The organism is Mycobacterium sp. 1274761.0, assembly GCF_001668615.1.
Taxonomy (GTDB): domain Bacteria; phylum Actinomycetota; class Actinomycetes; order Mycobacteriales; family Mycobacteriaceae; genus Mycobacterium.
This window is the reverse complement of the sequence record NZ_LZMC01000064.1, coordinates 1-50,958: the sequence shown is the minus strand read 5'-3', so window position 1 is coordinate 50,958 and position 50,958 is coordinate 1. Positions and strand designations below refer to the sequence as shown.

Here is a 50,958-nt window from a genome sequence, read left to right as displayed (position 1 = left end):
GGTATGAGCGCGCGCAGGCCGTCGCGGTTGTCGTTGAGGTGGCGGCGCATTGTCGAGACCGGCGACCTTGGCCTGCAGCCGGGCGACGGTGTCGTGTCGAACTGCCCGCCGCTCCAGGTCGGGGTCGGTGTTGTTCTCGAAGCACCCCTCGGGAGCGTGGGCGACGAGGTCCAGGGCGCTGCGGTACCGCTCGCGGGCCTGATCGGGGCGGCCTTCCCAGCCGTCGATATCGCCGCGTCGTTCGCGGACCAGCTCGAGGTTCACCAACACGGGACACGACTGTGCGGGGTCGGTCCGTGACAGCGCTTCAGAGAACCGCGCCTCGGCCTCATCGAGGCGCCCCTGCAGGACCGCGAGAGTGCCTGAAGCGAACGGCGCCCTCGCGGGTTCGATCACGTTCAGCACGTTCAGCACCGCGGTGTCGGTCTGCAGCGCACCCGTGTCGCCGTCGCGGAAATTCGCCGCGGCCGAATTTCCGGCTATCACAACCGAAATCATCTTGGCGGCGGCGATCAGCGCTATCAGAATCACCGGCGCCGAGAACGCCAGCAGCCGCCACCTCAACGACAACCGCGACGGCCTGCGCGCGCTCATACCGCCACGTCCCGTCTTGCCAGCCGAGTGCGCCGGACATCGCGGATGCTGGCGAACAGCTCGAACAGCAGCAGCACCGCAGCGACGAGCGTGAACAGCCAGTACAGCTCGGTGCGATCGGCAACCCCGGATGCCGTCGCGGCGGTGATCGACTTCTCACCGCCGGCTGCCGGGGCGGATTCAGTGATCGATCCGCCGTCGTCGCGATTGACATAGGGCACGCCCAACTGCTCGGCAATCCTGCGCAAGCCGGGCTGGTTCTGCGCTGCCCCGTAGCCGAAGACCGCGCCGCCGTCGATAAAGGGTGACCGGTCGAACTCGCCCTGCGGTGCGCGGGATCCCGGTGCGCCGGAACCGAAGTAGAACACCAGGCTCTGCGACTCCGGATACTGCTGACCGGCCGCGATCAACTGGTAGCGCAGCACGTTGGCGGCGGCCGCGGCGTTGACGTCCTCGTCGGTCTCGCCGGCCGGATAGGGTGCGATGCGCGCCACTACTGGCTTCAGGCTCCACGCGTCCTCGGACAACGGCCAGTCCAGCGAGGCGCGCGACGCGAACGAGATCATCGCAAACCGGGCCTTCGGGTATTGGTCGATCAACGCCTCGATGTCGTTGCGAATCCCCGACATTCGCGATTGCCGGTCGGCGAAATCCTCGATCGCGGAATCCGGCGACCGGTCGACGACGAAGATGACGTTGGTGTTCTGCGCCGATCGGGGCGCCGTGACACCGGCCCGCTCTTCGTGCTCGATCCCCGGCCGGGCCGCAGCGATGAGGATCAACAAAACGGCCAGTGTCAGCCCCGACCACCGCCACACGGTGGACCATCGCGCGCCAGCGGTGGCATGCAGACGCCGCATCGTGAGCAACCGCAACGCGATGACCGCGACAGCGACCACCGCCAGTGCGATCCATGGAACGACGGGCTGGAACGTCATCGCCGCAACACCACCAGCGACAGGCACAGCAGAACGGCCGCAACCGTGGCGACCGTCAGCGGTACGGCAGGCGCATCGCCGAACCAGCCGGTCGCGGTCTGCTCGGCGGGCGCCGACGCGGCAGGAGGCTTGCTCGCGATCGTGTTGAGATCATTGGTCAGCTGATCCTCGCGGTCCTCCAGCGAAAAGTACTGACCGCCGGAGGTTTTAGCGATCGACGGAAGTGCCCCTGCGGTGCGGCTCGACGGGTTGAGCACGTTGATCTGGATGCCTGCCTTTCCGGCCATGCTCGTGACCTGATCGGCGGTGAACAGCGATCGCCGCGTTTCCTCCGGAGCGCGCAGCTGCCCGGGGCCGAAGTAGATCAGCGAGCGACGGTGTGGGCTCTTCGCATCGAACGACGGGAATCCGGTAATGCACAACGCCAGCACGTCCTCGGCACTGGCCGCGTAGTCGATGTATGACACCGCAGGGACGAAGGTGGCGGTGGCATCATCATTTTGATCATCCTGCACCCGTGAGAGCCTGGCGAGGGCCCCGAGCTTGCCCGCCACGTACTGGTAGTCGCGGGTCATCGGGATCACGCGACGGTTGGTGGAGGTCAGACCAATGCGTTGCGTGCCATACGTTCTCGCCTGACCGGCGAAGTACGTGAGGAAGGTGCCCGTCGATGGTTCGGTCACCGGCTGACCGACGCACAGCATGATGTCCTGTGGGGCGTCGGAGGCCGCGTTCGACCACCACCATCCGCTCGGCCGGGCGCCGGCCACAGTCGCGGCGCCGAACAACACCGCGAGCAGAACCACGGCGACGAGCATCGAAAGCAGCCTTGCGCGGGCCATCCGGGCATACTCAGGCAGTCGCGTCAACCGCGACGAGTTCGCCAGCCGCCGCAGCTGACGCCGGGCCGCCTCCATGGGAAGCAGGAACGCCAGGGCTACGGCCGCTGCGAGGCAGACGATCCCGGCGAGTGCGACGGGCCACCACGTCAGGGCCACGTGCGGATCAACTCCTCGGCGGCGGAACCGGCCTGGCTGATCTCGACCGGTGATGCGGTGTTGAACCGGGCGTCGTTGAGCGCAGAGAACAGCGGCGCCGCCTCCGCCAACTCGCTGCACCTGATTTCCCCGACGTGCATGTACTGCGCGGGCACGCCGGTCGCCTGGTGCAGGAAGGCGCGCAGCGTCCTGCTCATCTGATGGCTGGCCTCGGCGGGTGTCAGTTCACCGGCACGATACCGGTTATCGATCGCCCGGATGGCGCGAGAGAACTTGCGCCGCAGCAACTTCGCGTGCAGAGATCGGATCCAGGGAATCGTCCGCAGCTGGGACGTCGGAAGTGTCCAGACGATCACCCCGACACACCAGGCGCTTACCGCGGCGAGCAGAGCCAGCCCGCACCACAGCCACCACGGCGAATACGGCATCGGCCCGATGATGAACCGCAGCACGTCATCCGGCACGGGTCGCCACCCCCGCACGTGAAGAGGCCGAGAAGACCTGGGTCATCTCGATGAGTCGGGAGCGGATCTGCCGGCTGCCACCGATGGTGGTGTTCGGGACCGCATGCGCGGTCATGAACTCCTTGAGTTCGCGCCGCCGCTGTTGTTCGGCACGCCGATAGGCCGTGACGATGCGCGGGCTCAAGTTGGCACCGCCCAGGACGAAACGGCCAGTCGCAACGTCGAATCCGTCGCCGACGGCGTCCGGTGTGCCGATCGCGGGCGCGTCGGCAACCATCGCCCACATGACGTCGTGACGGCCCGCGAGCCGGCGCACCACGTCGGCGAGACGATCGTCCACGTCGGGTTCGTCGGATACGACGACGATGAGCATCGAGTGGCGATAATGGGTGGCCACGTACTCCAGCTGGCAGCAGATATCGCTGGGTCCGGGCTTGGCCAGGACATGGCCGTAGAACCGGTGCAGCATGGACTCGATGTGGGTTTCGCCGCGACCCTGCCGGATGTTCACACTGCCGCGGCCGTCGCCGTACACCATGCCGATCTGATCGGCCCGGCCTAGTGTGATCAGACCGAACGCGCCCAGAATATTCGCGGCCACATCGATTTTCGCTTCGCCGCTCGGCGCCTGTGCGGTCATGTTGCGGCCGGCGTCGGCGACGAGAAGGATCTTGTGGTGCTTCTCGTCGACGAAGCGTTTGATCAATACGTTGCCCGAGCGCGCCGATGCCTTCCAGTCGATGTCGCGGACGTCGTCACCCCGCACGTAGGGGCGCAGGTCGTCGAATTCCAGACTCCGACTGTGCAGCAACGCATAACGGCCGCCTTCGAGGAGGCCGCGAGTATCGGTTCCGAAATGCGACCTCGCCCTGTTGAGATGCTTGCCCACCGTTGACCTCTACGGCACCCGAACCGCTTGCAGCACAGCGTCGATGATGACCTCGGGGGTCACCCCGTTGCTCGCCGCCTCAAAGCCGAGGATCAGCCGGTGTCGCAGGACCCGGTGTGCCAGCGCGGCGACGTCGTCGGGAATGACGTGGGCGCGACCCGACAACAAAGCAAGCGCGCGAGCGGATTTCACGAACGTGATGGTCGCCCGCGGGCTGGCGCCGTACTCGACGAGCCGGGCGAGCTGGCGGGGCAGGACCTCGTCGGGTGCGCGGGTCACGGCGACGAGCTCGCTGGCGTAACGGCGCAGCGCGCGATCCATGTAGACGTGTCGCACGATGGCCTGCAGCCGGCGCACGTCGTCAAGGTCGACGACGGGGCGGGTGCGGTGGTCCTTGTCGTAGAGCCCGGCGTCCATCCGGTCCATCACCTCGACCTCTTCGTCAGCTGACGGATAGGACAGGACGTCCTTGAGCATGAAGCGGTCGGTCTGCGCCTCCGACAGCGGATAGGTGCCCTCCTGGTCGACGGGATTCTGGGTGGCGATGACCAGAAACGGCTCGGGGATCGGATAGACGGTGCCCGCGATGGTGGTTTGGCGCTCCTCCATCGCTTCGAGCATCGCGCTCTGGGTCTTGGCGCTCGAGCGGTTGATCTCGTCGAGCAGCACGATGTTGGTGTGTACGGGCCCGAGCTGGGTGACGAAGCTGTTGGTCGCCGCCTCGTATACCTGCGTGCCGATGATGTCGCTGGGCAGCAGGTCTGGTGTGCACTGAATGCGTTGGAAGCCGCCGTGGATCGATTCGGCGATGACGCGTGCCGCCGTCGTCTTGGCCAGGCCGGGCACGCTTTCGATCAGGATGTGACCCCCGGCGAGCAGTCCGATCAGCAGCGACTCGCGCAGGTTCTGCTGGCCGACCACCTTCGCCGAGAAGGCGTCGCCGACGGCGCCGACGATGCGCTGCGCCTCGGCGATGTCGCGCGGGTCGAGCTTGGTTGATGCTGCGGTCATTGCTGCCTTTCGCGGTGAGAACGGTGTTGGGTACCCGGGGTCGCAGGTCGGCACACCCGCCCGCTGATTACCAGGCCCCGGCTGTGGGTAGTAACCGGCCATGACCTCACCAAAGGCGCTGTACGAGCGTTGGATCACCGAGCTGTGGGCGGCGGGCAAGCCCGTCGCGGCTGAGATAGTCACCGATGATTTCGTCGGGCACTGGCCCAACCGTGAGGTCCGCGGCCCGCAGCAGTTGCAGGAGATCATTGCCGAGACGCGGAACATGCTGTCGGACTTGACCTTTGACATCGAGCTGGGACCGTTCGTGGACGGCGACATGGTGTTCGGCCGGTGGAAGGGCGCGGGCCGGTCTGCAGAGGGCCCGATGTCCTTCACCGGCAACGACATCCTGCGGCTGCGCGGTGACCGCTTCGCCGAATACTGGACCGGAACCTCAACCGGTTAGCTCGTCAGGATAGAAAGCGCGCGACATAGGCGGCGAAGGGGTCCCGCAGGGCGCGCTCGTGCAGGCCGAACATCTCGGGTGAGGTCGCTACGGTGCCGAGCCGGCCCCTCTGATGAGCGGCCAGGTACTCGGCGACCGCAGCGCGGGCGTCGCCGTCGAGCACCTCCCCGGCCTTGTCGTACACCGCGGAGACGACGGCCTGCTCGTCGGACATGAACTCGTCAAAGCGCACGTCGATCGACCGCTGCGACGGAATGGTGTCGCGGTCGCGGACCAGCGCGCCGAGCATTACCGCCAAGCGCTCGACCCAGGTCACCGCGATCTCGTTGACCGGCACCGGTTCGCAGTACATGCGTGCGGTGTAGGTGATCATCGCCAGCATCGACAGCGCGACGGGTGCGGGGTCACGGTGGGTGAAAATCACGAAGACGCCGGGGAACACGCGGTCTAGCACCGGCAGCTGTTCCAGATGTTGCGGCGATTTGAGCAGCCAGCGCCTGCCGCCGCGCAGGAACTGCATCGCCCTGAGCTGAGTCTCGAGGTATTCGTAATGAGGAGTCTGGTCGTGCGCCATGTAGTAGTCGCGCCAGCGCGGGACATGCGCCAGGGTCTCGAAGAGCATCGTCGAGAAGTCGTTGGCCAGCAGCTGGATTTCCTCGTGAACATGGTCGGCCGTCATCTCATGCATGAGCGGGAAGTGCGGCATCACGATGTTCATCACACCCACGGCGACATCCATCCGCGTGCGTCGCGGGTCGGGCTCGATCCCAGCCTCCGACGGCAGCGGGAACGGCTCGTTGCTCTCCCAGTACGGCATGGTGCGAAACGTCGGCGGCGCGGCGAGCAGGTTGTGCAGATGCGTGGTGCCGGTTCGCGGCAGGCCCGCGATCACGATCGGGGGTTGGAGTTCGATGTCGTGGATCTCGGGGTGGCGCGCCAAAAGATCGGTGAGCAGCAGTCGGTTCTTCAACCATTGCAGTATCTGCGCGTGGTGATTGACTATACCGACGGGCTGCATGCCCGTAATCTCCTGTAGTGCAGTCAGATACACGTTCAGTCGCTCGCGGTAGTCGTCGGGTCCGAAATCATCCAGTCCCGTTTCGGCGACGGCTTTCGCATGCAGCACGTCCGCGTCGAGAGGGCATTCCGGCGCCATCATCGCCATCATGTCGCGGATCTGTTGCGCCTCGGGGCTAAAGCATGGCTCGGCGAGATCGTCGAGGTAGACGACTTTCCCGGACATCCACGGCCCTCCTCACGTCGGTTCGACTTATGTTACTCTGAGTTTCGTAATGACAACAGACCTCGGCCGGCCTCGCGATCCGCGCATCGACAACTCGGTGCTGCAGGCGACCGTCGAGCTGTTGGGCACTTCCGGCTATGCCGATCTGTCGGTCGACGCCATCGCGCGACGGGCGGGTACCAGCAAGCCCGCGATTTACCGTCGCTGGGCCAGCAAGGCGCATCTCGTCCACGAGGCGGTGTTCCCTATCTCCGAGACGACGGAGCTGGTGGCCACCGGGTCGTTGGACGGCGACGTCCGAGAAATGGTGCGACGCACTGCCAGCGTGCTGACCACCGCCGCGGCGCGGGCGGCGATGCCGGGGCTGCTGGCGGAGATGGCCACGGATCCGACGCTGCATGCGAAGCTACTCAGCCGCTTCGGCGACGTAACCGCAGAAGGCATGACCGCCTGGCTCGGGGACGCGGTGGATCGTGGCGCCGTCCGGCCGGGGGTGACGGCCGCCGATCTGGTTGAGGCGATCGCCGGCATGACGCTGATGGCCATCATCACGCGCAATCAGGAACTCGACGACGGCTGGGTGGAGCGCACGGCCGCCCTGATCATGAAGGGAATCAGCGCATGACCATCCACGAGTCCACGAAGGCGTGGCGGGAATTGCTGGAAACGCTTGGCGGCCTTGATGCATCCTTTCTGGAAGGCGACCGCGCCGTCGCCGACGACCGGCACATCGCCGACGGTTACCGGATGCTCGCGACGACGTTGGGCGTCGCGTTCGACACCTACCTCTTTCCCGATCCGAGCCGTCCGCGCTGGATCGAGGTCAACTCACCGTCGCGTCAGGACCGCCGATGGGGCGGCGACAACACCGACGCGTATTACTTCATGTGTCCGGTCGACCCGAAGCGGCGCTACCGCATCAGCGGCAACAAGGGCGACAGCGTTTACTTCTCCGTGACCGCCTACAACGAGCCCTCACCGGGCGCCTGGTCGGATCGCATCGTGGCGCTCATTCGCGACGACGAGCTCGACAGCTCCGGGGCCTTGGACGCCGACGGGAACTTCTCGTTCGACTTGGGTCCGACGCCCGACGCGGCCGTGTTGATGACCCGTGACTACCAGGCCGATCCGGCCACCGGCCGCCCGGTGAGCTGGCAGATCGAGGCGCTCGAGGAACCCGATCCGTTTCGCCACAGCGACACAGGGACCGCGGCCGCGCTACGGGCGAGCGCGGCCTGGATGCGGACCATGTTCGCGATCGTGCCCCTTGCCGTCGGCGCGCGGGTTGACGACGCGCACACGCTCGGCCATGAGATTGCCCAGGCCGCAAACGAATTCGCCGATCCGTATCAGGTGCCCGATGCGAACTTCGGTTGGTCGGCACGCGACGCGTGCTACGCCTACGGCAGTTTCGTGCTCGACGAAGACGAGGCACTCGTTATCACCCACCGGCCGCCGACGTGCCGCTTCTGGAATCTGGTGGTGTGGAACCAGTTCATGGCCACACCCGGCGTCCGCGACGCGCGCAGCTCGGTCAACGGTCACACCGCAGTGCCGAACGCCGACGGCTCCGTGACGATCGTGCTATCGCGTGGGACGACGACGCATCCGAATTCGCTTACCACACTGGACTATCCGCGCGGCAATCTCGCCTTCCGCTGGTTCCTCGTCGACGAGGTTCCCGCACGACCGGAGGTACAGCTGATCAAGCTGACCGACGCGCCGACCAGCGTCACCTAGCCGTACGCCAGCGCTAGCGTCACCGCCACCGACCACACCAGCATCGTCAGCCCAGTGTCCCGCAGCACGGGGATCAGCGCCGTCCCAACCGCGCCCCCGTTGATGGGCCGCGCCGCCCGCACGGCCAACGGCGCCGCGATCAGCCCGACCGCACACCACGGGGTGGCGAGCATCAGCAGCAGCGTGACGACCAGCGCCACCACCAGCAGCGCCGAATACAGCAGCCGGGTGAGGTGGTCGCCGAGCCGCACGGCCAGCGTGATCTTGTCGGCCTGCTTGTCGGTCGGGATGTCGCGCAGATTGTTGGCTACCAGCACCGCCGACGACAGCGACCCGGTGGCCACCGCCAAGGCCAGGCCTACCCAGTCGACCCGAAGCGCCTGCGTGTACTGCGTGCCGAGGACCGCGACCAGCCCGAAGAACACAAACACCGCGACCTCACCGAGCCCCAGGTACCCGTACGGCTTCTTGCCGCCGGTATAGAGCCACGCCCCCGCGATGCACACCCCGCCGACGGCGATCAGCCACGGCGCGCTCACGATGGCCAGCGCCAGCCCGGAGGCCCCGGCGACTCCAAAGCTCACCAGTGCGGCGGTCAGCACCGAACGTGGTGTGGCCAAGCGGGATCCGACCAGACGCAGAGGTCCGGCACGCACGTCGTCGGTGCCGCGGACGCCGTCGGAGTAGTCGTTGGCGTAGTTGACGCCGATGATCATCGCGACGGCGACCGCCAGCGCGAGCAATGCCTTCCACCACACTGCGGCATCAAGCCACGCCGCGGCGCCAGTTCCGGCGATGACAGGAGCGATGGCGTTGGGCAGGGTGCGCGGGCGGGCGCCCTCCACCCACTGCGCGACAGTTGCCACGGACGACATCGTGTCATGGCCGCCCCGCAGAAGCGCGCAGTGACGACAGACACATTGTCTCCGGTCGACTCGCGGCCGAAGACTGATAACCATGGAAGACCGACTCAGCAAGGGCGAGATTCGCAAGGACGCCCTCCAGGAGACCATCCAGTCTGTCGCGACGACGGTCGGCGAGGTGGCGGGGATCATCAGCACGGCCGTGAGGGACATGGTCGGCGCATTCGGCGGCCTGGCCACCGACATCTTCGAGATTCGGGAAGGGGTTCGCCGCGCGCAGGAGCGCACCGACGACACAATGGAGTGATGCTCGGGGTCATCGGCGGCAGCGGTTTCTACTCGTTTTTCGGGCCGGACGCGCGAAGCGTCAATCTGGACACGCCGTATGGCGAACCGAGCGCACCGATCACCGTGGGCACGGTCGGTGACCATGAAGTGGCATTTTTGCCGCGCCACGGTGTCAGCCACGAGTTCTCCCCGCACACGGTGCCGTATCGGGCCAACATGTGGGCGCTGCGCGCACTGGGGGTGCGGCGGATCTTCGGGCCGTGCGCGGTGGGCAGCCTGACGCCCGACCTGGGTCCCGGCGCGATGGTGGTGCCCGACCAGCTCGTCGACCGCACGAGAGGGCGCGCGGACACGTATTTCGATTCGGGCGGCATCCATGTCGAGTTCGCCGATCCGTACTGTCCGACGCTGCGAGCGGCGGTCGCCGAGCTGCCCGGGGTCGTCGACGGCGGGACAATGGTGGTGGTCCAGGGGCCGCGATTTTCGACGCGTGCCGAGAGCCAGTGGTTCGCAAGCCTTGGGTTCACCTTGGTGAACATGACCGGCTATCCCGAGGCGGTACTCGCACGCGAACTCGAGATCTGTTATGCCGCAATCGCTTTGGTGACTGATGTAGACGCCGGGGTCTCGGTCGGAGAAGGGGTGCGCGCCGTCGACGTCTTCGCCGAGTTCGAGCGAAACCTGGTGCCGTTTCGGAAATTGGTGCATGAGGCCATAGAAAACGCGGCCAACGTGGCCAAGGAACGGCAGTGCACGCATTGCCTCGCGCACGAGGGTGTGAAATTGCCCTTCGAACTGCCATGAGGGTGCTGCTGACGGGCGCTGCCGGTTTCATCGGGTCACGGGTGGCAGCCGCGCTCGCCGAGGCGGGCCACGACGTCGTCGGCATTGACGCGATGCTTGCGGCGGCACACGGTGTCAACGCCGAGCCGCCAGAGGGAGTGCAGCGGGTGGACGTGCGCGACGCGGCGACTGTGGCGTCGCTGCTCGACGGCATCGACGTGGTGTGCCACCAGGCGGCGGTGGTGGGTGCTGGGGTGGACGCGGCAGACGCGCCGTCCTATGGCAGCCACAACGATTTCGGCACAGCGGTCCTGTTGGCGGAGATGTTCGCCAGCGGTTGTCAGCGGCTGGTGCTGGCGTCGTCGATGGTGGTGTACGGCCAGGGCAGGTACCGATGCGCCGGGCACGGCATCGTCGACCCATTGCCACGTACGCGGGCGGATCTGGATGCAGGCGTCTTCGAGCACCACTGTCCGATCGGGGCAGAAGAGTTGCAGTGGCAGTTGGTCGACGAGGATGCGCCGTTGCGGCCGCGCAGCCTGTATGCGGCGAGCAAGCTGGCGCAGGAGAACTACGCGCTGGCGTGGGCCGAGGCGACCGGGGGTTCGGTGGTCGCGCTGCGTTATCACAACGTGTACGGGCCGAACATGCCGCGAGACACTCCGTATTCAGGGGTGGCGGCGATCTTCCGCTCACAGCTTGAAGCGGGCGATGTGCCAAGGGTTTTCGAAGACGGTGGGCAGATGCGCGACTTCGTTCACGTCGACGATGTCGCCGCCGCGAATGTGGCGTCGGTGGAAGCGGATCTCACGGGCTTCCACGCCGCCAACGTGTGTTCGGGCAAACCGATTTCGATCCTCGAGGTGGCGACCGAGTTGTGCGAGGCGCGCGGGGAGGCGCCGCCGGTGGTGACGGGCCAGTACCGTAGCGGCGACGTCCGGCACATTGTGGCCAGCCCTGCGCGTGCCGCGGAGTTGCTGGGCTTTCACGCTGTCGTAGACCCGCGCGATGGTCTGCGGGAGTTCGCCTACGCGCCGCTGCGGGGTTAACCAGCGCGCCTTTAGAAGTTTGCGCGTAATGGATGGCCGCGGATGTTGCGGCGTGTTAACGTTTGCTCGTCTGGGCCGTTCGTGACCAGCAGCATCAATCAGGTCGGGGTTACGGAGGGGCTCATGTCTGGAAAGCACCGCAAGCGTTCGGGGGTCGCATCGACCGTCGCGAAGCGCGGCAGTACCGGTTTCGCAGCCGCGGCGATCAGTGCCACCGGCTTGTCGACCGCCGTCATGACGGGCACAACCGCCGCGGTCGCGCCGGACGTGCAACTGATGGCACTGGTGTCGGCCGCCAATTCGACGTCGCAGTTCTTCGCCGGCTCGTCGTATTACGGGACGGACTGGACCCAGGTCTACGGCCAGCAGCAGGTGGTGCCGTTCCTGTTAGGTCCGCAAGGGATCGCGAATGCGATCGCTTCGCACAGGACTGACCCGACGAAGACCGGTGTCACCGCTTCCGGCTGGGGCGCCGGGCAAGCCGGGACCGCACTGAGCGAGTTAAGCCAAGCTGATCGCGACCACATTGGCCTGGTCATCCTTGATAACAACACAAACCGGGCCGGCGGAGGCTTCTGGACTACTTATTACCCCTTCGCGCCTCTGCTTCTCACGACGGCGGATCCCACGCCAAGCGACCTTGCAGTAGGCGGACCCGTCTTGGATGTCGCCTATGAATACAACATCAACTCCGATGCCCCCGTCGATCCGCTCAATCCTTTCGCCCTGGGCAACAGCCTGGCGGCCTACGCATTCGATTACGGAGCAGAATCCAGGGCGCTGGACATCACACAGAAAAATCCGGGCGATCCGGTAGTGCTCCACCAGACGGACGGCACGCCCGTGACTCTGGAACCCGGTAGGCACTACATCGTCAAGGATGGCCAGATTGTCAACTACGAAGTCGACGATCAAGGCAAGCCTGTCCTCGACCAGAATGGAAATCGCATACCTGGACAGCCAGTCGGCGGCACCACGACCTTTGTGACCGTGGAGGAGGACAACCTGCCTCTGACCCGGCCACTGCGTCTCATCCCGGGCGGCGACATCATCGCCGACGCAATTGATCCGACAATGACCGACTTGGTGAATGCGGGATATAACGACGGGCTTGGAGTCGAGGGTCACGAAGCAATTCCGGCGAACCCAAGGATCGAACGGCCGATGAAGCCCTTCTCCTCACTGTCGGCTTTGAACGCCGGAGACCTGGCGCAGGACGCTCAGGACGGAGTGGGCGACGGGACCGCGACGGCGGTTCAGGACATCACCGACCCGACCAGGCTCGTCACCAAGCCTCTCGGAGAGATCGGCAAATTGCCTGGGCTTTCTTCGTTGACGAATTCGGTTTCGGCGGTGAACCCGGCAAACGCGCCAGCACCGAACAACAACAACGTCAACCGGCTCTCCCCTGGCAACACGACCGGTGGCGGTTCGTCATCGACTTCCACCGCTCAGCCCAAGCCGTTGAAGAAAATCTCCGATGACTTCAACTCTTCACTGAAGAAGTTCGCGGAGGCCGTCCACCCGAAGCCAGCGGTAAAGCCAGCGTCGAAGACCAACACCAACGACAACGACACGAAGTAGACAGCGGCGGATTCTCGCCGCGGCGCTTATCGTCACGCTGGTGGCTTCCGCACTGATCGTCGCGATCCGGACGCAGCAGCGACGGCTGATCTACTTTCCGTCGCCCGGCCCGGTGCCTTCGGCGGCGAGCGTCCTGCCTGGCGCTCGAGACATCGTGCTCGACACCGAGGATGGAAAGCGCTTGGGCGCTTGGTATTTGCCGACCGCCGAAGCCGTGCCAGGGCCCGCCGTCGTCGTGTTCAACGGCAACGGCGGAGACCGGTCAGGGCGGGCGATGCTCGCCAGCGGCCTGGCCCGGCTCGGCCTGTCGGTCCTGTTGTTCGATTACCGCGGCTACGGCGGCAACCCCGGCGCCCCGTCGGAGGAAGGGCTGGCGCTCGACGCGAAGGCCGCGCAGGCCTGGCTCGCGAAACAGTCCGAGGTCGACCCCCGCCGCATCGTCTACTTCGGCGAATCGCTCGGCGCTGCCGTCGCCATCGGCCTGTCTCAGGAGCGCCCCCCGGCCGCACTGATCCTCCGTTCGCCGTTCACCTCGCTGGCCGACGTCGGCAAGGTGCATTACCCGTGGCTGCCGGTCGGGTGGCTGCTCATCGACCGCTTCGCGTCCATCGATCGGATCGGGTGGGTGACCGCACCCGTCATGGTGATCGCCGGCGATCGCGATGACGTCGTGCCCGAGTCATTGAGCCGAAAGCTCTACGGCGTGGCGCCCGACCCGAAGCGCTACCTATTGGTGCCTGGAACCGGCCACAACGATCCGGAGTTGGTCGACGGCCCAGGCATGCTCGCCGAAGTCGGCGACTTCCTGTCAGAGGTGGGCGTGCGGTAGCGATACTGGACAGGTGAAGCCCGCGATTTGTGACCAGTTCGGCATCGACTTCCCCCTCTTCGCCTTCAGCCATTGCCGCGACGTGGTCGCAGCCGTCACCAACGCCGGTGGATTCGGGGTGCTCGGTGGGACTGCGTTCACGCCCGAACAACTCGACCAGGAATTGTCGTGGATCGACGAGCAAGTGGGCGACAAGTCCTACGGCCTCGACCTGATCGTGCCCGCCACTTACGAAGGCAAGGGCGAGAAGCTCTCGTCGGCGGACCTCGCCGGCCGCATTCCTGACGACTACCGGACCTTCATCGCCGACCTGCTGGCCGCACACGACATCGAGTTGGATCCCAAACCGTTCACCGGCGGAGCGTCGTTGTCGGGCAACACCGGCCGCGAACTGCTCGAGGTGGCGATGAGCCACCCCATCAAGTTGATCGCCAACGCCCTGGGCGTACCGCCGGACTACATGATCGACGCCGGCAAGGAACGCGGCATCCCCGTCGCGGCTTTGGTCGGAGCTAAGGAGCACGCGGTCAAACAGGTCGCGGCCGGTGTGGATCTTATTGTGGCGCAAGGCACTGAGGCTGGTGGCCATTGCGGCGAGGTGACGACGATGGTGCTGGTTCCCGAAGTGATCGAAGCCATCGATGCGGCAGTTCCTGTGCTGGCTGCCGGCGGCATCGTCACCGGACGCCAAATGGCCGCAGCCGTTGCCATGGGCGCCGACGGCGCCTGGACCGGATCGGTGTGGCTCACCACCGAAGAAGCCGAAACCGCGCCGCACACCGTGCAGAAGTTCTTGGCGGCCACATCACGTGACACCATCCGCTCCACGGGACGCACTGGAAAGCCTGCCCGGCAGCTCGTTTCCGATTGGACGAACGCATGGCAGCCGACTCCCGGTGGGCACAAGACGCTACCGCTGCCGCTGCAGTCGATGCTCAGCGAGCCGGTGGTTCGCCGCGTCGATATCCTTGCCGCACAGGGCCATCCGGGCGCACAGGCGTTGGCGACCTACTTCGTCGGCCAGGGCGTCGGTCTGATGAACAAAGTCAAACCTGCCCGTGAAGTCGTCCGTGAATTCATCGAGGACTATCTGGCCGCGACCGAGCGGCTGAGCAACTCGCTTCCGGACTGACCTCAATCGAATGTGATGCGCACCGAGATGGGATCGCTCTGCAGGGCGCGCATGCCGATGGCGGTGGCTGACTGACTGAGTTTGCTCCGGCCGCCGAAACTTCGGGCCCTGGCGACCACGTCATCATCAGGGGCGAATGCCGCTGTGCCGCTGCGCCATTGATTGTTGACGCGGACCCGCACCTTCGGGTTGGCGGCAATGTTGTGCGCCCACCCGGCACGCTTGCCGTGCTGAGAGATCACCCAGACGCCGGTGTCGTCGGCCCGGCCCGTCAGCGGCACTCGGCGCGGCTGACCGGTCTTGGCACCCGTGGTCTCCAACTCGACCACTGATGCCGCGCGGATACCGATTCTGTCGAGTGCGGCGACCAACGGGTTGACGATCGTGCGGCCGACCTGCCGCTCGAATTTGAACTTGCGCAGCGCCTTGCGGGAATCGACAGCGGCCATCATTCGGCTCCTCCATTAGGATTAGGTTAACGACGATAATAGAATGATTACTCTAGTACAAGACCGCTTGCCCAGGGCCGCTCGAACTCTTCAAATCTCTTCTGTCACTTTGGTTTCGGTAGTCACATTCGCAGTCGGGTTTGTCGGTAGATCGAACTAGTGTTCGATATATGGGTTCGACCCGCGAGGACATCGAGGCGGCGTATGCCACCCTCGACGCCGCCCTGGCGGCGGTGGCCGCGCTGTCCTACGACGCGCTGACGGTGACGGAGAAGAAGAACCTGCTGGTGCGCCTCGAGAGCCATCGCCGCCGGACGCCTTCTGCCCAGCACCCGTTGATCAACCAGCTGGCCGCCGAAGGCGCCTCTAACGTGTTGGGCGCCACCTGCCTGGTCGACGCCTTGGCCACAGCGTTGCGGATCAGCCGGGCCGAGGCCAAACGCCGCATCGCCGAAGCCGACGACCTGGGTCCGCGTACCGCCCTGTCGGGTGAACCGCTGCCGCCGCGGCTGCCCGCCACCGCGGCGAGCCAAGCGCAGGGCACCATCGGCGCCGACCACATCAACACCATCCGCACGTTCTTCCACAAGCTGCCCAACGCCGTGGACTACGCGACCCGCGAACAGGCCGAGATCCAGTTGGCCACGCTCGCTGCCGGGCTGGGACCCGCCCAACTCGACAAGGCCGCCGCCCGGCTGGCCCACCTCCTCGATCAGGACGGCCCCGCCCCGACCGACGCCGACCGGGCGCGCAAGGCCTACTTCACCGTCAGCGAACCGGGCCCCGACGGCATGAGCGAGGTCCGGGGACGTTTCGACGCCGAAGCGCGCACCTACTGGGAAGCCGTACAAGCCAAACTGGCCGCACCCGGCATGTGTAACCCCGACGACAATCAACCCGCCGTCGATGAGCCACCCACCGACGCGGCCAAACACCGAGATGCCCGCTCCCAGCGCCAACGCAACCATGACGCGTTCAAGGCGATGGCCCGCTCGCTGCTGGCTTCGGGGCAGCTGGGCCAGCACAACGGGTTACCGGTGTCGGTGATCGTGTCCACCACATTGAAAGAGCTCGAAGCCGGTGCCGGGCACGCTGTCACCGGCGGGGGCAGCGTGCTGCCGATGTCTGATCTCATCCGGATGGCCAGCCACGCCTACCACTACCTGGTCATCTTCGACGACTACACCCGCATCCCGCTTTACCTCGGCCGCACAAGGCGCTGCGCCTCACCCGGCCAACGCATCGTGCTGCATTCCCGCGACCGCGGCTGCACCTTCCCCGGCTGCACCGCACCGGGTTACCGCTGCCAGGCCCACCACGGCAAGAAGCCCTGGGCACGCGGCGGCAACACCAACGTCGACGAAGAGGTGCTGGCCTGCAAACCCCACAACCTGCTGGTCGAAAAAGGCGGCTGGACAACACGAATACGCCACGACGGCAAAGTCGAATGGATCCCCCCACCCCACCTCGACACCGGCCAACACCGCATCAACAACTACCACCACCCCGAGAACTACCTACTACCACCGGACGACGAGGAGTAGTTCTGTGGTGTCCGAGCAGCAGCTGGCCTAGCGTCGACAGCTATGGCCGACGCTGTCACGGTGGTGCTGCCCTGCCTCAACGAAGCCACCTCACTGCCGGGCGTGCTTACCGCCGTGCCATCCGGGTACAGGGCGCTGGTGGTCGACAACAACAGCACTGACGGCACCGCCGATGTAGCGCGCCGGCACGGAGCCGACGTCGTCACCGAACACCGACCCGGCTACGGGTCAGCCGTGCATGCCGGGATCGAGGCAGCGACTACTCCCATCGTCGCGGTCGTCGACGCCGACGGGTCGCTCGATCCCGCGCAACTGCCCGTCCTGGTCGACGAACTCGACCGCGGCGCCGACATGGCCATCGGTCGCCGGCGCCCGGTGCCAGGGCTGCACTGGCCGTGGCATGCGCGGCTCGGCACGGCGCTCGTGTGCTGGCGGCTGCGCACCCGCTACGGGCTGCCGGTGCACGACATCGCGCCTATGCGCGTCGCCCGACGCGAACCCTTGCTTGCGCTCGGCATCACCGACCGCCGTACCGGCTACCCGGTCGAACTCATGGTTCGCGCGGCACAGGCCGGTTGGAAGGTCGTCGAGCGCGACGTCCCCTACGGTCCGCGCACCGGCGGCAAGTCGAAGGTCAGCGGCTCGCTTCGCGGGAGTATCCACGCGGGACTGGACTTCTGGCGGGCGATCTCGTGATACCAGTGACGATGGTCGTCATCGCCAAAGCACCCGTCCCGGGTTTCGCGAAGACGCGACTGGCCGCCGCGGTCGGTGACCAGGCTGCCGCCGACATCGCTGCGGCAATGCTCCTGGACACGCTCGACGCCGTGAAGGCGACCCCGGTGCAAGAGCGCGTGGTGGCGCTCACCGGCGACCTTGACCATGCCAGCCGCAGCGCTGAAATCCGTTCGCGGCTAACCGCTTTACGTGTCATAGAACAGCGCGGCGACGACTTCTCTGCCCGCCTGGCCAACGCCATCGTCGACGCCGCGACGATCGCCGGGCGTCGCCCCGTGCTATTGATCGCATCGGATACCCCTCAGGTAACCGCCGAGCTACTGACCGAGTGTGCACAGTCGCTGCTGTCGACAGACGTCGTGTTCGGCCTCGCTCGAGACGGCGGCTGGTGGGTGCTCGGGGTGACCGATCCGGCGATGGCCGACTGCCTGCACACCATCCCGACCTCACGCTCGTACACCGGCCCCACGACGCTAGAGGCGCTGCAGCGCAACGGATTAGCGGTGACATTGGTGGACGAACTGTCCGACGTCGATACCGCCGACGACGTGGAACTGGTACGGCCGGATTGTGCGCCGCACAGCAGCTTCGTCCGCGCGACCAGACAAGGACGGATCTGACATGATGGGCCATCTGTACGAGCGCGCTCTCGACGGTGAGGATTGCTGGATCCGCTACGACGACGGCGCGGTCCGTCAACTGCCGGTGCGAACATGGTTGGGCGGGCGGCACGCCGATCACGGCTTTGACAAAGCGGTCGTCGACCTCTGCGAAGGCCCGACAATCGACTTGGGTTGCGGTCCAGGGCGATTGGTGGCCGCTCTCATTCGTCGCGGCATACCGGCCCTGGGCGTCGACCAGTCGCCGACCGCCGTGGCGCTGGCTCATCGCAACGGAGCCCCCGCTCTTCGGCGAGACCTATTCGACGCCCTTCCGGCGACCGGACGTTGGCACACCGCCCTGCTGGCCGACGGCAACGTCGGGCTGGGCGGCGACCCCGGCCGCGTGCTGCGCCGAGCGGCCGAGCTGCTGCGTCCCGGTGGCCGCTGTATCGTCGAATTCGACACCGCGACAAAGGGTGTGCAATCCGGAATGGTTCGACTCGAGTCGGTTGGCACCGTGGGGCCGTGGTTCCGCTGGGCGGCAGTCGGCATCGATCACGCCGCCACGCTCGCCGAGGAAGCGGGCTTCATGTTGACCGACATCCACCGCATCGGTAGGCGCGTATTCGCTACTCTCGCGGCTTAGGCGCTCCACGCGTAGCCGTCAGCAACCGCATGGCGTAGCACACCGCGCTGGCCGCGAACATCGCTGCCGTCAACACTAACCAGCGGCCAAGGAACGGCTCCTGCGTCTGCCCGGTGGCGGCAAGGTAGGTGGGCGCGCCCTGCCGGATGATCCCCGGTAGGAACACCAGCAGCGTGAGTCCGGCCCCCAAAGCGGGCACCCGCACATAGTTCAGAACCGGCACCGACGGCCCACGTCTAGTCAGTGGAATCCGGCTGCCCGCCATCAGGATCCGGTCGGTCAGTGCGTAGACGGGGAACAGCACGAGGTCATGGGCGATGATTGCGGCCGCGAACCAAACCACGATCGACTGCCACCACGTGTGGGGGTTCCACAATGTGACCGGTCTGACAGTGGTCAGCACGTACCCGGCCAACGCGAAGCCCGCGATGAGCGTCAGCAGGTGCAGAGGGCTCGAGCCGTAGACCGCGCGGAATCGCTGCCAGACGCGACGCACGTCAGCTCGCCCTGAAATCGATTGACGACACCCATTTCGTGTTGTGTACGCCCGGCAGGCCGGGGACGATGATCCGCGCCGGATAGCCGTGATCGGGGGAGAGGTCCGCATCGTTGACACGAAGCGCCAGAAGGGCATCCGGGTGGCTGATCTGGTTCGCCTGCAGGGTGGCGCGATTGAACCCGCCGCGTCGTTCGACTGAACGCACGAAGGCCGACGCAGGGAGGGACACGCCGGCCAGCCGGGCGAGATCGCGCAACGGCACTCCGGTCCACGTCTCGGTCGTCGACCAGCCCTCGACACACGCGATCGGAAGGCGCGCGGTGTGCTGTGGCATGGCGCTCAATGCTTTCCGGTCGAGTGCCACCGGCGACGTCCCGCCGGTCAACGTGAGACGCCACCGATCGCCAGTAGCCTCCGGTGTGATACCGGCCGCCCGTGCCGTACGGTTCACCTGAAAGCCGGCTGGACCGTCGCCGCGCGTGCGGCCGCGGGGCAGCAGCAGCGCTGCTTTACGAGTGGCGCCGCCGAGGGTCTGGCCAGCGGTGATGACTGCGATGAGCAGCGCGCCGCCGCCAATCAGTGCAAGTGCGCCGCGGCGGCTCATCGTCGGGGCCGTCGGGTTTTCGGCAACCAGGCCGTCGGGCTCGTACGGTTCCGGGATGGTCTCGGATCGGTTCGTGCGCAATACATCCCGCATCCGCATGGACCGCAACCCTGACCACATCCGCGGAATCTTGATGGTGATGTGGACGAAAAAGCCGGCGATGAACACCCAAGCGCCGAAGTAGTGCGCGGTGTAAAAGCTGAACCCGAAGATATAGTCGTACTGGATGTTCAGTACGCCGGTGATGATTTCGAACAGAATGCCACCGACCAGCATGACGAGCGAAAGCCGTTCCAGCGCTTGTGCGACCGACCGTGCCGGTGGCCACTCGAACAATCTTGGGATGACCGACCACAGCTTGGCCAGCACGACGGGAATCAGGACCAGCCCGACACCGACGTGCAGTCCTTGGTTGAGCCGGTAGATCCATGCGGGTTCGGTCGGCCAATCGAAGGTCGGCAGTTTCAGCCATCCGACATCGGCGGGGATGGCCTGGCCGAACCGCGGCCCGTAGGCGATATAGGACAGCAGGCCGGTGAGGATCACGATCGGCAACGTCGTCAGCAACACCGAGCCCAACACCGACGTCAGCCAGAGGCCGCGCAACGGGCTACGCCAGCGCTGGATGCGCGCGGCCAGGCGCAAGTCCGCCATGACCCGATTATGCCGCCGTAGATGGTGCTTCATGCCGTCAACGGCGCAATGTCACCGCTCAGAAAGAAGTCTGCATGCTCACCAGTTCGTCAAGATGACGCTGTTCAGTACGATGGCACCAAGGACGTTGAGCCCCAACCAGAAGCGGTGCGACTGCGGCGGCAACAATGCCGGCGCCGCCGTCAGCCACATTGTGAACGGCAGCCAGATGCGTTCGGTTTCCGCCTTGCTCAGCATGCTCAGGTCGGCGCAGATGATCGCCAGCAACGCGCTCAGCACCAGCAGGTGAATGCCGGGTGCTCTGCGGATGGCGGTGATTTCGAACGCCCGGCCGATCCCCGCGACGCTGCCCAGCCCGATCGCGCAGACGACCGAAGCGAAGTTCGCCCACGACCAGTATTGAAACGGTCGATCGTGCGCGATGCCCTGCCAATAGCGCTCCTGCACAAGCTGATAGCCGTCAAGCCACCAAAATCCGAACGCGAAGAACGCTCCGACGACGAAGCCGGCCATCACCGCGGCGGGCACCAACGTGCGCAGCGCGGTCTGCCAGTCGACCGCTGTGATCAAGACCGCCAGGGCCAGGAACCCGATCAGCGCAAGCCCGTAGTTGAGGAAGAGCGCCCATCCTAATAACAGCCCCGAGCCGCCCGCGACCAGCAGCGGCACCCGCACCCGCTGCTTCACGGCCAGCGCAAGCAGGGCAATGCCCCAGGCGGCCACCCCGGCGAAGTACCCGTCGGCCGACACGGCGACCCAGATGGCGGTGGGCGCGACCGCGACGAAGGGCGCGGCCAGTCGAGCGGTCGGTTCGTCGGCGACGGCGCGCACCGCGACGATGATGGCGGCGGCCGCGCTCGACCCGACCAGTAGGCACAGCAGTCCCGCCCACGCGCCACCGCTCAGCCCGATACGGTCGAGCCAGACGAATGTCAGCAGCGCCCCCGGCGGGTGCCCGGACACATGGGTAGTCCACGAATCGGGTTGATAGTCCAGGATCCTGCGAGAGAAGCTGCTGAGCGCCTGCGCAATGTCGTCGATGGTCGGCACCTGCCGCAGATACTCGTGGCGCGCAGTGAGGCGGCCGGCGAAACCGCGCTGCCAGCCGTCGATCATGGCCAGCGAGAACGCCCACAGGCAAGACGTCGCCCACGTCGCCAACGTCAGCGCACGCCACGGCAGCCGCTGCGCGAGCGGCGGGCCCCACCACACCGCCGCGATTCCGATGAGGACGGCTGCCGGCGTGCCCCAGCCCACCCGTGTTTTCCACCAGCCGAAGATCGGCGCGGCGTCCGCGAAGTCGTGTATTCGTTGGGGCGTCGCGTTGATCAGCGGTGTCACGACGTCGAGATGCAGGTGGGGGATGACGAACGCCGCCACTACCAGGATGACGGCGAGCAAAACCGCTATCGCATCTCGTCGCGCTATCTTCAGCCCGGACACCCCGTCAGGGTAGGGGCAACGACACCTTCTGCGACCACTTATCCCGCTCCGAACCGACGGCTCAGATATGCCGCCTCCTCGAGAGCGATCGGCGCGAGGTATTCGCCGATGCGCTCGCGGTGCCACCAGACGTGTTGCGATCTGAGCTCATGCGGAGTGCTGAACCGATAGCGGTACAGCGTCGCACGCACATAGGTTGGCGGCGCATCGGGAAACGGGTTGGTCCGCAGCAGCCGGATGATCGCGTCGTTGTTGGTCAGCAGGCCGCGGCACAACGCAATCAGCCAAGTCTGCGCGTACGACGGCGATATGGCGAGAAACCACATCAACCAGTCGAGTCGTAGGTGATACGGGCTCCACTGCCGCGGCATCCGGCGGACGTCGCCGGGCTTGCCCTTGAAATCGTATTCCGCCCAGGAGGTTTCGTCATCGGGGTCGGTCGCTGACGTCCCCTCCAGAATGACTTCTTCTCGCGTGCGATTGATGCTGCCGAACGCCCCGTACGTGTTAACCATGTGCAGTGTGTCGTATATGGCGTTCATGCGCTGTCGACGCGACACCAGGTTGCGGGCGGGATACCAACTGCGGACCACGATCAGCGCAGTGAACGCGATCACGACGACGGCGTACCAAAGCGGTTGCGTGGCCGCGGCCTCCGGAGATGCCGAGATACCGAAGACGGAGGCGTCGATGACGCTGACCGCCAAGACGATGGTCAGCCAATTCAGCCAGCAGAAATTTCCGGACAGCACGAGCCACAACTGAGTGATCGCGATGATGGCCGCAGCGATGCTGGCGATAGGCTGCGGAGCGAACAGCCCAAACGGAACGATCAGTTGCGCGAGGTGGTTGCCCGCCACCTCTATTCTGTGCAACGGGCGCGGCAGGTGGTGGAAGAACCAGCTGAGCGGGCCCGGCATGGGTTGCGTCTCATGGTGGTAGTCCAGGCACGTCAGATCGCGCCAGCAGCGGTCACCCCGCAGCTTGATCAGCCCGGCGCCGAACTCCACCCGGAACAGCAGCCAGCGGATCAGCCACATCACGAGGACGGGCGGCGCAACGTCGTCATTGCCGACGAAGACCACCAGCAGTCCCGCTTCCAGCAGGAGCGACTCCCACCCGAACGAGTACCAAATCTGGCCGACGTTGACGATGGACAGGTTGAGCAACCACAACAACAGCCACAGCAGCATCGCCACCCACGTCGATACCGCGTCGGCCAACCCCACCACCATCGCGACCGACACCGCTGCGCCAACCCAAGAGACGGCCGCAAAGGCAGTGTCGGAGTAGTGCAGGTGAAACAGGCTGGGCGCGGTGCGAAACGAGCGGCGCGTCAGATACTCCCGCACCGGCAGCATGCCGCGGTCGCCGATCAATCCGCGGAACTGTCGTGCCGCGCACACAAACGCCACGACGTAGATAGCCGCAACGCCGCGCTCCAAAACCAGCCTGCCCCACCACCATTCGGGGGCTGTCAGCCAATCCACCGGTCACGCTCCCTGAAAGGGAGCTTAGCCCCGGAATGTCACCGCGAGGATAAGGAACGCGATAATCAGTAGTGCCCACGCGAGCGCCGCCGGGACCCATCCGCGCGGCTTCCGGGCGGTGAAGATGGTGATGATGATGGTGGCCACCACGACCACTGGCGTCCCGTACATGATCAGCCCGAAAAGGAAGTCGCCAGGGCCCTCATGGGGGCAGATTCGGTCGCTGCAGCCGGCGGTGCCCATCACCTGTGCGAACGCGTAACCCTCGACGATTACGGCGCCGATGATTGTCGACAGCGCCAAGCCCCAGTTGACCAGGGTCATCCTGCGCGACGGCCGGGAGTGGGTGTCTTGCGTCGTCATATTCGGCGGCTTACCCGAACGTGCGATCGTGAAACAATCAGCAGCTCATCGCGTCAATAGAGGATCTTCCGCAGGTTGTCGTCGCTGTAGTAGCGCTCCAGTTCGTCGAGGTCCATGTCCTTCTTGATGGCCTGCGCGAGCCGGGCGACACTGGGCACAGCAGTGGGGTTCCAGCTGTCCGGGTTCCACGCGTCGGACCGCAGAAATGCCTTCGGGCAGTGGAAGAAAACCTCTTCGATGTCGATCTCGAGCGCGAGGATCGGCCGCTTGCCCTCGACGATCATGGCGTCGAAGTAGTCGGCGTCGGCGAGGATGCGCGCGACGCCGTTGATCCGCAGGGTGTCCCCGCGGCCCGGGATGACGAACAAGGTGCCTACATGCGGACGCTGGAGCACGTTGAGGTAGCCATCCACGCGCTTGTTGCCGGGCCGCTCGGGGATCGCGATCGTAGTGTCGCCGATGATGTGCACGAAGCCCGGTGGATCGCCTTTCGGGGACACATCGACCCGACCACTTGCGTCCGTCGTCGCCACGAAACCCAGCGGAGAGTGAGCCAGCCAGTCCTGCTGGGCAGGTGAGAGCCGCGCACTCACCTTATTGGCGACATACGTGTTCGGATGCCCGACGATCTCGCGCAGCTCATCCAGGGTGGTCACTTCACGACGCATCGCTTCATCATGCTGGACTCACATTCCCTGGCGCCAGGTGCTCACTCGCTGAAGCGCGCGATCAACGTTCGCCGATCCAGCTTTCCGATACCGCGCCGGGGAAGTTCGTCGAGGACGTGGAGCTGGCGTGGGGCGGCGGTCGCATCCAGTATTGCCTTGACATGGGTCCGCACCTCATCCAGCGTCGGCGGCGGGTATCCATCGACGGCCACGATGGCCGCGACCACCCGTTGGCCGAGCCGATCGTCGGGTACACCGAAGACTGCGCAGTCTGCTACCCGCGGATGCGAACCCAACGCGTTCTCGACAAGCTGCGGGAAGACGGTCAGCCCGCCCGTGCTGATCGCGTCGTCGGTCCTGCCGAGTACCCGTAGCGTTCCCGAACTATCAAGTGCGCCAATGTCGTCGGTCAAGAACCAGCCCGGCTGGGCGAATGGGTTCTCGGCGGGCGGATTGCGGTATCCTTTCGCCAGCGTTGCACCGCCAATGGCGATCCGGCCGCCGGTGTCAATGCGGACCCGGACACCGTCCAGTGGTACGCCGTCGTAGACGCACCCGCCGGCTGTCTCGCTCATGCCGTACGTCTTAACCACGAAAATCCCTGCCGCCGCGGACCTTTCGACGATGTGCGATGGCGTGGGTCCACCGCCGATCAGCACCGCGTCCAGCTCTGCGAGTGCCGCGCGCGCCGCGGAGTCGGCCAGCGCCGTGTCCAACTGAGCGGCCACCAGCGACGCATATCGGCGGCCGGGACCCATCGCCGAAATTGCCGCAGGTAGCTCGGCCGGGTCGAATCGAGCCGAGAGCGCGACGGGATCGCGACCCGCAATCACGCTGCGCACCAGCACTTGTAGGCCGGCGATGTGGTAGGCGGGCAGGGCCAGCAACCACCGTCCCGCTCCGCCCAGGCGGTGATGTGTCGCGTTCGCGCTGGCGGCGAGTGCCGCCGCGGTCAGCATCGCTCCCTTCGGGACACCGGTCGTTCCCGACGTCGATATCACCGCCACAACGTCGTCGTCGATATCCTCGTCGACCCTCAATGACGTTGCGAGCAAATGGGTTTTGCGTTCATCGTCGGCGGGCACGGGCAACATTGCGGATCCGACGCCGCGCAGCGCCGCCTCGATTTCAGGCAACACCGTCAGCGCCGACGGTCCGGCCGGCACAGGAACGATTCGCAGGACGGCTATTCCGTCTCCTCGGCGTCGCGGGGATCGTCGAGCGGCCAGCCGTTGGTGGCCAGGTGAACGCGCACGCGTTCGACGTCTTCCGGGGCCGGAAGTTCGTCGGTCAACTGGGTGATCAGCACGCCGATGTCGACATGGTCGAACTCGCCGCGCTTCAACAATTCTGCGACGACGGTCTTGACTTCGTCGTCGGTGAGCCGCGGCTTCAACAACGCGAACAACGGAACACGGTCTGGCCCGGGGACGCCCTCCGGATACCCAGAGGTGATCCACGCGACGATTTTTGCGAGGAACTTGTTCACCGTTTTGACTCCCCACGGCGTGGCTAACCAACCATGATCCTACGGAAGCACGATAGTGGAAGTGCTGCTCCTGGGCGGCCGGGGTTATCGCCATAAGCAAACGTCTCCGAGACAGCGGGTGAACACTGAATGAACACCTCACCGGAAGCCGCAAACTGCCTGGTCGAAGGGGGCCCTTAGAGTGCCTAGCGGCTGGTCAAAACCGTTGAGATTCCTTCAGAATTGGCAATCATGAGCGCAGAGCTGATCATTCTGGTGCTGTTGATCGCAACGGCACTGGCATTCGACTTCACCAACGGGTTTCACGACACCGGGAACGCGATGGCGACGTCGATCGCGACCGGCGCGCTGAAGCCCAAGACCGCAGTGCTGCTGGCCGGCATCCTCAACCTCGTCGGCGCATTCCTGTCGGTCGAGGTCGCGGTCACCGTGACAACCTCGGTTCTCAAAGTCCAGGACAGCAAAACGGGCGCGCTCATCCAGTCGATCACGGCGTCGACCGGGCTGACGATCATCTTCGCCGGTCTCATCGGCGGCATCCTGTGGAACCTGCTCACCTGGCTGTTCGGCATTCCATCGAGTTCGTCGCACGCGCTCTTCGGCGGACTGATCGGCGCCGGGCTGGCCGCCTTGGGAACCGCGGGCGTGAACTGGAGCGGCATCACCTCCAAGGTGCTGATACCCGCCGTCGCCGCTCCTGTGATCGCCTGCCTGGTCGCCGCTTGCGGCACCTGGCTGGTGTACCGGATCACCCGCAAGGTGGCTGTGAGGCGGCGCGAGGAGGGCTTCCGCTGGGGCCAGATCGCCACGGCCTCCCTTGTCGCGCTGTCGCATGGCACTAACGACGCCCAAAAGACGATGGGCGTGATCGCCCTGGCGCTCATCACCACCGGTCATCTGAACAGCGACGTCAAGAAGGACGGCCTGCCATTCTGGATCGTCGTCAGCTGTGCGCTCGCGATCGGTCTCGGCACCTACATCGGTGGCTGGCGAGTCATCCGCACCCTCGGCAAGGGTCTCGTGGAGATCGAGTCGCCGCAGGGCCTGGCCGCCGAAGCATCATCGGCTGCAATCATTCTCAGCTCCAGCGCCGCAGGCATGGCGTTGTCGACCACCCATGTGGCGACGGGCTCGATCCTCGGCAGCGGCGTCGGTAAGCCGGGCGCCGAAGTGCGCTGGGCGGTTGCCGGGCGCATGGCGGTCGCCTGGTTGATCACCCTCCCTGCCGCGGCACTTGTTGGCGCACTTGCCTTTTGGCTGTCGCACGGCGTCGGGTCGCTCACTGGCTCTGATCTCGCGGGCGACGGCCTGATCTTCGTCATCCTGTGCGCGCTGTCGTTCTACATGTGGTGGCGTGCCCAGCAGCAGAAGGTCGACAGCACCAACGTCAACGCCGCCTGGGACGAGTCCACCAACTCCGTCGTTCCCGCAGAGCTCCGGGAAGCCACCAAGGCACCCAAGGACGTCAACGAAACCAAGGACCAGGCCGCGGTCTGACCGCAGGGCCGCAAGCGAAGGAACCCCAGTGTCCTATTTGGAAGCGATCTTCAAGGTGCTCGTCGTGGGTCTCATCCTCGGCGCAGGCCTGCCCGCGGTCTTCGCGGGCGGCCTGGTGGCGTACTCGCGCGGTGCGGGAGGACAAGCGGCCGACGGCACGGTGCAGGCCCCGAATCCGGCGCTGAAGTATCTAGGCATTCTGCTGTTCGTGTTTGTCGGCTGGGTGATCCTCACCGCGGTGCTGTGGATCACCAGGGCGACGATCGTCCACCATTTCGGGTTCGATCCGTTCCCGATGATGCCCAAAAAGTGAGGCCGAGTTCATGACTCAGACCAACCAAGGTGTGTTCGACAGTGTCATCGCCTGGTTGCACCAGGGCTATCCGGAGGGCGTGCCCCAGAAGGACTACTTTCCGTTGCTGGCGTTACTGAAGCGCAGCCTCACCGAGGAGCAGGTGGTCAAGGCCGCACAATCCATCTTGCGGGGGAACGATTCGGACACCGTGACCGAGAATGAGATTCGTGACGCGATCCATAAGGTCATCGAGAAGGAGCCGAATCCCGAAGAGCTGAACCAGGTTGCCGCCCGGCTGGCCTCGGTCGGTTGGCCGCTGGCGACTCCCGCCCGCTAGCTAGTTCCTGGTGTCGCGGCGCAGCGGATGCGTCTCGGGCACCTGCACGAAGATCAGCGTGACGCCGTCGGGATCGGTCACGTGCATCTCGTGTAGCCCCCATGGTTCCTCGCGGGCTTCGCGTGCGACCGGCACGCCGCGCTCGATCAGTTCCTTCTCCGTGGCATAGACATCGCGCACCTGCAGCCACATCGTGCCGCACGCGTCGGGTCCGCCATGGCCGGCCAGCTCGATCAGCGACTGGCCGGCATAGAAGACGGTGCCCGCCCCGTAGTCGCGGGCGATCGCCAGCCCGAGCTCGTCACGATAGAACCGCAACGAACGCTCATAATCGGCGGGCCGCAGGAGCATCCGGCTCGCCAGGATCTCCATGACTGTTGTTTACCACGTCGGGCCGGTGATCCGATTGACGACACTCACGCGCTGGGCTGCACCCGCTGTCGCTTCATGATCGCGTTGAGCCAGCTGGGGGCGACAGTGTCGATGGCCTTGGCCGTGACGGCCATTCGCGGCGCGATGCGCACCGGCCGGGTGCGTGCGGCGGTCACCATCCAGTCCGCCGCCTCGGCAGGCGTGAGCGCGGGCAGGCCCTGATAGGCCTTTGTCGGCGCGATCATCGGGGTGGCCACCAACGGGTAGTACAGCGTCGTCGAGTGCACGCCCTTGCGCGCCCACTCGGTTTCGATGACCCGGCTCACCGCCGACAGGGCCGCCTTCGACGCGTTGTAAACGCCGAATAGGGGCGAAGATTCACTCAACACACCCCACGTGGCGACGTTGATGATGTGGCCCTCGCCGCGCTCGAGCATGCCGGGGGCCAGCGCGCGGATCAGCCGCAGTGGCGAGTAGTAATTCAAGGTCATCGTCCGCTCGACGTCATGCCACCGCTCGAGCGACTCGGCCAGCGGCCGGCGGATCGACTTGCCCGCGTTGTTGACGAGGATGTCCACGCCGCCGATCGTCTCCTCGACGCGCGCGGCCAGCGCATCGACGGCGTCGAGGTCGGCCAGGTCGCAGTCGATGGCCACCGCGTCGCCACCCTTGGCCAGGATCCGGCCGGCGACCGCGTCGAGCAGCTCCTTGCGTCGCGCCACGACAACGACGGTGGCGCCGCGGCGGGCGAACTTCTCTGCGGCGGCCTCGCCGATGCCCGAGGAGGCGCCGGTGAGCATGATGCGCTTGCCGTTGAGGTCGACGTCTCGCTGCCCCGGTCGATACAGCATCAGCTGAGGGGCGACGGGGGGACGCATGCTGGCCAGCACCAGCTCATCGGCCAGCCGCCGCAATGGGCTCTTACTCACCCGTGGAGTCTACGGACCGCTCGATTCGGGCGTGAAAACCCGCCCTGGTCGCGGGAAATCACGCCGAAATCGCTCTAGAAATAGCGAGGAAACGGGCTCCAGTCGGGGTCGCGTTTCTCCAGGAACGCGTCGCGGCCCTCGACGGCCTCGTCGGTCATGTACGCCAACCGCGTCGCCTCGCCGGCGAACAGCTGCTGTCCGACGAGCCCGTCGTCGGTCAGGTTGAACGCGTACTTCAGCATCCGGATCGCCTGCGGCGACTTGCCGTTGATCGCCGCGGCCCACTCCAATGCCACCGTTTCGAGATCGGCGTGGTCGGCGACCTCGTTGACGGCGCCCATCGCGTGCATCTGCTCAGCCGTATATGGCCTGCCGAGGAAGAAGATCTCGCGGGCGAACTTCTGCCCGACCTGCTTAGCGAGATACGCGCTGCCGTAGCCGCCGTCGAAGCTGCCGACGTCGGCGTCGGTCTGCTTGAACCGGGCATGCTCGCGGCTGGCCAGCGTCAGGTCGCACACCACGTGCAGGCTGTGTCCGCCGCCGGCGGCCCATCCGTTCACCAGGCAGATGACGACCTTGGGCATGAATCGGATCAGCCGCTGCACCTCGAGGATGTGCAACCTGCCGGCACGGGCCACGTCGACGGTGTCGGCCGTCTCGCCCGAGGCGTACTGGTAGCCGCTGCGACCGCGGATGCGTTGGTCGCCGCCGGAACAGAAGGCCCAGCCGCCGTCTTTCGGCGACGGCCCATTTCCGGTGAGCAGGACGACGCCGACATCCGGCGACATCCTCGCGTGGTCGAGCACGCGATAGAGCTCGTCGACGGTGTGCGGGCGAAAGGCGTTGCGTACCTCGGGGCGGTCGAAGGCGACCCGGACCGTGGGCTGGTCGAGGTGGCGGTGATAGGTGATGTCGGTCAGCTCGAAGCCGTCGACCGGCCGCCACAGGTCGGGGTTGAACGGATTGTCCGCGGTGCCGGATTCGCTGCTCGCCGTGGTGCTCATCCCGTCGACTTTAAGCCGGGTCCATTCGGAAGACGGGACAGCGTCCGGCAAGCGCTTCGTATTCGTCGGGATTGGGTCCTGTCACTAATCCCGCGTTCTTCAGAAAGCTCACGCCGGTGGGCACTTCCACTGGAAACAGTCGAAGCAACGGTCTGGCCTCATCCGGGGACAGCTCGACCATGCGGACGCGTTCGGTGTTGCGCCCCTGCCGCAGCTCGACCTCGCCCGCGGCGCGGACATTCGCCGCCCAGTCGCTGCTGGGCAGCCCTCCCAGCACGTAGCGGGTGCCGTCGACGGTCATCGGCGTGATCGGCGTCGAGCGCAGCTTTCCCGACTTGCGGCCGCGCGTGACCAGGATGACCGGGCCCTTGCCGCCGAACCCAAAGCCCAGTCGCTGAATCCCGACCATCACCCTGTTGACGTACTTCAGCCACCAGGGCGGCCGAATTCGCTTGCTGTCAGACATAATTCGACGCTACGTGACCGGCTCGATCCTGAACACCGGGCAACGCCCCGCCAGGGTCTGCATTTCGTCGGGTGTGCCCTCGGCCAGCAGCCCCACGCGCTTCATCAACTCGACGCCTGTCGGCACCGCTGCAGGAAACGCCCGCAGCACCGGGCGCGCATCCGTCGGCGACATCTCCACCATCCGCACCCGTTCCGTGCGTCGGCCCTGTGTCAGCGTCACTTCGCCGGCGACGCGGACGTTGTCGACCCAGTCGGCCCCGGGGTAGCCGTTGACGACGTAGCGCTCGCCATCGACGGCCAGCGGCGTGACCGGCGTGGAACGCGGCTTGCCGGATTTGCGGCCCGGCACGGTCAGGATCACCGGCGACTCGACGCGCGAGATCGGCAACCCCAACCGCAGCACGACCATGAACACCTTGTTCAAGGGCTTCAGCCACCGCGGTGGCGCGACACGGTCTGTCATAGTTGGCGACCCTACCGCTGGACGCGAAATGCCTTTTCGGCCAGCACCTCTCGTTCCCGCTCGTTGTCCGTGAGCTCGGCTGCCTTGGCGAACTCGGCGGCGGCCTCGTCAGCGCGGCCGAGGCGGGCAAGCAGCTCACCGCGGACGCTCGGCAACAGATACGACCCATCCAACCCGCTCAGCGAGTCGACGATCTCCAGTGCGCGACGGGGGCCGTCCGACGGATCCGCCATCGCCACCGCGACGGCCCGGTTCAGTTCGACGACCGGCGACGCCGAAATCTGCATCAGCCCGTCATACAGCGCGACGATCCGGCTCCAATCGGTTTCGGCGGCGGTCGGCGCGGTGGCATGACATTCGGCCAGCGCGGCCTGCAGTGCATAGGGGCCCCAACCGGTGCCCCTCTTCTCGATCGCCTGCGCCGCGCGCTCCAGCGCGGCCACCCCGCGACCGATCTGCGCGCGGTCCCACTTCGTGCGGTCCTGGTCCTTGAGAAGGATCGGCGCCCCGGCCGCATCCGTTCGCGCCGCGAACCGCGATGACTGAAACTCCATCAACGACACCAGCCCGTGCACCTCGGGCTGGTCGGGCACCAGCGCGGCGAGTATCCGGCCGAGGCGAAGCGCCTCACGGCAAAGTTCGTCTCGAATCCACCGCTCCCCGAACGACGCCGAGTAGCCCTCGTTGTAGATCAGGTAGATCACCGCCAACACCGCCGATAGCCGCTGTGGGTATTCCGCACGGTCTGGCACCTCGAACGGCACATGTGCAGCGGCCAAAGCCTTTTTGGCCCGGGTGATGCGAGCCGCGACGGTGGACGTCGAGGTGAGGAACGCTCGGGCGATCTCCTCGGTGGTGAGGCCGCCCACCACGCGCAGGGTCAACGCGATCTGTCCTTCGCGCGACAGCACGGGATGAGCCGAGATGAAGATCAGCCGCAGCACATCGTCGTCGATGCGGTCGGGATCCCATGCGGGCTCGTCGATGTGGGTTTCCAGGTCATGGGCCAGCGCCGCGTATTTGGTGCCGAGGTTCTCGCTCCTGCGCCAGTGGTCGATTGCCTTGCGCTTGGCGACGGTGGTCAGCCACGCCGCCGGATTGCGGGGCACGCCGCCGGTGGGCCATTGCGTCAGCGCGTCGACGAGCGCGTCGGCCGCCAGATCCTCGGCCAGTCCGACGTCGCCGACGGTGCGCGTCAGCGTCGCGACGATCTTGGCGGCCTCCATGCGCCACACCGCGTCCACGGTTTGGCGTAGATCGGTCGGCACGCCCCCATTGTGCCGACCCTCGGCTCAGCCGACGGTACTGAATTTGTCGGCTCAGCCGACGGTGCCGAATTTGTCGGCTCAGCCGACGGTGCCGAATTTGTCGGCTCAGCCGACGGCTCGCTCTGCGCCTTCCCAGAACTGCGCCCGCACGGCCTTCTTGTCGGGCTTGCCCAGCGCGGTGACGGGCACAGAGTCGACGACGATCACCTGCTTGGGCGACTGCACTGAACCCTTGCGCTCTTTGACCGCGGCCTGGATCTCTGCCGTCACCTTCGCGATGGACTCGTCGTCACTGGGAACGTCGGGCCGCAGCACGATGACCGCGGTCACCGCCTCGCCCCACTTTTCGTCCGGTGTGCCGATCACGCAGACCTGCGCGACCGAAGGGTGTTCGGCGACAACGTCTTCCACCTCGCGCGGGAACACGTTGAATCCGCCGGTGACAATCATGTCCTTGGTCCGGTCGACGATGTACCAGAAGCCGTCCTCGTCTTCGCGGGCCAGATCACCGGTGTGCATCCAGCCGTCCCGGAACGTCTCCGCCGTCGCCTCGGGCTTGTTCCAGTAGCCGCCGGACACCAGCGGACCGCTGACGCATATCTCGCCGACTTCGCCCTGCGGCACCGGGTTGCCGTCGGTGTCGAGCAGCGCAGTCCGGCAGAACACCGTCGGCCGCCCGCACGACGTCAACCGCTTCTCGTCGTGATCCTTCTTCGACAGGTAGGTGATCACCATCGGCGCCTCGGACTGCCCGTAGTACTGCGCGAAGATCGGGCCGAAGCGGTCGATCGCCTCCTTCAACCGCACCGGGTTCATCGCCGATGCGCCGTAGTACACGGTCTCCAGCGACGACAGGTCGCGGGTGTGGCTGTCAGGATGGTCCATCAACGCGTAGATCATCGACGGCACCAGCATCGTCGCTGTGATCCTCTGCTCTTCGATCGTGCGCAGCACCTCGGCCGGATCGAACTTCGTCAGCACCACCAGCTCGCCGCCCTTGATGATGGTCGGCACGAAAAACGCCGCACCCGCATGCGACAGCGGGGTGCACATCAGGAACTTCGGGCGTTCCGGCCACTCCCACTCGGCGAGCTGGATCGTCGTCATCGTCGTGATCGACTGCACGGTGCCGATCACACCCTTGGGCTTGCCGGTCGTCCCGCCGGTGTAGGCCATGCCGCCGATGTGATCCGGCGGCAGGTCGGCGGCCACCAACGGTTGCGGCTCATACTTCGCGGCCTCAGCGGTCAGGTCGACGGCGACATCCGCCAACTCCGACGGCACCGGCCCGATCGTCAGGACCTGCTTCAGCCCAGGCACCTTCTCCAGCAGACCCTTGGCCCGCTCGACGAACATCGGGTTGGGGTCAATGATCAGCGAGGTGACGCCTGCATCGTTGAGGACGTACGCGTGGTCGTCGAGCGAGCCGAGAGGGTGTAGTGCCGTGCGGCGGTAGCCCTGTGTCTGGCCGGCGCCGATGATCATCAACACCTCGGGCCGGTTGAGCGACAGCAGACCGGTGGCGCTGCCGGTCCCTGCGCCCAGTGCCTCGAAGGCCTGAATGTACTGGCTGATGCGGTCGGCCAGCTCGCCACCGGTCAGCGTGGTGTCACCGAGGAACAGCACCGGCTTGTCCTTGTTGCGCTTCAGCGCGCCGACGGTGAGGTGCCCGGAATGAATGGGATGACGCAGCAGTGAGTCGGTCATGCAAACAGATTAGAACGTGTTACAGAAATGGTTTCAAGGGCCGGTGGATCGGGGTTCTCATAGTCGTGACAGATCAGCGGCTGCGGGAGATGATCCTGCGGCTGGCCCAGGAGCGCGGGCCAGCCAAAAGCATCTGCCCATCCGACGCGGCGCGTGCCGTCGGCGGTGAGAGCTGGCGCGACTTGATGGATCAAGCCCGGGACGTCGCACGCGAACTGGCGCGACAGGGCGACGTCGAAATCACCCAGGGCGGCGCCGTGCTCGACGCGGACGCCGCGTGGCGCGGACCCATCCGCATCCGCATCCGCGAGCAGTGACGCGGCGTGGCCCGTGGAGAGATTTCGTCGAACGCACCTCCGATGTGAATTCACGCGTTAGCGTGCCAGTTGCGGCACCCCTTCGCGTGAGACCTTTGACCAATTAGCTTTAGCGTCAATAACTTTGGAGCGACCGCGTCGCTCGAGGCGGCATAGAGGAGCGATAGATGACGGGGACGATGTGCCGCGCGGTGGCGAGGAGTGCGGTGGCCGCGGCAGTTGCGCTGATCGCCGCCTGGGGGCCGGGTGCTCAGTCAAACGCCGCGCCTGTCCCGATTAGATTGCCCGTTCCACTTCAGGCTCCCACTGGCCCGGATGACCCAGAGTGCATCCAAGAGCCGACGAATCCGGCGTGTCAGGGCGGTCCGTATGCGCCTGCGGCGCTTCCCGCCGGCACGGGCATTCCCACTGGCCCAGACGACACCGCGTGCATAAGCCAGCCGGCCAACCCGGTCTGTGCCGGAGGCCCTTACGCGCTACCGACACCGCCTCCTGCGCCACCGCCACCACCGGTCGCAGCGCCACCGATGGCGCCGATCGCACCGGCGCCGGTCGCAGCGCCACCGATGGCGCCGATCGCACCGCCACCGATGGCGCCGGTCGCACCGCCACCTATGGGCGGACTGGGTGGTATGGGCGGCGGGCCTCACATCGGCGGTATCGGCGGGATCGGCGGAGCCGCCCACATCGGTGGGATGGGCGGAATGCCCGGACACATATAACGAGCCGACGAATCCAGCGTCAACGAGAGGACTGGCATGACCATGATTCGCGAGCTGAGCGCGGCGTTCGTCATCGCAGCCGGCGCGGCGATCGGGACGGCAGTCCCCGCTTGGGCCGGCGGGCCTCCCGATTCCGCGGCGCCAGAGTTGAGCGGCACCTACAGCTACCAGTCCGACACCGGCAGGCTCGCTACGTGGTCGATCACGCCCTGCGGGCTCGGGTGCGCCGACGTCGCCGTCACACCCGTCACTGACCCGAGGGTCGCACCGTACGGCGGACGCGCGCAGCTCGCCGGCGGACAGTGGAACATGACGGTCCAAACAGCTCAGGCGGTCCGCTGCAAGCCGCCAAATGACATCGTCACCATCCCAGGCGAAGTTGCCTTCTCCTTCGACGCCGCGACATTGACCGGCACCGCCGTCAACACTCAGGCTGCCGACGGCTGTGGCGACCCAGCCGGGGCGAGCTACCAAGGCAGCTTCACCCTGACCAAGGTCGGCTAGGCGGTCCTCAGCCGCCGAACCTGAAGCTTCTGCAGCCGAATCAGGAGCAGCCGTCTGTGCGAAGATTCAGATTTGCGGCTCGCTCCTCAGGTGAGCCTGTCAGCGTCCGCACGCGCCCGTGCCGCGATCTTTTCGGCGAGCTCGGCCTTCCACCGGATCTCCTTCTGCACCCACGGGTTGTCCAGGGGGAACTCCTCGGTATCCGAGACCCGCCGCACCTCGACCTTGACGCCCTTGCCGAGCGGGATTCGCTGGGCCCACTGCTTGGCCTCCTCGATCGAGGAGACGTCAATGATCCAGAAGCCGTTGAACAACTCCTTGGCTTCGGTGTACGGACCGTCGGTGACGACAGGCGGGTCGGAGTTGAAGTCGACGACGAAACCCTCCTCGGGCCCGGTCAGACCCTCGCCGGCCAGCAGCACGCCGGCCTTGATGAGCTCCTCGTTGAAGCGGCCCATCTGCTCGAAGACCTGGTCGAAGTCGATGTTGGCCTCTGCCATCGCGGCCTCGGCCTCGGGGGTGGACCGCATGATCATCATGTAGCGCGACATTGTGTTTCGTCTCCTTCGATCGGTGGTGAAGGGGCGCGTCCATCGTGCCCCCGTTGACACGTCGAGCGGCACCGAGTCCGAATCGACACCCGCCGCGAAAAAGTTTCCAAAAACATCTCCAAAAAGTGTGCGATTGCCCGCTGCCCATCGCTCCTACCCGTGAGAGCAGCACAAACCGCCACGAGGGAGAGATCATGAACAGCTACTACGGCCAGCCCAGCACCTACTACGCACCCGCTCCGCAGCCCCAATACGTTGCCGTGCCTGCCGCCCCCCAGAACTCGGGCGTCAAGGTGGCGGCCGGTGCACTGGCGCTGCTCGCCGTAGGTATCGCCGCCTTCGCGATCGTGTTGGGCATGAAGCAGTCCAACGTCCAGACCACCAGCGCACAGAGCGCTCCGTCGACCGTCTTCAACATTCCGTCGGAAATCAGCATCCCGTCGCTGGGAGGATCCGCCTCGGCTGCGCCGGTTGTCGTAAACAACCCGGCCCCCCGCGTCATCACGGTCCCCGGCCAAGCGCCGGTCCAGCAGGCTCCGGTCCAGCAGGCCCCGGTTCAGCAGGCGCCCGTCGTGCAGGGCCAGCCCGACGACTCGATCAACACCACCGGTCAGGCCAAGATCGAGGAGCAGAAGATCGAGGAGCAGAAGAAGATCGACGAGCAGAAGAAGATCGACGAGCAGAAGAAGATAGACGACGCGAAGAAGGCCAAGGATCTGAAGGCCAACGCCGCGACGCTGCGTGAGCAGGCCAACCAGCTGCGCGTCAACGCGACACTGCAGCTCCCAGGCACCCAGGCCAGGCTCGACATGGAGAACCAGGCCGCTGCGCTCGAGGCACAAGCCGCGCAGATGGAGGCCGAGGCCACCGCGCTCGGCGGCTGAATCCGCCCGACGGAAATCTCTCAGTCCCAGCCAGGCCGCCACGGCCTGGGCTGGGCGCGTCGGTGGGCTGTACGGCGCGACATTCGGCGAAGATTGGCCGCGTGGCCACCGCACAGCTCGTCATCCACGGAACCCTGCTGACCGTCGACGACGCGCGCCCGACTGCCGAGGCGATGGCCGTCGCCGATGGCCGCATCACCGCCGTCGGCAGCCGCGCCGACGTCGAACCGCTGATCGGCTCCGACACCGAAATCCTCGACATCGGCGACGGCTGTGCGCTGCCCGGTCTGGTCGAAGCGCACGGGCATCCGTTAATGGAAGCGATCGTGCTGTCCGATCGCATGGTCGACATCCGGCCCGTCACGATCCGGGACCCGGACGACGTCGTCGCCGCCATCAAGGCCGAGGTAGCCAAGCGGGGAGCCGACGGCGCCTATCTCAACGGCTGGGACCCGCTGCTGCAGAACGGGCTTCCCGAGCCGACGCTGGACTGGCTCAACGGCATCGCGCCCGACAACCCGCTGGTGATCGTGCACAACTCCGGGCACAAGGCGTTCTTCAACTCCGCGGCCGCCGCGAACATCGGGCTGAACCGTGACTCGCCCGATCCCAAGGGCGCCCGGTACGGCCGGGACGCATCCGGAGGGCTGGACGGCACCGCCGAGGAGACCGGCGCCGTCTTCCCGTTGCTGGCCGGGGCAATTCAGCCCGGTGACTATCCGGCGATGCTGCTGGCCGAATGCGCCCGGCTCAACCGCGCGGGGTTGACGACGTGTTCGGAAATGGCCTTCGACCCGCTGTTCCGTCCGGTGCTCGACCAGCTGCGCGATCGGCTGACCGTCCGGCTGCGCACCTACGAGATGTCGACCGCGAAGTTGTCCACCGACGCATCGGTGGACAACGGCGACGACACCGTCCGGCAGGTCGGCATCAAGATCTGGGTCGACGGGTCACCGTGGATCGGCAACATCGACCTGTCGTTCCCCTATTTGGACACCGCGGCTACCCGCACCATCGGCGTGACGCCGGGCTCATGCGGGCATGCGAACTACACCCGCAAGCAGCTCACGGAAATCGTCGAGGCTTACTTTCCGCTCGGCTGGCAGATGGCGTGTCACGTGCAGGGCGACAAGGGCGTGGACACCATCCTCGACGTGTACGAGCAGATATTGAACAAGCACCCGCGCGCCGATCACCGGCTGCGGTTGGAGCACGTCGGCGCCATCTCCGACGAACAGCTCAGCCGCGCAGCCGATCTCGGGGTCACCTGCAGCATCTTCGTCGACCAGATCCACTACTGGGGCGACATCATCGTCGACGGGTTGTTCGGCCGCGAGCACGGATCCCGTTGGATGCCGTGCGGTTCCGCTGTCGGGACCGGCATGCGCATCTCGCTGCACAACGACCCGCCGGTCACCCCCGAGGAGCCGCTGCGAAACATCAGCGTGGCAGCTACCCGAATCGCACCGAGCGGACGGGTGCTCGGCGCTGAGCAGCGGTTGACCGTCGAGCAGGCCATCCGGGCGCAGACGATCGACGCGGCGTGGCAGTTGTTCAGCGACGACGTGATCGGCTCGCTGGAAGTCGGCAAGTATGCGGATTTCGTTGTGCTGTCCGCGGATCCGCGCGCGGTGCCGGCCGAGCAGATCGCCGATCTCGAAGTCCGTGCCACATATATGGCGGGCCGGCGGGTTTACGGATAATCGACGCTGTGCCGCCCGTAACGGACGTCCTCGACCGTCTGCATGTCGTGTCCCTGCCGATGCGGGTGAGGTTCCGCGGCATCACGGTCCGCGAACTCGCACTGATCGAAGGCCCCGCCGGCTGGGGCGAATTCGGTGCATTCCTCGAGTACCCGCCGGCTGAAGCGGCGTCCTGGCTGGCCGCTGCGATCGAGGCGGCCTACGTCGCGCCGCCGCCCATCGTGCGCGATGCCATCCCGATCAACGCGACCGTTCCTGCTGTGCCCGCCGCGCAGGTGCCCGATGTGCTGGCCCGGTTTCCCGGCGCGCACACCGCCAAGGTGAAGGTCGCCGAGCAGGCCCAGACGCTCGCCGACGACGTGGCCCGCGTCAACGCCGTCCGCGAACATGTGCGCGCGGTGCGGGTCGACGCGAACGGCGGATGGAGCGTCGGCGAGGCGGCGAGGGCGGCCGCTGCGTTGACCGCCGACGGACCGCTGGAGTATCTGGAGCAGCCCTGCGCGACCGTTCCGGAACTGGCCGAGCTGCGGCGCTTGGTGGACGTGCCGATCGCGGCCGACGAAAGCATCCGCAAGGCCGACGACCCGCTGCATGTCGTGCGCTCCGGAGCCGCCGATATCGCCGTACTGAAGGTCGCCCCACTGGGCGGCGTCGCGACGTTGCTGCAGATCGCCGGGCAGATCGACATTCCTGTGGTGGTGTCCAGCGCACTGGACTCCGCGGTCGGCATCGGACGGGGACTGTTGGCCGCGGGCGCGCTGCCGCGACTGCAACACGCCTGCGGGCTGGGCACTGGGGGACTGTTCGTCGACGACGTGGCCGAACCGCTGATACCGGTCGACGGTTATCTGCCCGCGTCGGCGGTCGTCCCCGACCCGGCCAGGATTGCCGCACTCGCGGCACGGCCCGATCGCCGGCAGTGGTGGATCGACCGGGTCGAGGCCTGTTATGCGTCAGGGCGCGCAGATCTCATGGCCGAATAGCAGAAACGGCCAAGCAGCCGACGAGGCACCGAACGCCACCAATTCCGATCCTGCCGGAAGCTTGGTCTCCCACTGGGTTCCGATACGGGAGACATCGTCGGCGTTGAAAAAGGTCCACGCGATGCCGATGGCCAGATAGGGAATCGCGATCCACATCGCGAACTCGAGCATCGCCGCGATGCTCACCTTCCGGCTCAACAGCCACCGCAGTCGCGTCACCGTTACACCAAGCTGCTGTGCGTGCGGGCCCGCCTGCGCACGTCGGCGAGGACAAGAAAGCTGCCGCCCTGGCGGATGAACACCGGCAGGAATCGGTTGACGAAAGCCACCAGCAGGAACAACCATTCGAAAAGCCGCTGCCTGCCTGCGCCCCACCGCACACCGAGCGCGTCACGAAACACCGGAGCGAGGAAACCGACGGTGAGGAACTTCAACAGTGGCCGAAACGGTAGTCCGAGAAGGGGACTGATCATCCGAAGGTTGACCAACTCCATCAGGTAGGCGCGCACCGGCTCGTCGATGGTGACCTGCTTGCACGCATCATCCCAGTAGGCGTCGAACTCAGCGCGGGTCGCCGGCCACTGGTCCTCGGTCACCTGCAACGTCGTGCCCAACGGCCACGCCGACCGGTACAACTGCTCGGCTTGCTGCGGCGTCATCTCGCCGCGCAGCAACATATACGTGTCCTCGAGACCCACGAAAAGGCAGGCCGCCACCCACATCTGGAGATCGCGGTCGAACGCGTTGTAACGCACGGGGCTCGCGGGCGTGGAGACCACCTGCCTGTGCGCGCCGTCGACTGCAGCGCGGAAGGCCGCTCGGTCGCTCTCGTTGCCGAACACCGCGACCGCGAGATACTGCGACGTGGTCCGCAGCCGCTTCCACGGGTGCTTGAGGATGCTGCCGGAATCAACCTTGCTCTCCACGACGCCGTAGCCGACGCCAGGGCGGGCCAGCTGCATCACCACGTTGGCCGCGGCGCCGGCGAACGACCAGAAGTCCATGGCGTCCTTCACCGAGACCTCGGCGTCGGGGTCCCAGCGGGCGGTCCGTCTGGTGATCGAGATGCGGTTACCGGTCATGCCATGCACACATCAGAAAACAGGAGCACGGGCCAGCTCACGATTGAGCCGAGCAGTGACACGACGCGGTCGGCACCGCTCATGTCGGCCAGATGATCGGTGTGGGTAAATGACCATATGGCGCCGATGATCAGGTAGGGGATACCGGCGAGGATGGCCGTTCCGATCCATTCGGCGATCGTCATCTCGAATTCGAAGAACTTGCGTAACGTGGCGGGCACATCAGCTATGTTAATGACCGTTCCGCGATGTTCAGGCTGTTCGATGGCATCTGACGCGGATGTCCTGATTTGTGGGATACATGGCGTAGACGACATTGCGCCCGGTGGCGAACACTATGGTGCATGACGCGGTCCGTGGTGATCCTGGGCTATCCCGGGGTTCAGGCGCTCGACATGGTGGGGCCGTTCGATGTCTTCACCAGCGCGACGCTGAGCCTGGCCGCCAAGGGCCGATCGGACGACGGGTACGACGTGACGATCGCGTCGGCCGGGGGAGAGCCGGTCACCACCGGAACAGGACTGGTGCTGGTTGCCCGCCCGCTTCCCGACCCGCACGACGGCATCGACACCGTGGTGCTGCCCGGCGGGTGGGGACTCGATGAGGTCCGCAAGAACCCCGACATCGTCGACTGGGTCAAGGCCGTCGCAGGCAGCGCGCGCCGCGTCGTCAGCGTCTGCACCGGCGCCTTCCTGGCCGCGGAGGCGGGCCTGCTGGACGGCTGCCGGGCGACCACCCATTGGGCGTTCGCCGATGATCTCGCTCGCGAATTCCCAACTGTTGCAGTCGATCCCGATCCTATTTTCGTGCGTAGCTCGCCGACGGTATGGACGGCGGCCGGTGTCACGGCCGGCATCGACCTGGCGCTGTCGCTCGTCGAGGAGGATCACGGCACCGACATCGCGCAGACAATCGCCCGCTACTTGGTGCTGTACCTGCGGCGGCCCGGCGGGCAGAGCCAGTTCGCCGCACCGGTGTGGATGCCGAGGGCGAACCGTCCGACGATCCGGGCCGTGCAGGAAGTTATCGAGGCCGAACCCGGTGCCGCGCACACTATCTCGGATCTGGCCCGCCGCGCCGCGATGAGCCCGCGACACTTCACCAGGGTCTTCACTGACGAGGTCGGCGAAGCACCGGGGGCCTACGTCGACCGCATCCGCACCGAGGCCGCCCGCAGACAACTCGAGGAGACCGACGACACCGTCAGCGCCATCGCCGCGCGGTGCGGTTTCGGCACCGCAGAAACCATGCGCCGCAATTTCATCCGACGACTGGGTGTTTCACCCGACCATTACCGCAAGACGTTCGCCTAGAGGAGGAATCATGCAGATCGCGATCGTGCTGTACCCCGGCTTCACCGCACTGGATTTCATCGGCCCGTATGAATGCCTGCGATGGCTGCCCGACGCCGAGGTGCGCTTCGTCTGGCACCAGCCGGGCCCGATCACCGCCGACTCGGGTGTGTTGCTCGTCGGCGCCACCCATTCGTTCGACGAAACACCGTCTCCCGACATCATTCTCATTCCGGGCGGCATGACGTCGCTGGAACATGCCCGCGACGAGAAGGTGCTCGAATGGCTGCGCCGCACGCATCAAACCGCTACGTGGACGACGTCGGTGTGCTCGGGTTCGTTGCTGCTCGCCGCGGCCGGCCTGCTCGAAGGCAAGCGTGCCACGTCGCACTGGGCGGCGCTGACAGCGTTGAAGGCCCTGGGCGTCACACCCGTCGGGGACCAGCGCATCGTCGTCGCCGACGACACGCACAAGATCGTGACCGCCGCCGGCGTGTCGGCGGGCATCGACCTCGGGCTGTGGCTCGTCGGTCAGATCAGCGGCGAGGGCCGCGCCAAGGCGATCCAGCTGTCGATGGAGTACGACCCGCAGCCGCCTTTCGACTCCGGTCACATGTCGAAGGCGTCGGCGGCCACCAAGGCGACGGCGACGGCGTTCATGTCGAAGGACCTGGTCAAGCCCAAGCAGCTCAAGGCCGCGACGGGCCTGCTGTGGGACCATGCGATCGACCGCGTGCGGGGCAGGCGTCGCAAGGGCCGCGCCCGCGATGCGGTTTCGGCGTGACTGGCTGCGCCGCGCGCAACTGAGCACGCCGAAGCCACTCGCGTAGCCTCGGCTGCGTGAATCTGGCTTTCGAGGACCACGGCTCCGGCGAACCGGTGCTGTTCATCGCCGGCCGAGGCGGCGCTGGGCGCACCTGGCACCTTCACCAGGTGCCCGAGTTCCAGCGGGCGGGCTATCGCACCATCACGTTCGACAACCGGGGGATCGGCGCCACCGAGCAAGCCTCCGATTTCGGCATCGAGCAGATGGTCGCCGACACCGCCGCGTTGATCGAGAAGCTCGACGCCGCGCCCGCCCGCATCGTGTCGGTGTCGATGGGCTCGTTCATCGCCCAGGAGTTGATGCTGGCACGTCCGGAATTGGTCCGCTCGGCGGTGCTGATGGCCACCAGGGGCCGCCACGACCGCACCCGCGAATTCTTCCGCACCGCCGAACGCGAGCTCGCCGACTCCGGTATCGAGCTGCCTGCTTCCTACGACGCCAAGCTGCGGCTGGTGGAGAGCTTCTCGCCGAAGACGCTCAATGACGACAAAGCGGTGCGCGACTGGATCGACATGTTCACGATGTGGCCGTCGAAGTCGACGCCCGGCATGCGGGCGCAGCACGAGGTCGCCCCGCGCGAGAACCGGCTGCCGGCCTATCGGAGTATCGCCGCCCCGGTGCTTGTCATCGGGTTCAGCGACGACCTCGCGTTGCCGGCCCATCTCGGACGTGAGGTTGCCGACGCCATACCCAATGGCCGCTACCTGGAGATCCGTGATGCCGGCCACCTCGGCTTCCTGGAGAAGCCCAAGCAAGTCAACGCCGCGGCGCTCAATTTCTTCGCCGAATAGGCTGTAAGTGTGAACCCCTCGACGACACAGGCCCGTGTCGTCGTCGACGAACTGATTCGCGGCGGCGTCCGCGATGTCGTGCTCTGCCCCGGGTCCCGCAACGCGCCCTTGGCGTTCGCGCTGCACGATGCCGACCGTGCCGGCCGGCTCCGGCTTCACGTCCGCATCGACGAACGCACCGCCGGCTTCCTGGCGATCGGGCTCGCCGTGGCCGAGGGTGCGCCGGTATGCGTGGCGATGACGTCCGGCACCGCCGTGGCCAACCTCGGACCTGCGGTGGTGGAGGCCAACTACGCGCGTGTGCCGCTGATCGTGCTGTCGGCCAACCGGCCCTATGAGCTGCTGGGCACCGGTGCGAACCAGACGATGGAGCAGCTGGGCTACTTCGGCACGCAGATGCGGGCCAACATCAGCCTAGGACTCGCGCCCGAGTTGAAGGGTGCCGCGCCGGGTGAACTCGACACGTTCAACGCGCAGTGGCGGTCGGCGACGTGTCGAGTGTTGGTGGCGGCCACCGGTTCCCGCACCGCGAACGCCGGCCCGGTGCAGTTCGACATCCCGCTGCGCGAACCGCTGGTGCCCGACCGCGACAACGACCCGTCGGCCGTCTACGCACCGCCGGGGCGGCCCGGCGGCAAGCCGTGGACCTATACCCCGCCGGTGACGTTCGACCAGCCCGTCGACATCGACCTGACGCCGGACACTCTCGTCATTGCCGGGCACGGCGCGGGCGCGCACCCGAATCTTGCGGCGCTGCCCACCGTTGCCGAGCCCACCGCCCCTCCCGCCGAGAACCCGCTGCACCCGTTGGCCCTGCCGCTGCTGCGCCCCCAGCAGGTCATCATGCTGGGCCGCCCGACACTGCACCGACCGGTGTCGGCGCTGCTGGCCGACCCATCGGTGCCCGTGTACGCGCTGACCACCGGCCCGCGCTGGCCAGATGTGTCCGGAAACTCGCAGGCCACCGGCACCCGTGCGGTCACCGCCGGCGCGCCGAATCCGGCGTGGCTGCGCCGCTGTGCGGCGCTCAACAGGCAGGCCAACGAGGCGGTGCGCAGCCAGCTCAAGGCGCACCCGCTGACGACCGGGTTGCACGTCGCCGCCGCGGTCGCCGACTCGTTGCGCGAGGGCGACCAGTTGGTGCTCGGCGCTTCGAATCCGGTCCGCGACGCGGCGCTGGTAGGCCTCAACCCGCATGGCATCAAGGTCCGGTCCAACCGCGGCGTGGCCGGCATCGACGGGACGGTGTCGACCGCGATCGGGGCGGCGCTGGCCCACCAGGGGGCGGGTGGCGGGCGTGGGCTGAGCAGGACCATCGCGCTCATTGGCGACCTGACCTTCGTGCACGACAGCTCGGGCCTGTTGATCGGGCCGACCGAGCCGACGCCGCGGCAGCTGACGATCGTGGTGTCCAACGACAACGGCGGCGGCATCTTCGAACTTCTCGAGCAGGGCGACCCCCGGTTCTCCGACGTGTCGTCGCGCATCTTCGGCACCCCGCACGACGTCGACGTCGGTGCCCTGTGCCGCGCCTACCACGTCGACAGCAGGCAGATGGAGATCGACGATCTGGCGGACGCGTTGAGTGAGCCGTTCGACGGCATGCGGGTGCTGGAGGTGAAGGCCGACCGGTCGTCGTTGCGGGCGCTGCATGCGTCGATCAAGGCCGCGCTGTGATCGAACGGGTCAAACGGTTGGTGCGCACCATAATTCCGCACCTCTACGGCGAACCCGGCGAGACCCGCGCCGCGCGGATCTTCCGGCGGATGCGCATCGGCGTTGTGCTCGCCGCGTGTCTGGTGACGGTGCAGTCAATGCTGCTGGTGCTCGGCGCGTGGCGCAACGACCGCCAGATCGAAGCCCACATGGGTGTTGCCGCCGCCGAGGTGCTCAGCGCCGGCCCGCGGCGCTCGACCATCGAGTTCGTCACGCCCGACCGCGTCACCTATCGGCCCGAACTCGGTGTGCTCTATCCATCCGAATTGGACACGGGCATGCGGATTTACGTCGAATACGACAAGAACAACCCCGACCTCGTGCGGGTGCAGGACCGCAACGCGGCGCTGGCGATCATTCCCGCCGGATCCATCGCGGTGGTCGGCTGGCTCGTCGCGGCCGCGGCGTTGACGGGGCTGATGTTCTTCGAACGCAGGCTGACCCGTCAGGCCGAGTCCAACAGTTTGTCCAGCCAGTCTTTGTCCTGAAGGTTCACCTTCTCCTGGGTGCTGAGATCGTAAACCGTTGGTGTGCCGGTAGTTATCGGGTCGATACCGATCAATGCGCCGTAGTTGTAGGCGGCCATCTCGCCGATGCTGACGTTTTGGGCTTTGTCGCCGCTGGCGATCCTGTCCGCGACGTCGGCGGGCATCCCGGCGTCCTCGGCCATTTCGGCCATCTGCGCGTCGCTGGGCCCCGGGCCGCCGGGCTGTTGGTGGGCCCACAGGTCTTCGACGAAACGCTGAAACTCCGGGCCGGACGCCATGTTCGCTTCGTCGGTCTCCTCGGGCGCCCCGACGGCGAGGAACAACGCATTGGCCACCCGCGCCGAATGCTCGTCGGTGTTCGGAGTGTCCAGAAACGTCAGCGGCCGGTAGGTCACTGCGAGCTCACCGAGGTTTATCGAGCGTTCGATCTCCGCGCCGTAAGCGGCCTGCAGCTCCTCACAGTGGTCGCACTGCGGTTCGGTAAACAACTCGATCTGCACCGGCGCGTCGGGGTAGCCCGCGACGATGCCGTATCCGTCATCGCTGAGCGCAAGCGGCGGCTGTGTCGGATCCTGTGTCGCGGTGCCGGTGATCTGGTTCGTGCAACCGGCAACGCTCAGAACCAGGGCCGCCGTCAACGCCACCGCTGCGCGGGGAATTCGCATGTCAACCGCCCTTCCGTTGTGCGCAGAATACCCGTCCGGCGACGACGGTGGACTTGGCTTTCGGCACGAGAGTTTGCGTGTCGTATCCCCGGAGGCAACCTCGTCGACAGTCGCCAGTGCCACCATCGTGGTGTGCGCGTTGCGATCGTCGCAGAGTCCTTCCTCCCGAACGTCAACGGTGTCACCAACTCGGTGCTTCGGGTGATGGAGCACCTCCGCCACCATGGCCATGAAGTCCTCGTCATCGCCCCGGACACGCCGCGCGGCGAGGCTCCGGCCGATCGGGTCCACGACGGTGTGCGCATCCACCGGGTGCCGTCGCGGATGTTTCCGAAGATCACCTCGCTGCCGTTGGGTGTACCGCGGCCACGAATCGTCAAGGTGCTGCGGGGATTCGATCCCGACGTTGTCCACCTCGCGTCTCCGGCGTTGCTCGGCTGGGGTGGGATGCATGCCGCCCGCCGTCTCGGTGTCCCGACGGTGGCGATATTCCAGACCGACGTTGCCGGGTTCGCCGAGAGCTACGGCATCGGCTTCGCCGCGCGCGCTGCGTGGGCGTGGACCCGGATGGTGCACAGCCGCGTCGACCGGACGCTGGCGCCGTCCACCTCAGCAATGGAAAACCTTGTTGTGCACCGCATTCCCCGTGTCCACAAATGGGCGCGCGGTGTCGACATCGCCGGCTACGCGCCGTCGGCCCGTGATGAGCGGTTGCGCCGCCGCTGGTCACCCGCCGGCAAGCCGATCGTCGGCTTCGTCGGTCGGCTGGCACCCGAGAAGCATGTCGAGCGCCTCGCGGTGCTGGACCGCCGCGACGATCTTCAACTGGTGATCGTCGGCGACGGCGTGGACCGTGCAAAGCTCGAATCCATGCTGCCCTCAGCGGTTTTCACCGGAGCGCTGTACGATCAAGATCTTGCCGCCGCCTACGCCAGCATGGACATCTTCGTCCATCCCGGTGAGCATGAGACCTTCTGTCAGGCCGTGCAGGAGGCGATGGCGTCGGGCCTACCGGTCATCGCACCGGACGCCGGCGGACCGCGAGATCTGGTGGCGCCCATGCACACCGGTCTGCTCCTACCGGTGCGCGAGTTCGAAAACCGGCTGCCGACGTCGGTCGATCACCTGCTCGCCGAACGGCATCGCTACTCGGTGGCGGCCCGCCGCAGCGTGCTGGGCCGCACGTGGCCGGCGATCTGCGATGAGCTCATCGGCCACTACGAAGCGGTGCTGGGCACCCGCGGCGCCAAGGCCGCGTAGAACCTCAGGCGCCCAGCGTGCGCAGGATGTCCGGCTTCATCGCAGTGAGCTGGGCATTCCAATATCCCCAGCTGTGCGTTCCGTTCGGCGGGAAGTTGAACGTGGCATTGTGCCCGCCCGCCGCCGTGTAAGCGTTCTGGAAGGCGACGTTGCTTTCCTTTGTCAGCCCTTCCAAGAATGTCGCCGGGAGGTCCGCTCCGCCCAGCTCTGTCGGCGTGCCATTGCCGGTGTAGACCCACAGCCGCGTGCCGTTCGCGGCCAGCTTGCCTGCCTGAAGAGTCGGGTCGTTGCGCTGCCAGTCGGGTCCGCCGCCGGGCCCCCACATCGCGGTGGCGTCGAAACCGCCCGAATCACGCATTGCGAACCCGATCAACGTGGGCCAAACCCCCTGCGATGGGTTCAGGAACCCCGACAGGGATCCTGCGAAGCGGAACTGGTTCGGGTGATAGGCCGCGAGAATCAGCGCTGAGTTGCCCGACATCGACAGCCCGACGACCGCGTTTCCGCTCTGCGAGATGCCCTTGTTCGCCGCAAGGTATGCGGGCAGTTCGGAGGTCAAAAAGGTTTCCCACTGGTAGTTGAACGTGCCGCCGTTGCCCACCGCGGGTGCCTGCCAATTGGTGTAGAAGCTCGACATTCCGCCGACGGGCATGACAACGGACACCCCCGACTGATAGAAGGTCTCAAATGCGGGCGTCTCGATGTCCCATCCGTTGTTGTCGTCGCGGGCGCGCAGACCGTCGAGCAGGTAGAGAGCGTGTGGGCCGCCACCCTGGAACCGCACTGGAATATCGCGGCCCATCGAGGCTGACGGCACCATCAGGGTTTCCACCGGCAGCCCTGGCCGCGAGTATGCCGAGGCGGTCGGCGAACCGCCGGTAACCGCGATAAAGGCTGGTAGCAGGAGTGCCGCCAGCAGGCCGATGGTCAGCCGTCGGAGCCAGTTAGGGGTTGTCATGGTTCTGCTCATCTCTCGCCCGCAGACCGCGAGGCCCGCGCGTCCGGTGTATTTGTGGCATTGCCGGCGCGAAGCCGGGCAACCGGTAGGGAGCGCAGATGCTCTTCACGCCCACTGTTTTTTCGCACGACGCTCTATTCCCGTTAACGAGCGGTTGAAATCATCCGCGTTCGCCATATCCGGTCGGGCAGCGTTAGATCAGCCTTGAGCGAGCACCGAAACCGGCTGCCATTCCTCCCACGTCTTGATGCGGCTCTCGTAATCGGCCTTGGCCAGCGACAGCGGTAACTCCCCGAAGAACACCCGCAGCGGCGGCTCCGGCGCGTCCACCACCTTCAGGATGGCCGCCGCCGATGCCTTCGGGTCGCCGGGGTTGGCGGTGCGGGTGGCCCTGATGCGTTCGGCTTCCTCGTGCACCTCTTTGTAGTCGGGCAGCGGGGCCGAGCGCTTGGATGACGGGCCGGCCCAGTCGGTATCGAACCCGCCCGGCTCGATCAGCGTGACGTGGATGTTGAACGGCGCGACCTCTTGGGCCAGCGCCTGCGAGAAACCTTCGAGCGCCCACTTGGAGGCATGGTAGATGCCGACGTTCTGGAACGCGACGATGCCGCCGATCGACGACACCTGGATGATGTGCCCGCTGCGTTGGGCCCGCAGAAACGGCAGGGCGGCCTGAGTGACCCACAGTGCGCCGAAGACGTTGGTCTCGAGCTGGTCGCGGGCCTCCTGCTCGGTCAGCTCCTCGATGAAGCCGAAGTGGCCGTAGCCGGCGTTGTTGACCACGATGTCGAGCCTGCCGAAGTGGTCGTGTGCCTGCTTGACCGCGGCGAAGTCCGCCTCGCGGTCGGTGACGTCCAGCCGGATCGGCAGCAGCGCGTCGCCGTATTTCTCGACCAGGTCGGCCAGCGTCTTGGTGTCGCGAGCGGTCGCGGCGACCTTGTCGCCGCGCTCTAAGGCTGCAATCGCCCACTCCCGGCCGAAGCCACGTGATGTCCCGGTGATGAACCAAACTTTGTCTGCCATGACCCTTTAAATGCCCAACCACGCGGCTGCCATTCCCGCTGTACGGAAGACCACAGGTAGCGTCGCGGAGGTGAACAGGGCGTCGTTGGACAAGGACCCGCACGAGGTGGCGTCGATGTTCGACGCGGTCGCACGGCGCTACGACTTGACCAACACCGTGCTGTCGCTCGGGCAGGACCGGTTCTGGCGGCGCGCAACACGTTCGGCGCTGCGCATCGGAGCGGGTGACAAGGTGCTCGATCTCGCGGCGGGCACCGCGGTGTCGACAGTTGAGCTCGCGCGGTCTGGCGCGTGGTGTGTAGCGGCCGACTTCTCGGTCGGAATGCTCGCCGCGGGGGAGGGCAGGCAGGTGCCCAAGGTGGCCGGCGACGCGACGCGGTTGCCGTTCGACGACGAGGTGTTCGACGCGGTGACGATCAGCTTCGGGCTGCGCAACGTGGTTGATCACGCAGCGGGGCTGCGCGAGATGGCCCGGGTGACGCGACCGGGCGGACGGCTGGTGGTGTGCGAGTTCTCCACGCCGACCAATCGGCTGTTCGCCACCGTTTACAAGGAGTATCTGATGCAGGCGCTGCCGCGGGTCGCGCGGACGGTGTCGTCGAACCCGGACGCGTATGTCTATCTGGCCGAATCGATTCGGGCGTGGCCCGATCAGCCGACGCTCGCGCGGCAGATCGCCGACGCCGGTTGGTCGACGGTCCGCTGGCGCAACCTCACCGGCGGCATCGTCGCGCTGCACGCCGCCACCAAACCCGCTCGGTAACCCCCCTCCTTTGGCGCGAGCGTGCGTGTCTGCATACGACACGCCGCG

General features: G+C 66.3%; 60 protein-coding genes. 29 read left to right on the top strand and 31 right to left on the bottom strand.

Translation table 11 applies throughout. The annotated features are described in order from the left end of the window. The 6 genes from A5651_RS14425 to A5651_RS14400 form a co-directional block, all read right to left on the bottom strand. Positions 1–594, bottom strand: a 594-nt coding sequence (locus tag A5651_RS14425; protein WP_066981718.1) for a hypothetical protein, incomplete at its 3' end; no start/stop codon positions are given. Then, positions 591–1,532, bottom strand: coding sequence for a hypothetical protein (locus A5651_RS14420; protein WP_066981713.1), 942 nt, complete (start codon positions 1,530–1,532; stop codon positions 591–593). The genes A5651_RS14425 and A5651_RS14420, both read right to left, overlap by 4 nt. Then, complete coding sequence (locus tag A5651_RS14415) at positions 1,529–2,530, bottom strand: hypothetical protein (protein ID WP_066981710.1); 1,002 nt, start codon at positions 2,528–2,530, stop codon at positions 1,529–1,531. Before A5651_RS14415 ends, A5651_RS14420 begins: the two co-directional genes overlap by 4 nt. Continuing rightward, positions 2,521–2,994, bottom strand: a complete 474-nt coding sequence (locus tag A5651_RS14410) for a hypothetical protein (protein WP_066981750.1) — start codon at positions 2,992–2,994, stop codon at positions 2,521–2,523. Before A5651_RS14410 ends, A5651_RS14415 begins: the two co-directional genes overlap by 10 nt. After that, positions 2,984–3,883, bottom strand: a complete 900-nt coding sequence (locus A5651_RS14405) for a DUF58 domain-containing protein (RefSeq protein WP_066981707.1) — start codon at positions 3,881–3,883, stop codon at positions 2,984–2,986. Before A5651_RS14405 ends, A5651_RS14410 begins: the two co-directional genes overlap by 11 nt. Positions 3,884–3,892: 9 nt before the next feature. Then, positions 3,893–4,894, bottom strand: coding sequence for a MoxR family ATPase (locus tag A5651_RS14400; protein ID WP_066981704.1), 1,002 nt, complete (start codon positions 4,892–4,894; stop codon positions 3,893–3,895). Between the two features lie 100 nt (positions 4,895–4,994). On the opposite strand from A5651_RS14400, the gene A5651_RS14395 reads away from it, so the two are divergent. Beyond that, positions 4,995–5,342 carry an ester cyclase gene (locus A5651_RS14395; RefSeq protein WP_066981701.1) on the top strand — a complete coding sequence of 116 codons (348 nt, stop codon included), beginning with the start codon at positions 4,995–4,997 and terminating at the stop codon, positions 5,340–5,342. A gap of 4 nt (positions 5,343–5,346) precedes the next feature. On the opposite strand, the gene A5651_RS14390 is transcribed toward A5651_RS14395, so the two are convergent. Then, complete coding sequence (locus A5651_RS14390; protein ID WP_066981698.1) at positions 5,347–6,585, bottom strand: sulfotransferase; 1,239 nt, start codon at positions 6,583–6,585, stop codon at positions 5,347–5,349. 49 nt (positions 6,586–6,634) lie between these two features. Between A5651_RS14390 and A5651_RS14385 the strand changes: the two genes are divergently transcribed. After that, a complete protein-coding gene (locus tag A5651_RS14385; protein ID WP_066981694.1) occupies positions 6,635–7,210 on the top strand; it encodes a TetR/AcrR family transcriptional regulator in 576 nt (191 codons plus the stop codon). Beyond that, positions 7,207–8,325, top strand: coding sequence for a DUF1214 domain-containing protein (locus tag A5651_RS14380; RefSeq protein ID WP_066981690.1), 1,119 nt, complete (start codon positions 7,207–7,209; stop codon positions 8,323–8,325). The genes A5651_RS14385 and A5651_RS14380 overlap by 4 nt, the downstream gene beginning before the upstream one ends. Here the strand turns inward: A5651_RS14380 and A5651_RS14375 are convergent. Then, positions 8,322–9,191, bottom strand: coding sequence for a 1,4-dihydroxy-2-naphthoate polyprenyltransferase (locus tag A5651_RS14375; protein WP_066981747.1), 870 nt, complete (start codon positions 9,189–9,191; stop codon positions 8,322–8,324). The genes A5651_RS14380 and A5651_RS14375 overlap by 4 nt on opposite strands. 91 nt (positions 9,192–9,282) lie before the next feature. Between A5651_RS14375 and A5651_RS14370 the strand changes: the two genes are divergently transcribed. The 6 genes from A5651_RS14370 to A5651_RS14345 all read left to right on the top strand — a co-directional run bounded on the left by A5651_RS14370 (position 9,283) and on the right by A5651_RS14345 (position 14,853). After that, positions 9,283–9,495: a hypothetical protein gene (locus tag A5651_RS14370; protein WP_066981686.1), complete on the top strand. Its 213-nt coding sequence runs from the start codon at positions 9,283–9,285 to the stop codon at positions 9,493–9,495. Continuing rightward, a complete protein-coding gene (locus A5651_RS14365) occupies positions 9,492–10,280 on the top strand; it encodes an S-methyl-5'-thioadenosine phosphorylase (RefSeq protein WP_197496619.1) in 789 nt (262 codons plus the stop codon). The genes A5651_RS14370 and A5651_RS14365 overlap by 4 nt, the downstream gene beginning before the upstream one ends. Next, positions 10,277–11,308 (top strand): NAD(P)-dependent oxidoreductase, encoded by a 1,032-nt coding sequence (locus tag A5651_RS14360; protein WP_066981683.1) that lies wholly within the window; start codon positions 10,277–10,279, stop codon positions 11,306–11,308. The genes A5651_RS14365 and A5651_RS14360 overlap by 4 nt, the downstream gene beginning before the upstream one ends. A gap of 123 nt (positions 11,309–11,431) precedes the next feature. After that, a complete protein-coding gene (locus tag A5651_RS14355) occupies positions 11,432–12,892 on the top strand; it encodes a PE-PPE domain-containing protein (RefSeq protein WP_082943772.1) in 1,461 nt (486 codons plus the stop codon). Positions 12,893–12,932: 40 nt separating this feature from the next. After that, complete coding sequence (locus A5651_RS14350) at positions 12,933–13,721, top strand: alpha/beta hydrolase (RefSeq protein WP_082943771.1); 789 nt, start codon at positions 12,933–12,935, stop codon at positions 13,719–13,721. A gap of 13 nt (positions 13,722–13,734) precedes the next feature. Next, positions 13,735–14,853: a nitronate monooxygenase family protein gene (locus A5651_RS14345; protein ID WP_066981673.1), complete on the top strand. Its 1,119-nt coding sequence runs from the start codon at positions 13,735–13,737 to the stop codon at positions 14,851–14,853. Between the two features lie 2 nt (positions 14,854–14,855). Here the strand turns inward: A5651_RS14345 and A5651_RS14340 are convergent, their stop codons facing one another. Continuing rightward, the gene (locus A5651_RS14340; protein ID WP_066981742.1) at positions 14,856–15,302 is read right to left on the bottom strand and encodes a nitroreductase/quinone reductase family protein; all 447 of its coding nucleotides are present in this window, start codon (positions 15,300–15,302) and stop codon (positions 14,856–14,858) included. A 170-nt stretch (positions 15,303–15,472) separates the two neighbouring features. Between A5651_RS14340 and A5651_RS14335 the strand changes: the two genes are divergently transcribed. The 4 genes from A5651_RS14335 to A5651_RS14320 are packed head-to-tail and all read left to right on the top strand — an operon-like array spanning position 15,473 to position 18,832. Further along, a complete protein-coding gene (locus A5651_RS14335) occupies positions 15,473–16,846 on the top strand; it encodes an HNH endonuclease signature motif containing protein (RefSeq protein ID WP_066981669.1) in 1,374 nt (457 codons plus the stop codon). A 42-nt stretch (positions 16,847–16,888) separates the two neighbouring features. After that, complete coding sequence (locus tag A5651_RS14330) at positions 16,889–17,542, top strand: glycosyltransferase family 2 protein (protein WP_066981664.1); 654 nt, start codon at positions 16,889–16,891, stop codon at positions 17,540–17,542. Then, positions 17,539–18,204, top strand: coding sequence for a DUF2064 domain-containing protein (locus tag A5651_RS14325; protein WP_231988687.1), 666 nt, complete (start codon positions 17,539–17,541; stop codon positions 18,202–18,204). Before A5651_RS14330 ends, A5651_RS14325 begins: the two co-directional genes overlap by 4 nt. A gap of 1 nt (position 18,205) precedes the next feature. Then, positions 18,206–18,832 (top strand): class I SAM-dependent methyltransferase, encoded by a 627-nt coding sequence (locus A5651_RS14320; RefSeq protein ID WP_066981657.1) that lies wholly within the window; start codon positions 18,206–18,208, stop codon positions 18,830–18,832. Here A5651_RS14320 and A5651_RS14315 read toward each other — a convergent pair. The 8 genes from A5651_RS14315 to A5651_RS25410 form a co-directional block, all read right to left on the bottom strand. Then, positions 18,816–19,328, bottom strand: a complete 513-nt coding sequence (locus A5651_RS14315; RefSeq protein WP_066981654.1) for a hypothetical protein — start codon at positions 19,326–19,328, stop codon at positions 18,816–18,818. The two genes, A5651_RS14320 and A5651_RS14315, sit on opposite strands and share 17 nt — an antisense overlap. Before the next feature lies 1 nt (position 19,329). Further along, positions 19,330–20,589 carry a molybdopterin-dependent oxidoreductase gene (locus tag A5651_RS14310; RefSeq protein WP_066981651.1) on the bottom strand — a complete coding sequence of 420 codons (1,260 nt, stop codon included), beginning with the start codon at positions 20,587–20,589 and terminating at the stop codon, positions 19,330–19,332. Between the two features lie 78 nt (positions 20,590–20,667). Next, complete coding sequence (locus A5651_RS14305) at positions 20,668–22,023, bottom strand: hypothetical protein (protein ID WP_066981739.1); 1,356 nt, start codon at positions 22,021–22,023, stop codon at positions 20,668–20,670. 47 nt (positions 22,024–22,070) lie between these two features. Further along, positions 22,071–23,522: a lipase maturation factor family protein gene (locus A5651_RS14300; protein WP_066981648.1), complete on the bottom strand. Its 1,452-nt coding sequence runs from the start codon at positions 23,520–23,522 to the stop codon at positions 22,071–22,073. Positions 23,523–23,546: 24 nt separating this feature from the next. Continuing rightward, positions 23,547–23,885: a hypothetical protein gene (locus tag A5651_RS14295; RefSeq protein ID WP_066981645.1), complete on the bottom strand. Its 339-nt coding sequence runs from the start codon at positions 23,883–23,885 to the stop codon at positions 23,547–23,549. A gap of 53 nt (positions 23,886–23,938) precedes the next feature. Further along, positions 23,939–24,553 carry an MSMEG_1061 family FMN-dependent PPOX-type flavoprotein gene (locus tag A5651_RS14290; RefSeq protein ID WP_066981642.1) on the bottom strand — a complete coding sequence of 205 codons (615 nt, stop codon included), beginning with the start codon at positions 24,551–24,553 and terminating at the stop codon, positions 23,939–23,941. A gap of 41 nt (positions 24,554–24,594) precedes the next feature. Next, entirely contained in the window at positions 24,595–25,719 is a 1,125-nt protein-coding gene (gene menE, locus A5651_RS14285) for an o-succinylbenzoate--CoA ligase (protein WP_156662911.1), read from the bottom strand. A gap of 20 nt (positions 25,720–25,739) precedes the next feature. Beyond that, positions 25,740–26,042, bottom strand: coding sequence for a DUF3349 domain-containing protein (locus tag A5651_RS25410; RefSeq protein WP_066981639.1), 303 nt, complete (start codon positions 26,040–26,042; stop codon positions 25,740–25,742). A gap of 231 nt (positions 26,043–26,273) precedes the next feature. Here A5651_RS25410 and A5651_RS14275 point away from each other — a divergent pair, with 231 nt between their 5' ends. The 3 genes from A5651_RS14275 to A5651_RS14265 are packed head-to-tail and all read left to right on the top strand — an operon-like array spanning position 26,274 to position 28,171. Further along, positions 26,274–27,539, top strand: a complete 1,266-nt coding sequence (locus A5651_RS14275; protein WP_066981636.1) for an inorganic phosphate transporter — start codon at positions 26,274–26,276, stop codon at positions 27,537–27,539. 28 nt (positions 27,540–27,567) lie between these two features. Next, on the top strand, positions 27,568–27,852 hold the full coding sequence (locus A5651_RS14270) for a hypothetical protein (protein ID WP_066981633.1): 285 nt from the start codon (positions 27,568–27,570) through the stop codon (positions 27,850–27,852). A gap of 10 nt (positions 27,853–27,862) precedes the next feature. Beyond that, a complete protein-coding gene (locus A5651_RS14265; protein ID WP_066981630.1) occupies positions 27,863–28,171 on the top strand; it encodes a DUF3349 domain-containing protein in 309 nt (102 codons plus the stop codon). Here the strand turns inward: A5651_RS14265 and A5651_RS14260 are convergent, their stop codons facing one another. The 7 genes from A5651_RS14260 to fadD8 form a co-directional block, all read right to left on the bottom strand. After that, a complete protein-coding gene (locus A5651_RS14260) occupies positions 28,172–28,543 on the bottom strand; it encodes a VOC family protein (RefSeq protein ID WP_066981627.1) in 372 nt (123 codons plus the stop codon). A gap of 44 nt (positions 28,544–28,587) precedes the next feature. Further along, a complete protein-coding gene (locus A5651_RS14255; protein WP_066981624.1) occupies positions 28,588–29,472 on the bottom strand; it encodes an SDR family oxidoreductase in 885 nt (294 codons plus the stop codon). A gap of 74 nt (positions 29,473–29,546) precedes the next feature. Further along, the gene (locus A5651_RS14250) at positions 29,547–30,476 is read right to left on the bottom strand and encodes a 1,4-dihydroxy-2-naphthoyl-CoA synthase (protein WP_066981621.1); all 930 of its coding nucleotides are present in this window, start codon (positions 30,474–30,476) and stop codon (positions 29,547–29,549) included. Between the two features lie 10 nt (positions 30,477–30,486). Further along, positions 30,487–30,942: a nitroreductase family deazaflavin-dependent oxidoreductase gene (locus tag A5651_RS14245; protein WP_066981619.1), complete on the bottom strand. Its 456-nt coding sequence runs from the start codon at positions 30,940–30,942 to the stop codon at positions 30,487–30,489. Between the two features lie 9 nt (positions 30,943–30,951). Beyond that, positions 30,952–31,407 (bottom strand): nitroreductase family deazaflavin-dependent oxidoreductase, encoded by a 456-nt coding sequence (locus A5651_RS14240; protein WP_066981616.1) that lies wholly within the window; start codon positions 31,405–31,407, stop codon positions 30,952–30,954. An 11-nt stretch (positions 31,408–31,418) separates the two neighbouring features. Next, the gene (locus A5651_RS14235) at positions 31,419–32,633 is read right to left on the bottom strand and encodes an RNA polymerase sigma factor (RefSeq protein WP_197496621.1); all 1,215 of its coding nucleotides are present in this window, start codon (positions 32,631–32,633) and stop codon (positions 31,419–31,421) included. A 147-nt stretch (positions 32,634–32,780) separates the two neighbouring features. Then, entirely contained in the window at positions 32,781–34,382 is a 1,602-nt protein-coding gene (gene fadD8, locus A5651_RS14230; protein WP_066981609.1) for a fatty-acid--CoA ligase FadD8, read from the bottom strand. Between the two features lie 65 nt (positions 34,383–34,447). Here fadD8 and A5651_RS14225 point away from each other — a divergent pair, with 65 nt between their 5' ends. The 3 genes from A5651_RS14225 (at position 34,448) to A5651_RS14215 (ending at position 35,925) form a co-directional block, all read left to right on the top strand. Next, positions 34,448–34,699 carry a DUF3253 domain-containing protein gene (locus A5651_RS14225; RefSeq protein ID WP_255361813.1) on the top strand — a complete coding sequence of 84 codons (252 nt, stop codon included), beginning with the start codon at positions 34,448–34,450 and terminating at the stop codon, positions 34,697–34,699. 167 nt (positions 34,700–34,866) lie between these two features. Further along, complete coding sequence (locus A5651_RS25730; RefSeq protein ID WP_197496618.1) at positions 34,867–35,421, top strand: hypothetical protein; 555 nt, start codon at positions 34,867–34,869, stop codon at positions 35,419–35,421. A gap of 36 nt (positions 35,422–35,457) precedes the next feature. Beyond that, positions 35,458–35,925, top strand: a complete 468-nt coding sequence (locus A5651_RS14215) for a hypothetical protein (protein WP_066981603.1) — start codon at positions 35,458–35,460, stop codon at positions 35,923–35,925. Positions 35,926–36,011: 86 nt separating this feature from the next. Here the strand turns inward: A5651_RS14215 and A5651_RS14210 are convergent, their stop codons facing one another. Further along, positions 36,012–36,476, bottom strand: coding sequence for a YciI family protein (locus A5651_RS14210; RefSeq protein ID WP_066981600.1), 465 nt, complete (start codon positions 36,474–36,476; stop codon positions 36,012–36,014). Positions 36,477–36,670: 194 nt separating this feature from the next. Here A5651_RS14210 and A5651_RS26310 point away from each other — a divergent pair, with 194 nt between their 5' ends. From A5651_RS26310 to A5651_RS14195, 3 genes are all read left to right on the top strand, one after another. Further along, positions 36,671–37,360, top strand: a complete 690-nt coding sequence (locus tag A5651_RS26310; protein WP_066981597.1) for a hypothetical protein — start codon at positions 36,671–36,673, stop codon at positions 37,358–37,360. Positions 37,361–37,461: 101 nt separating this feature from the next. Beyond that, on the top strand, positions 37,462–39,063 hold the full coding sequence (locus A5651_RS14200; RefSeq protein WP_066981593.1) for an amidohydrolase: 1,602 nt from the start codon (positions 37,462–37,464) through the stop codon (positions 39,061–39,063). Then, complete coding sequence (locus A5651_RS14195) at positions 39,060–40,046, top strand: o-succinylbenzoate synthase (protein ID WP_197496620.1); 987 nt, start codon at positions 39,060–39,062, stop codon at positions 40,044–40,046. The genes A5651_RS14200 and A5651_RS14195 overlap by 4 nt, the downstream gene beginning before the upstream one ends. On the opposite strand, the gene A5651_RS14190 is transcribed toward A5651_RS14195, so the two are convergent. Genes A5651_RS14190 through A5651_RS14180 form a run of 3 tightly spaced genes read right to left on the bottom strand, consistent with a single transcriptional unit; the run spans position 40,017 to position 41,349 of the window. Next, positions 40,017–40,265 (bottom strand): hypothetical protein, encoded by a 249-nt coding sequence (locus A5651_RS14190; RefSeq protein ID WP_156662909.1) that lies wholly within the window; start codon positions 40,263–40,265, stop codon positions 40,017–40,019. The genes A5651_RS14195 and A5651_RS14190 overlap by 30 nt on opposite strands. A gap of 2 nt (positions 40,266–40,267) precedes the next feature. Continuing rightward, complete coding sequence (locus A5651_RS14185; protein WP_066981589.1) at positions 40,268–41,128, bottom strand: oxygenase MpaB family protein; 861 nt, start codon at positions 41,126–41,128, stop codon at positions 40,268–40,270. After that, on the bottom strand, positions 41,125–41,349 hold the full coding sequence (locus tag A5651_RS14180) for a hypothetical protein (RefSeq protein ID WP_066981587.1): 225 nt from the start codon (positions 41,347–41,349) through the stop codon (positions 41,125–41,127). The genes A5651_RS14185 and A5651_RS14180 overlap by 4 nt, the downstream gene beginning before the upstream one ends. Before the next feature lie 123 nt (positions 41,350–41,472). On the opposite strand from A5651_RS14180, the gene A5651_RS14175 reads away from it, so the two are divergent. From A5651_RS14175 to A5651_RS14155, 5 genes are read left to right on the top strand one after another with little or no spacing between them, the layout of a single operon-like run. After that, the gene (locus A5651_RS14175) at positions 41,473–42,441 is read left to right on the top strand and encodes a GlxA family transcriptional regulator (RefSeq protein WP_066981583.1); all 969 of its coding nucleotides are present in this window, start codon (positions 41,473–41,475) and stop codon (positions 42,439–42,441) included. Positions 42,442–42,451: 10 nt separating this feature from the next. Beyond that, complete coding sequence (locus A5651_RS14170) at positions 42,452–43,204, top strand: DJ-1/PfpI family protein (RefSeq protein ID WP_066981580.1); 753 nt, start codon at positions 42,452–42,454, stop codon at positions 43,202–43,204. 56 nt (positions 43,205–43,260) lie between these two features. Next, positions 43,261–44,037 (top strand): alpha/beta fold hydrolase, encoded by a 777-nt coding sequence (locus tag A5651_RS14165; protein WP_066981576.1) that lies wholly within the window; start codon positions 43,261–43,263, stop codon positions 44,035–44,037. Positions 44,038–44,046: 9 nt separating this feature from the next. Then, on the top strand, positions 44,047–45,714 hold the full coding sequence (menD, locus tag A5651_RS14160; RefSeq protein WP_066981572.1) for a 2-succinyl-5-enolpyruvyl-6-hydroxy-3-cyclohexene-1-carboxylic-acid synthase: 1,668 nt from the start codon (positions 44,047–44,049) through the stop codon (positions 45,712–45,714). Next, positions 45,711–46,241: a DUF3592 domain-containing protein gene (locus A5651_RS14155; RefSeq protein WP_066981569.1), complete on the top strand. Its 531-nt coding sequence runs from the start codon at positions 45,711–45,713 to the stop codon at positions 46,239–46,241. Before menD ends, A5651_RS14155 begins: the two co-directional genes overlap by 4 nt. Here the strand turns inward: A5651_RS14155 and A5651_RS14150 are convergent. Continuing rightward, positions 46,199–46,906 carry a thioredoxin domain-containing protein gene (locus tag A5651_RS14150; protein WP_066981566.1) on the bottom strand — a complete coding sequence of 236 codons (708 nt, stop codon included), beginning with the start codon at positions 46,904–46,906 and terminating at the stop codon, positions 46,199–46,201. The genes A5651_RS14155 and A5651_RS14150 overlap by 43 nt on opposite strands. A 132-nt stretch (positions 46,907–47,038) precedes the next feature. Between A5651_RS14150 and A5651_RS14145 the strand changes: the two genes are divergently transcribed. Next, a complete protein-coding gene (locus tag A5651_RS14145; RefSeq protein WP_066981563.1) occupies positions 47,039–48,166 on the top strand; it encodes a glycosyltransferase family 1 protein in 1,128 nt (375 codons plus the stop codon). Positions 48,167–48,170: 4 nt separating this feature from the next. Here the strand turns inward: A5651_RS14145 and A5651_RS14140 are convergent, their stop codons facing one another. Both A5651_RS14140 and A5651_RS14135 read right to left on the bottom strand, forming a co-directional pair. After that, positions 48,171–49,124 (bottom strand): esterase family protein, encoded by a 954-nt coding sequence (locus A5651_RS14140; protein ID WP_066981724.1) that lies wholly within the window; start codon positions 49,122–49,124, stop codon positions 48,171–48,173. 198 nt (positions 49,125–49,322) lie between these two features. Then, the gene (locus A5651_RS14135) at positions 49,323–50,147 is read right to left on the bottom strand and encodes an SDR family oxidoreductase (RefSeq protein ID WP_066981559.1); all 825 of its coding nucleotides are present in this window, start codon (positions 50,145–50,147) and stop codon (positions 49,323–49,325) included. A 70-nt stretch (positions 50,148–50,217) separates the two neighbouring features. On the opposite strand from A5651_RS14135, the gene A5651_RS14130 reads away from it, so the two are divergent. Beyond that, complete coding sequence (locus tag A5651_RS14130; RefSeq protein WP_066981721.1) at positions 50,218–50,910, top strand: demethylmenaquinone methyltransferase; 693 nt, start codon at positions 50,218–50,220, stop codon at positions 50,908–50,910. Positions 50,911–50,958 lie beyond the last annotated feature (48 nt).

What these genes read in the sequence shown, in the direction of transcription:
- A5651_RS14420 (WP_066981713.1), bottom strand. Translation starts at nt 1,532, where the DNA reads ATGACGTTCCAGCCCGTCGTTCCATGGATCGCACTGGCGGTGGTCGCT.
- A5651_RS14400 (WP_066981704.1), bottom strand. Translation starts at nt 4,894, where the DNA reads ATGACCGCAGCATCAACCAAGCTCGACCCGCGCGACATCGCCGAGGCG.
- A5651_RS14395 (WP_066981701.1), top strand. Translation starts at nt 4,995, where the DNA reads ATGACCTCACCAAAGGCGCTGTACGAGCGTTGGATCACCGAGCTGTGG.
- A5651_RS14390 (WP_066981698.1), bottom strand. Translation starts at nt 6,585, where the DNA reads ATGTCCGGGAAAGTCGTCTACCTCGACGATCTCGCCGAGCCATGCTTT.
- A5651_RS14385 (WP_066981694.1), top strand. Translation starts at nt 6,635, where the DNA reads ATGACAACAGACCTCGGCCGGCCTCGCGATCCGCGCATCGACAACTCG.
- A5651_RS14380 (WP_066981690.1), top strand. Translation starts at nt 7,207, where the DNA reads ATGACCATCCACGAGTCCACGAAGGCGTGGCGGGAATTGCTGGAAACG.
- A5651_RS14370 (WP_066981686.1), top strand. Translation starts at nt 9,283, where the DNA reads ATGGAAGACCGACTCAGCAAGGGCGAGATTCGCAAGGACGCCCTCCAG.
- A5651_RS14360 (WP_066981683.1), top strand. Translation starts at nt 10,277, where the DNA reads ATGAGGGTGCTGCTGACGGGCGCTGCCGGTTTCATCGGGTCACGGGTG.
- A5651_RS14355 (WP_082943772.1), top strand. Translation starts at nt 11,432, where the DNA reads ATGTCTGGAAAGCACCGCAAGCGTTCGGGGGTCGCATCGACCGTCGCG.
- A5651_RS14340 (WP_066981742.1), bottom strand. Translation starts at nt 15,302, where the DNA reads ATGGCCGCTGTCGATTCCCGCAAGGCGCTGCGCAAGTTCAAATTCGAG.
- A5651_RS14335 (WP_066981669.1), top strand. Translation starts at nt 15,473, where the DNA reads ATGGGTTCGACCCGCGAGGACATCGAGGCGGCGTATGCCACCCTCGAC.
- A5651_RS14330 (WP_066981664.1), top strand. Translation starts at nt 16,889, where the DNA reads ATGGCCGACGCTGTCACGGTGGTGCTGCCCTGCCTCAACGAAGCCACC.
- A5651_RS14320 (WP_066981657.1), top strand. Translation starts at nt 18,206, where the DNA reads ATGATGGGCCATCTGTACGAGCGCGCTCTCGACGGTGAGGATTGCTGG.
- A5651_RS14310 (WP_066981651.1), bottom strand. Translation starts at nt 20,589, where the DNA reads ATGGCGGACTTGCGCCTGGCCGCGCGCATCCAGCGCTGGCGTAGCCCG.
- A5651_RS14295 (WP_066981645.1), bottom strand. Translation starts at nt 23,885, where the DNA reads ATGACGACGCAAGACACCCACTCCCGGCCGTCGCGCAGGATGACCCTG.
- A5651_RS14290 (WP_066981642.1), bottom strand. Translation starts at nt 24,553, where the DNA reads ATGCGTCGTGAAGTGACCACCCTGGATGAGCTGCGCGAGATCGTCGGG.
- A5651_RS14275 (WP_066981636.1), top strand. Translation starts at nt 26,274, where the DNA reads ATGAGCGCAGAGCTGATCATTCTGGTGCTGTTGATCGCAACGGCACTG.
- A5651_RS14265 (WP_066981630.1), top strand. Translation starts at nt 27,863, where the DNA reads ATGACTCAGACCAACCAAGGTGTGTTCGACAGTGTCATCGCCTGGTTG.
- A5651_RS14260 (WP_066981627.1), bottom strand. Translation starts at nt 28,543, where the DNA reads ATGGAGATCCTGGCGAGCCGGATGCTCCTGCGGCCCGCCGATTATGAG.
- A5651_RS14250 (WP_066981621.1), bottom strand. Translation starts at nt 30,476, where the DNA reads ATGAGCACCACGGCGAGCAGCGAATCCGGCACCGCGGACAATCCGTTC.
- A5651_RS14245 (WP_066981619.1), bottom strand. Translation starts at nt 30,942, where the DNA reads ATGTCTGACAGCAAGCGAATTCGGCCGCCCTGGTGGCTGAAGTACGTC.
- A5651_RS14240 (WP_066981616.1), bottom strand. Translation starts at nt 31,407, where the DNA reads ATGACAGACCGTGTCGCGCCACCGCGGTGGCTGAAGCCCTTGAACAAG.
- A5651_RS14235 (WP_197496621.1), bottom strand. Translation starts at nt 32,633, where the DNA reads ATGGAGGCCGCCAAGATCGTCGCGACGCTGACGCGCACCGTCGGCGAC.
- fadD8 (WP_066981609.1), bottom strand. Translation starts at nt 34,382, where the DNA reads ATGACCGACTCACTGCTGCGTCATCCCATTCATTCCGGGCACCTCACC.
- A5651_RS25730 (WP_197496618.1), top strand. Translation starts at nt 34,867, where the DNA reads ATGACGGGGACGATGTGCCGCGCGGTGGCGAGGAGTGCGGTGGCCGCG.
- A5651_RS14215 (WP_066981603.1), top strand. Translation starts at nt 35,458, where the DNA reads ATGACCATGATTCGCGAGCTGAGCGCGGCGTTCGTCATCGCAGCCGGC.
- A5651_RS14210 (WP_066981600.1), bottom strand. Translation starts at nt 36,476, where the DNA reads ATGTCGCGCTACATGATGATCATGCGGTCCACCCCCGAGGCCGAGGCC.
- A5651_RS26310 (WP_066981597.1), top strand. Translation starts at nt 36,671, where the DNA reads ATGAACAGCTACTACGGCCAGCCCAGCACCTACTACGCACCCGCTCCG.
- A5651_RS14185 (WP_066981589.1), bottom strand. Translation starts at nt 41,128, where the DNA reads ATGACCGGTAACCGCATCTCGATCACCAGACGGACCGCCCGCTGGGAC.
- A5651_RS14175 (WP_066981583.1), top strand. Translation starts at nt 41,473, where the DNA reads ATGACGCGGTCCGTGGTGATCCTGGGCTATCCCGGGGTTCAGGCGCTC.
- A5651_RS14170 (WP_066981580.1), top strand. Translation starts at nt 42,452, where the DNA reads ATGCAGATCGCGATCGTGCTGTACCCCGGCTTCACCGCACTGGATTTC.
- A5651_RS14150 (WP_066981566.1), bottom strand. Translation starts at nt 46,906, where the DNA reads ATGCGAATTCCCCGCGCAGCGGTGGCGTTGACGGCGGCCCTGGTTCTG.
- A5651_RS14140 (WP_066981724.1), bottom strand. Translation starts at nt 49,124, where the DNA reads ATGACAACCCCTAACTGGCTCCGACGGCTGACCATCGGCCTGCTGGCG.
- A5651_RS14135 (WP_066981559.1), bottom strand. Translation starts at nt 50,147, where the DNA reads ATGGCAGACAAAGTTTGGTTCATCACCGGGACATCACGTGGCTTCGGC.